The sequence below is a fragment of the Pseudomonas tensinigenes genome (genome assembly GCF_014268445.2).
GTDB lineage: Bacteria > Pseudomonadota > Gammaproteobacteria > Pseudomonadales > Pseudomonadaceae > Aquipseudomonas > Aquipseudomonas tensinigenes.
The window spans coordinates 5780344-5830000 of sequence record NZ_CP077089.1; the positions used below are offsets into that span (position 1 = coordinate 5780344).

Here is a 49657-nt window from a genome sequence, read left to right on the forward strand (position 1 = left end):
GGCGAACGGCTGATGTTCGGTGCGCCGGGCAGTGCCTTGCTCGGGGAAATCCACGTGCTCGACTCGGCGGTCTGGGGCATGGTTGCCGGTAATGGTTCGATTGGTGCCGGTGAGGCGTTTATCCACGGCTATTGGAGTTCACCGGATCTGACGGCGGTGGTACGCGTGTTCGTCAGCAATCTCGACGTGCTCGATGCCATGGAGGGCGGCCTGGCACGTCTCGGCCGGCCGTTGGTGCAAGGTCTGCACTGGCTCAATCGCAATACGCGCAAGGGTTCGCAGAAAAATATCGCCGCGCACTACGACCTTGGCAACGATCTGTTCGAACAGTTTCTCGACCCGACCATGATGTATTCGGCGGCGCAGTTCCTTACGCCCGAAGACAGCCTGGAGCAGGCTCAGTTGAATAAGCTGGAGCGCATCTGCCAGAAACTCGCGCTCAAACCCGGCGACCATTTGCTCGAGATCGGCACCGGTTGGGGCAGCATGGCGCTCTACGCCGCACAAAATTACGGTTGCCGCGTCACCACCACGACCCTCTCGAAAGAGCAGTACGCGTTTACCGCGCAGCGCATTGAACAACTCGGTTTGCAAGATCAGGTCACGCTGTTGCTCAAGGACTACCGCGACCTCACCGGCGAATACGACAAACTGGTGTCGATCGAGATGATCGAAGCGGTCGGTCACCGCTTCCTGCCGACTTACTTCAAACAGTGCGCGCATTTGCTCAAAAGCAACGGCCTGATGCTGATCCAGGCAATCACCATCCGCGAACAGCGCTACGAACAGGCCAAGCGCGGCGTCGACTTTATCCAGCGTTACATCTTCCCCGGCGGCGCCCTGCCCTGCGTGCAGAAAATGCTCGAAGTGGTCGGCCGCGACACCGACATGAACCTGCTGCACATGGAAGATTTCGGCCTGCATTACGCAAAAACCCTGCGCCTGTGGCATGAGAACTTCCGCCGCGCCCATGGCCGTCTCACCGAACTGGGCTATGACGATTATTTCCTGCGGCTGTGGGAGTTTTACCTGTGTTACTGCGAGGGCGGTTTCCTCGAACGCACCATCGGCACCGCGCAACTGTTGCTGGCCAAACCGGCCGCGATGACTGCGCCGCTGCTCGGACGCTTCGATGCTTGAGCGTGTCGCCAATGCCGTATTGTTCCAGATCGGCTGGCTGATCTGCGTGCTCGGCGGCAACAGTTTGTGGCTGCTGGTGGCGCTGGCGGTGCTGGTCATCCATCTGTGCTGGATCAGCAGTTGGGCGGCCGAGGGTCGTCTGATGTTGAGCGTGGTGATTGTCGGCACGGCGGTGGACAGCGTTTTGCGCGCTTTGGGCGTATTCGAATTTCAGGACTTGTCGCCGCTGATTCCACTGTGGCTGATGCTGTTGTGGGCGCTGCTCGCGACCACTTTGCGCCACTGCCTGGCATGGAGCGCCCGGCCGTGGTGGCTGGCGAGTTCACTGGGTGCCGTCGGCGGCGCATTGTCTTACTACGCCGGCGGGCGGCTGGCAGGCGTGCAATTTCCCTACGGCGAGTTGCCCACCCTGATCGGCATCGGCCTGCTCTGGGCGCTGCTGTTTCCGCTGTTGCATGTGATGGCCCGGCGATTAAGCCACTGAGCGTCCGTCAGAGCTTTCACACGCATGTCGACCACTGCCTTACACTGCCGGCCATGAAGACCATTCCCCACCAACAAATCACTGAACCGGCAGTCACCTGCTCGACCTGCGCGGCGTGCTGTTGCCAGCTCGAAGTGATGCTGATCACCGACACTGGCGTGCCTGATCGCTTTATCGATACCGATGAGTGGGGCGGCGAAGTCATGCTGCGTCTGGACGACGGCTGGTGTGCAGCGCTGGATCGCGACAGCATGATGTGCACGATCTATGAGAAACGCCCGCTGATCTGCCGCGAGTTCGAAATGGGCGCGCCGGAGTGCATTGAAGAGCGCAAAGGCATCACGACTGCCTACCGCTGATTTTTGAGTTCACTGAAAACAACTGTGGGAGCGAGCCTGCTCGCGAAAGCGCTCTTTCATTCAACATCTTCGTTGAATATGAAATAGCTTTCGCGAGCAGGCTCGCTCCCACAGGGGTCAAGCGTTTAGCAGTTACAGCGGCAGTGTGTAATGCAGCGAGTAACTTTCTACACCGTCGTTGTCACTGGCAAGACCAGCGTTGGAATAGTGCGTCGCACGAATTCCGACTTCATGCCCGCCATTGAAACGCAGACCAAAACCGAGGCGGTCTTCAAACTGGAAAGAGCCGCCGAGATTGTTGGATTCGTACTTGGTGTTAGAGAAGGCCGCCACGCCGATCCCCGCTTCGATGTACGGTTTGACCGACTGACCGGCAAACTCGTAAACAAATACCGGCGAGAACGACAGGCTGTTGTTACTGGATGTCTTGTCACCTTCCCAATAGGTATAAGCACCGCTCCAGTAACCGGTCAGGCGACCGACATCACTCTGCAGCCAGCTCTTGTCCCAATCGAAATTCATGCCCAGGCGGTACGTCATGGTCGAATCGCTGGTGGCCCCCACCGCAAACTCAACACCTGCCGCTTGTGCAGTAAAACTTTGCCCCATCAGTGCGGCCGCAATCGCGGCCAAGCAGAATAGTCGCTTCACGTTGAAACTTCCTTTACCGGAACGATCGTTTGGTTTTCTCGATAACTCTTCGCTATAGAAGCTGGCGCCTGCTTAGAAGTTCAGCTGATTTTTTAGTTATTTCACAATTTTTTTACAAGTCGAAGTTTTGCACTTCACCAGCGTTTTGTCCGAGCAGTGGCAGGATGTTTTTAAAGTACTCAGGATCGGCGCTGGTCCAGAATCTGACCGGTTGGTTCGGGCCGGCAGCGAGCAAATCGCGCTCAGCCAAAAGCCGCTGAAGTTGCCGCGCTACAGCAGCACCGGTATCGATCAGACTGATGTCCGCAGGGATCATCAACTTGAGCATCGGCTTGAGAAAGGGATAGTGAGTGCAACCCAGAATGATCGTGTCGCAACCGCTGGCCAACAGTGGCTCGACATAACCTTGCAGCAACTGGCGCAACTCGGCGCTGTGCAGATCGCCGCTTTCAATCAGCTCGACCAGACCGGGGCATGGCTGGGTGATCACGCGTACATCGGTGGCAAAGCGATCAAGCAGTGCTGCGAACTTGGCGCTCTGCAATGTGCCGGTGGTGGCGAGCACGCCGACCACCCCACTGCGGGTCGCGGCGGCGGCAGGTTTGACCGCAGGCTCCATACCGACAAGCGGCCAGTCGGGAAAATCACGGCGTAGATCGGCGACACCCGAGACCGTCGCGGTATTGCACGCGATGACCAAGGCCTTGGCGCCTTGCTCACGGAAAAACCCGGCCATCACACTGCAGCGCTGACGGATGAACTCCGGGGTTTTCTCTCCGTAGGGAATGTGCCCGCAATCGGCGACATAGAGCAGTGATTCATTGGGTAGCAAACGCTGGATTTCCGCCAGCACCGACAAGCCGCCGACACCGGAGTCGAACACGCCGATCGGCGCTTCACGCATGGCGCGAACCACAGACGCTGCAACCCGGATCACGCTTGACGCGCAACTCGCGGAAGCGCGAACCGAGAGCATCGATCAACAGCAAGCGACCCACCAGCGGTTCGCCGAAACCGACCAATACTTTCAACGCTTCCAGCGCCTGCAAGCTGCCGACCAGACCGACCAGCGGCCCGACCACACCGGCCTCGCTGCAGGTCAGTTCAGCTTCGCTGCCGTGGCCGTATAAACAGTGGTAGCAAGGGCTCTCGGCTCGACGCGGGTCGAACACCGACAACTGCCCTTCGAGTCGAATCGCCGCGCCGCTGACCAACGGTTTGCACGCAGCTACGCACGCAGCGTTGACGGCTTCGCGGGTGGAGAAATTATCGGAACAGTCGAGCACCAGATCCACCGCAGCCACGGCGGCGGCGAGAGAATCCTCGTCGAGCGCCTGACGATGAGGAATCAGTTGGATCTCGGGATTGATCGCGGTCAGACGCTTGAGCGCCGAGTCGACCTTGCTCATGCCGACGCTGTCGGTGTCATGGATGATCTGGCGTTGCAGGTTGGTCAGATCGACCGTGTCGAAATCCGCCAGACGCAACTCACCGACACCCGCCGCTGCGAGGTACAACGCAACCGGCGCACCGAGACCGCCGAGCCCGACGATCAGCACGCGACTGGCTTTGAGCTTCAACTGCCCGTCGATGTCGATGTGTTGCAGCAGAATCTGCCGGCTGTAGCGCAGCAATTCCTGATCATTCAGCACGGCAGGCGCCCCAGACTGATGCGTTGATGACCGCCCAGGTCGGTGCGGCTGTGGACTTCTTCAAAACCGCGCGTCAGCAGCAAGTCGCGTACGGCTTCGGCTTGATCATAGCCGTGCTCGAGCATCAGCCAGCCAGCGGCCTCCAGATGAGCCGGGGCCTGATCGACGATCAAGCGCAGATCGTCGAGCCCGTCCTCACCAGCAACCAGCGCGCTGGCCGGTTCGAAGCGCACATCGCCCTCGACCAGATGCGGGTCGGCGGCAGCAATGTACGGCGGGTTACTGATGATCAACTGGAAACGCTGACCTTCCAGCGCGCTGAACCAATGGCTGTTCAGCACCGTGGCGTTGTTCAGATGCAGGCGCTGGCGATTGCGCTCGGCCAAAGCTACGGCTTCGAGTACACGATCCACTGCAGTGACTTTCCATGCAGGACGTTCGCTGGCCAGAGCCAAGGCGATCGCGCCGCTGCCGGTGCCAAGGTCGAGCACTTTGGCCGCAGTCGCGGGGAGCAATTCCAGCGCCGCTTCCACCAGCAATTCAGTGTCCGGACGCGGGATCAGCGTGTGCGGCGCGACTTCCAGATCGAGTTTCCAGAAACCCTGCTGACCGAGAATATAGGCCACCGGCTCACCGCTACGGCGGCGTTGCAGGTATTCGGCAAAGGTCAGCGCTGCTTCACTCGGCACGATGCGCTCGGGCCAGGTGTGCAGAAAACTGCGTGACTTGCCCAGCGCCGCCGCCAGAAGCAATTCAGCATCCAGACGCGCCGTGGGCGAGTCCGGCAATTCGGCGGCGCGCAACAGGCTGGCGATGATGGTCATTTATTCACCTATCGCTGCAAGTTGGTCAGCCTGATATTCGGCCAGCAACGGCTCGATCACCGCTTCAACGCCACCGGCGAGGATTTCATCCAGCGAGTACAGGGTCAGGTTGACGCGATGGTCAGTGACCCGGCCCTGAGCAAAGTTATAGGTGCGAATCCGCTCGGAACGGTCGCCCGAGCCAACCAGCAATTTACGCTCGCTGGCGATCGCGTTGGCCGCCGCTGCGGTTTGCTGATCGTTGAGTTTGGCCGACAGCCAGGCCATCGCCCGAGCGCGGTTCTTGTGCTGGGAACGTTCTTCCTGACACTCGACGACAGTGCCGGTCGGTATGTGCGTGATGCGGATCGCCGAGTCGGTAGTGTTAACGTGCTGACCGCCGGCCCCGGAGGAGCGGAACGTATCGACGCGCAAATCCGCCGGGTTGATCTCGATGGCTTCGCGCTCGTCCGGCTCGGGCAATACCGCCACGGTGCAGGCCGAGGTGTGGATACGGCCCTGTGATTCGGTAGCAGGCACGCGCTGTACGCGGTGCGCACCGGATTCGAATTTCAGCTTGCCGTAAACGTTGTCGCCTTCGATGCGGGCGATGACTTCTTTATAGCCACCGTGTTCGCCTTCGTTTTCCGACAGGATCTCGACACGCCAGCCGCGCCGCTCGGCGTAACGCGAGTACATGCGGAACAGGTCGCCGGAGAAGATCGCCGCCTCGTCGCCACCGGTGCCGGCACGGATTTCGAGAAAGACGTTACGGCCGTCGTTGGGATCCTTGGGCAGCAACATGCGTTGCAGGTCGGCTTCCAGGGTGATCAGCAATTCCTTGGCTTCGCGGACTTCTTCCACGGCCATTTCACGCATGTCCGGGTCGCTGTCCTTGAGCAGCGCCTGCGCGCCTTCAAGATCGCTTTGTACGCTGAGCAGCTTTTTATAGCCTTGTACCACCGGCTCAAGTTCGGCGTATTCCTTGGAATAAGCGCGGAATTTGGCCTGATCGGCAATGACTTCGCCGTCGCCGAGCAGCGCGGTCAGTTCCTCGAAACGGTCCTGGAGGATGTCCAGCTTATTGAGCAGTGACGCTTTCATTGCGGTTTTTTATCCGAAAAGCTATCCGGTGAGCCCTCGAGGGCAAAGAGTTCCTGGGCCATGGCCAGCGCATCGAGGCGGCCTTCGGCAGAAAGCTTTTTCAGTTGCACACTGGGCGCATGCAACAGTTTATTGGTCAGGCCACGGGCCAGTTGTCCGAGCACGTCTTCGGCGTTGCCGCCATTGGCCAGCAGGCGCAGGGCTTTTTGCAGCTCTTCGTCGCGCAGGCGTTCGCTCTGTTGACGATAGGCCTTGAGCACATCGACCGCCGCCAGCTCGCGCAAGCGCACCATGAAATCGTCGGCGCCGACCGAAACCATCTCTTCCGCCGCTTGGGCTGCGCCCTGGCGACTCTTGAGGTTCTCGGCGACCACTTCGTGGAGATCGTCGACGCTGTAGAGGTAAACGTCGTCCAACTCGCCGACTTCCGGCTCGATATCCCGGGGAACGGCGATGTCGACCATGAAGATCGGTTTGTGCTTGCGCAGCTTCAATGCACTTTCCACCGCGCCTTTGCCAAGGATCGGCAACTGACTGGCGGTCGAACTGATGACGATATCGCTGCGCACCAGTTCTGCCGGGATGTCCGACAGCAACACCGCGTGGGCGCCGAACTGTTCGGCGAGCAGACTGGCGCGTTCGAGCGTGCGGTTAGCGACGACGATGCGCTTGACCCCCAGCTCGTGCAAATGGCGGGCGACCAAGGTGATGGTCTCGCCGGCGCCAATCAGCAGAGCCTGACTGCGCTGCAAATCACTGAAAATCTGCTTGGCCAGGCTGACGGCGGCAAACGCCACCGATACCGGGTTTTCACCGATGGCAGTGTCGGTGCGCACCTGTTTGGCGGCATTGAAAGTTGCCTGAAACAGTCGCCCCAACAGCGGGCCGATGGTGCCGGCTTCGCGGGCCACGGCGTAAGCCGACTTCATCTGACCGAGAATCTGCGGCTCGCCGAGCACCAGCGAGTCGAGCCCGGAGGCGACACGCATCATGTGACGAACTGCCGCATCATCTTCATGCACATAAGCACTCGCACGCAGCTCGTCGAGGCTTAAATGGTGATAGTCGGCCAGCCAGCGCAGCACGATATCGGCAGAAAGCTGATCCTGTTCTATATAAAGCTCACTGCGATTGCAGGTGGAGAGGATCGCGGCTTCGCGGCTGTCGGTCAGTCGGCAGAGCTGCTGCAAGGCCTCCACCAGCTGTTCAGGAGTAAAAGCCACGCGCTCGCGGACGTCTACTGAAGCAGTCTTGTGGTTGATACCGAGTGCAAGGAAGGCCATTCAAGGTCGCTGATGGTGACGTGAAGCCGGCAATTGTCCACCTTCGAAAGATTCAGAACAACTACCGCTGACTATTGTCCCAATCGTCAGCCCCTATAATGGGCACAATTGAGTCTCGGTTATGTTTGGCCGAAGGCTTGTGTCATGATGATCCGACCGCAGGTTAGTCGTCCTCTTCCTATATGAATAGATCTTCCGCGTTGCTCCTCGCTTTTGTCTTCCTCAGCGGCTGCCAGGCCTTGGCTCCCGTTTCGCCGGACGGTACGCCGTCGGTTGAAGACACCACGCCCGCGCCTGAAAAGCCCAAGGTTTACAGCTCGTTCAGCGAGGAAACCGTTTTCAGCCTGTTGAGCGCCGAACTCGCCGGCCAGCGCAATCGTTTCGACATTGCTCTGGATAACTACGTGACCCAGGCCATCAATACGCAGGATCCGGGTGTCTCCGAACGCGCCTTCCGTATCGCCGAATATCTGGGCGCCGATCAACCGGCCCTCGATACCGCGCTGATCTGGGCGAAAAACGCCCCGGACGACCTCGAAGCGCAGCGCGCCGCTGCCGTGCAACTGGCGCGCGCCGGGCGTTATGACGACTCTATGGTCTATATGGAAAAGGTCCTGCAAGGCAAGGGCGATACCCATTTCGATTTCCTCGCGTTGTCGGCAGCGGATACCGATCAAGAAACCCGTAACGGCCTGATGAAAAGTTTTGACCGCTTGTTGCAGCGCCATCCGAACAACAGCCAGCTGATTTTCGGCAAAGCCCTGCTCTTGCAGCAGGACGGTGACAACAAAGCCGCACTGGCCCTGCTCGAAGACAATCCGCCGGATGACGGCGAGATCGCACCGATTCTGCTGCGCGCGCGCCTGCTGCAAATTCTCAACCGAGGCGACGAAGCGCTGCCTCTGCTGCAAAAAAGCATCAAGAAGTACCCGGACGACAAGCGCCTGCGCCTGACTTACGCGCGCATGCTGGTCGAACAGGACCGCATGGACGACGCCAAGGCCGAGTTCTCCAGCCTTGTGCAGCAATACCCGGAAGACGACGAGCTGCGTTACTCGCTGGCATTGGTCTGCCTGGAAGCCAAAGCCTGGGATGAAGCCAAGGGTTATCTGGAAGACTTGATCGCCCGTGAAAGCCACGTCGATTCGGCGCACCTGAACCTCGGTCGCATCGCCGAAGAACGCAACGACCCGCAAGGCGCGCTCATCGAGTACGCCCAGGTCGGCCCGGGCAACGATTATCTGCCGGCGCAATTGCGTCAGGCCGATATTCTGATGAACAACGGCAAAACCGCTGAAGCGCAGAGCAAACTCGCCGCCCAGCGTGACGAACAACCGGACTACGCGATTCAGTTGTACCTGATCGAATCGGAAACCCTGTCGGCCAATAAACAGGACGACAAGGCTTGGAAAGTCTTGCAGCAAGCCTTGCTGCAATACCCGGACGATCTGAATCTGCTCTATACCCGGGCCATGCTCGCGGAAAAACGCAATGACCTCGCGCAAATGGAAAAAGACCTGCGCCTGATCATCAAGCGTGATCCGGACAACGCCATGGCGCTCAACGCACTCGGCTACACCTTGTCCGATCGCACCACACGCTACGCTGAAGCCAAAGCGCTGATCGAGCAGGCACACCAGATCAACCCGGAAGACCCGGCCGTACTCGACAGCCTCGGCTGGGTGAATTACCGCCTGGGCAATCTGGATGACGCCGAGAAATATCTGCGTCAGGCGCTGGAGCGCTTCCCGGATCACGAAGTCGCCGCGCACCTGGGCGAAGTGTTGTGGACCAAGGGCAACCAGCGTGAAGCCAAACAAATCTGGGGCAAATTCCTCAAGGATCAGCCCGACAGCACCATTCTGCGCAGCACCATCAAGCGCCTGACCGGATCCGAGACTCTTTAACTCATGTTTTTGCGCCACGTTATTGTTTTCAGCTTCATCGCCCTGCTCGCTGGCTGCTCGGGTTTTGGCACTCGCGAATCGGTCGAGGGCCACGGCAGTCCGGCTCAATGGGCCGCGAACAAACAGCAACTGACCAGCCTCGACGGCTGGCAGATCGACGGCAAGATCGGCATCCGCGCACCGAAAGATTCGGGTAGCGGCACGCTGTTCTGGCTGCAACGTCAGGATTACTACGACATTCGTTTGTCCGGCCCGCTGGGTCGTGGCGCGGCACGTTTGACTGGGCGTCCGGGCAAGGTCTCGCTAGAAGTCGCCAACCAGGGTCGCTATGAATCGCAGTCCCCGGAAGCCCTGCTCGAAGAACAGCTCGGCTGGAAACTGCCGGTGTCGAATCTGGCCTGGTGGGTCCGTGGTCTGCCCGCTCCGGACAGCAAAAGTCGCCTGAATCTGGATGCCGACAGCCGCCTGGCCAACCTCGAACAGGATGGCTGGAAAGTCGAATACACCGCCTACACCGAACAAAACGGTTACTGGTTGCCGGAGCGCATCAAGCTGCACGGCACTGATCTTGACGTGACGCTGGTGATCAAGACCTGGCAACCGCGCAAGCTGGGACAATAACCGATGACCGCTGCACGCCTGACCCTGCCCTCGCCGGCCAAACTCAACTTGATGCTGCACATTCTCGGGCGCCGTGAAGACGGTTATCACGAGTTGCAGACGCTGTTTCAGTTTGTCGACTACGGCGATGAAATCACTTTTGCCGTGCGTGATGACGGCGTGATTCAATTGCACACCGAATTCGCCGGCGTGCCGCATGACAGCAACCTGATCGTGCGCGCGGCGAAAATGCTTCAGCAACAGTCCGGTTGCACGCTCGGCATCGATATCTGGATTGATAAAGTCCTGCCAATGGGCGGCGGCATCGGTGGCGGCAGTTCGAATGCGGCGACGACTTTGCTCGGCCTGAATCATCTGTGGCAGTTGGGTTGGGATGAGGATCGCCTGGCCGCACTGGGCCTGACACTCGGTGCCGACGTGCCGGTTTTTGTCCGTGGTCACGCGGCGTTTGCCGAGGGCGTGGGCGAGAAACTCACCCCGGTGAATCCCGAAGAACCGTGGTATCTGGTGCTCGTGCCGCAAGTCTCTGTTAGTACGGCAGAAATTTTTTCCGATCCTTTGTTGACACGTAACACGCCGCCCATTAAAGTGCGCCCCGTTCCCGAGGGAAACAGTCGAAATGACTGCTTGCCGGTGGTTGCAAGGCGTTATCCAGAAGTACGTAACGCATTGGATTTGTTAGGTAAATTTACCGAAGCAAAACTCACCGGAACTGGAAGTTGTGTGTTTGGGGGCTTCCCAAGCAAAGCTGAAGCTGATAAAGTCTCGGCCCTTCTGACAGAGACCCTTACAGGGTTTGTAGCCAAAGGCAGCAACGTTTCGATGTTGCACCGCAAGCTGCAAAGTCTGCTCTAAAGGAACCAAGTGCACGGCACTTGATGCAACAGATACAGGGGCGTCGCCAAGCGGTAAGGCAGCAGGTTTTGATCCTGCCATGCGTTGGTTCGAATCCAGCCGCCCCTGCCATTTTCTATACTCATCCAGGTTACCCTCAGCCTCTAGGTACTGCGCGTGTCCAAGATGATGGTCTTTACGGGGAACGCTAACCCCGATCTGGCTCGGCGTGTTGTACGTCAGCTGCATATCCCTCTCGGTGACATCTCTGTCGGTAAGTTCTCCGACGGCGAAATTACTGCCGAGATCAATGAAAACGTTCGCGGTAAAGACGTTTTCATTATTCAGCCGACTTGCGCTCCGACCAACGATAACCTGATGGAACTGGTAGTGATGGCTGACGCCTTCCGCCGCTCCTCGGCTACTCGTATCACTGCTGTTATTCCTTATTTTGGTTATGCCCGTCAGGATCGCCGTCCGCGTTCCGCACGTGTGGCTATCAGCGCGAAAGTCGTTGCTGACATGCTTACCGTAGTCGGCATCGACCGTGTTCTCACGGTTGATCTGCATGCTGACCAGATTCAGGGTTTCTTCGATATTCCGGTAGATAACATCTACGGCTCCCCGGTTCTGGTGGATGACATTGAAGATCAGCGCTTCGAAAACCTGATGATCGTGTCCCCGGACATTGGTGGCGTCGTGCGTGCACGTGCCGTTGCCAAATCCCTGGGTGTGGATCTCGGGATCATCGACAAACGCCGTGAGAAAGCCAATCACTCTGAAGTGATGCATATCATCGGTGATGTCGAAGGGCGTACCTGCATTCTGGTCGATGACATGGTCGATACCGCCGGCACTCTGTGCCACGCGGCCAAGGCCCTGAAAGAGCATGGCGCAGCCAAGGTCTTTGCCTATTGCACACACCCTGTGCTGTCGGGTCGGGCCATCGAGAATATCGAAAATTCCGTGCTGGACGAGCTGGTGGTGACTAACACCATCCCGCTGTCCGCTGCAGCACAAGCCTGTGCACGTATCCGTCAACTGGATATCGCACCGGTTGTTGCCGAAGCGGTTCGCCGCATCAGCAATGAAGAATCGATCAGCGCGATGTTCCGTTAAGGGCCCTGCCCTTCGCGAAATGTCTCGTTGACGAAAAGCGCCCCGCCCCGGCATTCCTGCCGGGGCGGGGCTTTTTTGCCCATACCGTGTTTGGCGCTGGTCGCAAACGCCACTCCGGTCATGGCTATTTTGGAGATACAAAATGAACGATTTTACTCTGAATGCTGAAGTGCGTTCCGACCTGGGGAAAGGTGCGAGCCGCCGCCTGCGTCGTCTCGCCGCTCTGGTTCCAGCTGTTGTTTACGGTGGCGAAAAAGCCCCTGAATCCATCAGCATGCTGGCCAAAGAAGTTGCCAAACTGCTCGAAAACGAAGCGGCTTACAGCCACGTTATCGAACTGAACGTTGGCGGCAAAAAGCAGAACGTCATCATCAAAGCTCTGCAACGTCACCCGTCCAAGGGTCACGTTCTGCACGCTGACTTCGTACGCGTCGTAGCCGGTCAGAAACTGACCGCTATCGTGCCTGTGCACTTTGTTGGTGAAGAAGCTCCGGTCAAGAAAGGCGGCGAGATCTCGCACGTCCTGAACGAAATCGAAGTGACTTGCCTGCCGAAAGATCTGCCTGAATTCATCGAAGTCGACCTGTCGGCTCTGGAAATCGGCGCAATCGTCCACCTGTCCGACATCAAAGCCCCTAAAGGCGTTGAGTTCGTTGCACTGGCTCACGGTGACGACAAAGCTGTTGCAAACGTACACGCTCCACGCGTTGCTCCAGAAGCTACCGAAGAAGGCGCAGCAGAGTAATTCACTCTGTTTAGCCTGAGTGAGCAAGTAACATCGCGGACTGGAACGTAGCGAGAAAGCGGGCGAGAACGCGGAGTTTACATCCATGGTAAATGAGCATTTTTCGTCCACTTTCGCCGCTTTCCCTGATCGCGGCGATGTTACTCACCACTCAAAGGAAGGGCCCCTATCGTGACTGCCATCAAACTGATCGTTGGCCTGGGAAATCCAGGCGCCGAATACGACCAGACCCGGCATAACGCAGGGGCCCTTTTTGTTGAGCGTATCGCCCACGCACAGAATGTGAATCTTGTGGCCGATCGCAAATATTTCGGCCTGACCGGGCGCTATTCGCATCAGGGTCAGGATGTTCGTCTGCTGATTCCCACCACTTACATGAACCGCAGCGGCCAGGCCGTGGCGGCACTCGCCGGTTTCTTCCGCATCAAGCCTGAAGAAATCCTCGTGGCACATGACGAACTCGACCTGCCTCCGGGCGTTGCCAAGCTCAAGCAGGGCGGCGGCCATGGCGGTCACAACGGGTTGCGCGACATCATTGCGCAACTGGGAAATCAGAATACGTTCTACCGCCTGCGGCTTGGCATTGGCCACCCGGGCGTCGCCAGTATGGTTTCAAATTTCGTCCTGGGTCGTGCGCCACGCGCCGAACAGGAAAAACTCGATGCCAGCATCGACTTTGCCCTCGGCGTGCTGCCGGATATCCTCGCCGGGGAATGGAACCGCGCGATGAAAAACCTGCACAGCCAGAAGGCCTGACTCTACTCCGAGGGGAAACACCATGGGATTCAATTGCGGCATCGTCGGCCTGCCTAACGTCGGCAAGTCCACCCTGTTCAACGCCCTGACCAAATCCGGTATCGCGGCCGAGAACTTCCCCTTCTGCACCATCGAGCCGAACAGCGGCATCGTGCCGATGCCGGATCCGCGTCTGGACGCTCTGGCGGCCATCGTCAATCCAAAGCGCATCCTGCCGACCACCATGGAATTCGTCGACATCGCTGGCCTGGTTGCCGGCGCCTCGAAAGGTGAAGGCCTGGGCAACAAGTTCCTCGCCAACATCCGCGAAACCGACGCGATCGCTCACGTCGTGCGCTGCTTCGAAGACGAAAACGTGATCCACGTTTCCAACAGCGTCGACCCGAAGCGCGATATCGAAATCATCGACCTGGAACTGATCTTCGCCGACCTCGACAGCTGCGAGAAACAACTGCAAAAAGTCGCGCGCAATGCCAAGGGCGGTGACAAGGACGCAGTCGTTCAGAAAGCTCTGCTGGAGCAATTGATCGCGCACTTCACCGAAGCCAAGCCGGCGCGCAGCCTGATGAAGAACATGAGCGCCGACGAAAAAGCGGTGATCAAGGGCTTTCACCTGCTGACCACCAAACCGGTCATGTACATCGCCAACGTCGCTGAAGACGGTTTCGAGAACAACCCGCACCTGGACGTGGTTCGCGCCATCGCCGAAGAAGAAGGCGCCATGGTTGTTCCGGTCTGCAACAAGATCGAAGCAGAAATCGCCGAGCTCGATGACGGTGAAGAGAAGGACATGTTCCTCGAGGCCCTGGGCCTGGAAGAGCCTGGCCTGAACCGCGTGATCCGCGCCGGCTACGAAATGCTGCACCTGCAGACCTACTTCACCGCCGGTGTCGAAGAAGTCCGCGCCTGGACCGTCAAAGTCGGCGCCACCGCACCTCAAGCTGCCGGCGTGATCCACACCGACTTCGAGAAAGGCTTCATCCGCGCCGAAGTGATCGCCTACAACGACTTCATCCAGTACAAGGGCGAAGCCGGTACCAAAGAGGCCGGTAAATGGCGTCTGGAAGGCAAGGATTACATCGTCAAGGACGGCGACGTGATGCACTTCCGCTTCAACGTGTAAGCGTTACGCCCAAGAAAAAGCCGCGTCTGATACGCGGCTTTTTTGTGCCTGAAATTTACTGCTGAACCTATCTCCCCTGTGGGAGCGAGCCTGCTCGCGAAGAGGGAGTGTCATTCACATCTCTGCGGATGACACACCGCATTCGCGAGCAGGCTCGCTCCCTCAGTTGGGAATAGTGTGGCGTCAGACCTTTTTAGTGCGCGGCAAGAAGATCGCCAACACGCCAAACAATGGCAGGAACGAACACAGGAAATACACGTACTCAATCCCGTGCACATCCGCCAGATGCCCCAGCAACGCCGCGCCAATCCCGCCAAAACCAAACATCAAACCGAAGAAGATTCCGGCGATCATCCCGACATTGCCCGGCACCAGTTCCTGCGCGTACACCACGATCGCCGAGAACGCCGAAGCCAGAATGAAGCCGATCACCACGCTGAGAACGCTGGTCCAGAACAGATCAACGTGAGGCATAAGCAGCGTAAACGGCGCCACGCCGAGGATCGAGAACCAGATCACCGCCTTACGGCCGATCTTGTCGCCGATCGGCCCGCCGAAGAACGTCCCCGCCGCCACCGCGCCCAAGAACAGGAACAGGTGCAACTGCGAACTGGCCACCGACAAGTCGAACTTCTCGATCAGGTAGAACGTGAAATAACTGGTGAGGCTGGCCATGTAGAAATACTTGGAGAACACCAACAGCCCCAGCACCACCAGCGCACTGGTCACCCTGCCCTTCGACAGCCCGTGAGTCGCTGCCTGACCGGCCTTGAGCTTGAACAGGTTGAGGTGATGGGCGTACCAGCGACTGATGCGGTACAGCACGAACAGCGCAAACACCGCGAACAAGCCGAACCACGCCACATTGCCTTGGCCGAACGGGATGATGATCGCCGCCGCCAGCAACGGGCCGAAGGCCGAACCTGCGTTACCGCCGACCTGGAAGGTCGATTGCGCCAACCCAAAGCGTCCGCCCGAAGCCAGTCGGGCAATCCGCGAAGCCTCAGGGTGGAACGTCGAGGAGCCGATACCGATCAGCGCTGCCGCCAGCAGAATCAACGGAAAACTGCCGACCATCGACATCATCACGATGCCAATCAGCGTACAGATCGAACCGGCCGGCAATAGCCACGGTTTCGGGTGCCGATCGGTGTGATAACCGACCCACGGCTGCAACAAAGATGCGGTCAGCTGAAAGGTCAGAGTAATTAGCCCGACCTGAGTAAAGGTCAGGCCGTAATTGGCCTTGAGCATCGGGTAGATCGACGGCAGCACCGACTGGATCAGGTCGTTGATCAAATGCGCCAGCGCCACCGCGCCGATGATACGCATCACCAATGGGCTGCTTTGCGGAGCAGCGGGCGCCGAGGCAGCGGCGGTCTGAACGTTGCTGATAGCCATGAAAGTTTCCGGACAGCAGATGGGTGCACGCAGGCAGGTGCGTCAATGTGCCATTTTTCGGTGCGCCAGCGCCATCCCCTTAGCCAGCTAACTAACTGACTGGTCGTCGACTGCAAAGTGATAGCGCAACGCCATGGTCTGAATCTTGCCTTGCTTCTCCCCTTGAACGCGGGCGCCTTACAAAGGCGACCGACAATGGGAAGTTTCGCTACAGAGCCGGCCTACAGAGCGGGCGAGAGTGAACTTTCGAGGCCTTTTAGCAGGGCACAACATCCAGGTCGCACGACCGCGATGCACGCCATTGGTGCGTGGTGTCCAGAGGAGTCATGGGGCATGCAGGCTTTCCTTTCACCGGGGATCAAATTGCTGGGGCGGTTTGGCTTCGCAGGTAAATTCCAGTTGTTGTTTCTGCTGTTCATTCTGCCGTTGGCCGGCAGCCTGTTAATGATCGGCCAGGACTATCGCGACAAACTCAATCTGATTTCCGGCGAACGCGCCGGCGTACGCCAGTTGCTCGCGCTGGATGCGCTGGACAACCTGCTCGCCGCGCAACGTGATCGCGCTGCCCGCTGGCGCGCCACGGAAACCAATCGCCAACCGACGCCGGCCACTCTCGCTGCCATGGCCGCGTTCGACGCGGTGCAACCAGCGGTTCTGCAAGCGACCACGGATTTGGGCGCCGCCCTGAAAAACGAAGGCGCTGAAGGCGAAACCCTCACCCGCTATCAAGCACTGCAAACCGCACTCAATGGTCTGGATTCAAAAAGCCTGAGCAGCGTCGGTTGGTGGCCGGACGGTTACGACCGCTTCACCAACGCCCTCAGCGCCCTGCAAGCGTTGCGCGAGCAGATCGTCATGGACAATCGCCTGACCCTCGCACCGTGGCTGGAAACCTATCTGCTGACACAAATTTCCACGCAGCACGCGCCGGATCTCATCGAACGGGTCGGACGCCTCGCTGCAGTCGGCCAGGCATCGGTCGTCTCCGGCCAATTCACCCTGCAAAGCCGTCTGCAATTGCGCGACCTGCGCAGCCGCATCGGTGACGCCCGCGAGCAGCTGGTCAAAACTGCCACGCTGCTCGAAGCACGCCTGCCGAAAGATCAGCAGAGCTGGGCCAACCAATACCACAACAGCCTCAAACACCTCGACAGCGGTCTGAAGGTGCTGGATGACGGCGTGTTCGGCGGCTCTATCAATCTCAAACCGGAAGAATTCGAACGCAGCCTCGATGCGCTGCTGACCGACCTCGCCGCCCTGCGCCAGCAATCGCTGGTGTCGCTGGATCAGCGCCTCGACGCCTACCACAGCTCGGCGATTCGCCAATTCATCATCGTCGCTACAATCTTCGGCTGCCTGCTACTCGCGGCGCTGTATTTGTTCGTCTGCCTGCAAGCCTCGATCCGTCGCAGTGCCAGCGGCATCACCCTGCTCGCCGAAGCCCTGCGCGATGGCAACCTCAGCCTGCAAGTGCCGGTGGTGGGCCGTGATGAACTGGCCGCGATCAGCACCGCACTCAACGTTGCCGTGGTGCAACTGCGCACGAGCATGCTTGGTGTCGATCACGAAACCTCGCAACTGAGCAACGCGGTACGCAGCCTCAACGAGCATTCCAGCGGCGCTCTCGGCGAAGTCGAGGCACAACAGTTGCAGATCAGCCAGATCGCCGCAGCCGCCACGCAATTGGCCGCAACGTCGCAAGGCGTGGCGCAGAGTTGCGAACAGGCTTCTGGCAGCGCCCAACACACCCGGCGCATCGCCGCCGACAGCAGCCGCGACAGCCAGCGCACCACGGCGAGTATTCAGCAACTCAATCAGCGTTTGAATGAAACGGCTGCGGCGTTGGGCCGGGTCAGTGAACAAGGTCAGCAGATTCAATTGGTGGTCGACACCATTCGCGGTGTTGCCGAACAGACCAACCTGCTGGCGCTCAACGCAGCCATCGAGGCTGCTCGTGCGGGTGAACAGGGTCGCGGCTTTGCCGTAGTAGCCGATGAGGTGCGCAGCCTGTCGCAACGTACGCAGTCGTCCACCGCGCAAATCGCCGGCACGGTCGACAGCCTGCGCGCCACGGTCAACGAAGCCGTGAGTTTGATGGAAGCTGCATGCGGCCAGGCGCAAACCGATGCCGAGTCGGTCACCGGTCTCGGTGAACGCCTGGGCGAAATCGCCAGCGCCGTGCAGAGCGTCACCGACACGTTGGCGCAGATCGCCACGGCGGTTGAGGAGCAAGCGAGTACCGCCGACGAAGTCAGCGGCAATATCCAGCAGGTCGATCAGGCGGCCGTGCGTTTGCTCGAAGGCGCACGGGCGGTGAATCTTGCGGCGGATACCCTGAGTCAGGGCAGCCACGCCCTGAGCGCCAATACGGCAAGATTTCAGCTGCGTTGATGCCCCGCCCGGCCCGGATTTTCCGGGCTGGAGGATAAGCGGTTGAAAATAAGAAGAAATATTTTAAATTTACGCTTGACGCTTTTCCATTTCAGGGGAATAATGCGCGCCACTTGGCTACATAGCTCAGTTGGTTAGAGCATAGCATTCATAATGCTGGGGTCCGGGGTTCAAGTCCCTGTGTAGCCACCAAGTACTAAAAACGGCTTACCGAAAGGTAGGCCGTTTTTTTATGCCTCGAGAAAAGTCTCGGTAATCTGTTACTTCAATACATCCTTCTCTTCGTCGCTCGCTTTGGTCGCTGCCTGTACGATCAGGGCGTCGAGCATCTGCGCAATGACCTTCTGCTGGACCTTCGAAAGCTCATTGATGGACTGCAGCCGTCGATACCACGTCGAGGTCAAGCTGCGTCTGGGCGTCTCCGTGTACGAGGGAACCCCGAGCAGGTCTTCAACAGGCACGCGCAGCGCAAATGCCATCTTCACCAGCGTAGTGACCGGCATGCTGCGGGTGCCCTCCTCGTAGCCCTGAAAGGTTTGCCGGGAAAGACCTAAAGCCCGGGCAAACCGAGTCTGTGTGATCTCGTGCACTGTGCGTAAGTGAGCAATGCGACTGCCCATCGCCACCAGAAAATCGCGATCCTCATTGGAAATACTCATGACAATGGCCGACTGAAAATAGAGTTGAATGGCAACGGACTCGTCCTTTTCATCTGAAATCCATCCTGGAAAAACAACAGAAAACATCCTCAGGTAAAGGCGCGTAAGTTGTCGACCTGAAAAATCTGTAGGAAATATTCAGACGCACCCGCCATGCAAAGCGAAAGACTACAAGCACGAAACACCCCGGGGTCATCTGAATCAATCCCCAATCAACAGCCTGAGAGAGCGCTGTAGGAAACAGTTCCGATTCAGGTACGAATTGGATTTTTCGTAAAACCACGCGCCTGAAAGTCACCCCATCGGTTTGCCCGAATCCCCCATTGACCGACAAGCTTTCCTGGCTCGATTCAAAGCCATACAGGGAGTTGGCATGGCTCGATTCAAATCTCTCTTCGATGAAGATTGGCCTTGGGAACGTCCGAGATGGAACGGCTCGTGGGCCGCTTGGAATCCGCCTCCCCCGCCGGAGCCGGTGTACGTCGAAAAGGATGAATGGCCAACGCCCAAGCCCAGCGAAGATCAGGTGTTCGCCAAGTCCTGCACTGTGGATAACTGGTGCCGAACGGACGCCGGTACGGCACCCGAACCCACCAGCAACTTCGGCAAGATCATGGTCGCCGGCGCCATGCTCTTGCCCTCTGCCAGCACCGCTGTCGCGACAGCGATAGGCGCCGATCTGGCCTTGGGGCGTTTGGCGGGCGGTGGGATTCTGCAACAGCGCCTCAACTGGGCGATTCGCGGCGCTGCTGGGCCGGCCAGCGTGTTCGTCCTCGGGATGCTGCCGACCCGCATGGGCGACGGCACGCTGCACACCGACGAACAACTGCGCCGCATGAGCCGCGCCCCCACTCGTGTGCGCTTCCAGTTTCGGCGTGACGCCGAAGGGATCATGCAGGTTTACGGCATCCACTCCGGCGCTTCGGGCGATGACTCGGTGCGTACTGTCAAAGTCGAGTGGAACAGCGACAAGACTGCCATGGAGGCCAAGCTCAACGGCATTACGATTTTGTGGACGCCGCAACGCGGGCCACTCGGTTCAATGCCGCCGCTGGTTTATCCCGAACACGGCGAGCAACTGAACACGATCCTTGTTCATCCGATTCCCGAGAACACGGATACCCAGATAGAAGGCCTGCCCGGCGAGGACATTACTGCCGAGGATTGTATTCTGGTGTTCCCGGCGGACACGGGGCTTAAGTCGCTGTATGTGGTGTTTTCGAGGCCGGCCAGACTGACGCCGGGTACGGTGACGGGTGTTGGTGAGGATGTGTTGGGGATATGGCTTGCTGGGGCGGGAACGGGGATCGGTGCGCCGATTCCGACACGGATTGCGGATAGGCTCAGGGGGCGGGAGTTTTCAAGCTTCGATGCCTTCAGAAAGGCGTTTTGGACTGAGGTTGTGAATGATCCAGATTTGCGCAGCCAATTCATCCCGGACAATATTGAACGGATGCAGAATGGCAATGCGCCAAAGGCCCGTTACAGGGATTCCAATGGTTCAAAAGGCTCCTTTGAAATTCATCATGTCGATCCAATTTCAAAGGGTGGCGAGGTTTATCACGTAGACAATTTGCGGATCAACACGCCAAAAAACCACGCAGATATTCATCGGAAATAATTCAATGAAAAGCAACCTTTCTGACTATACCGAAGCAGAGTTTCTAAGCTTTCTGCAAGAGATTCGAGCCGCCAACAAAAACGCTCCAGATGAAGTTCTCGACCCGCTGTTAAGCCACTTTTGCACCATCACCGGACATCCAGATGGAACGGACTTGATCTACTACCCAGAAGATGGGGCAGATAATTCCAACGAAGGAATCATCGAAACCGTGAAAAGGTGGCGCGCCGCGCAGGGTTTACCAGGGTTCAGCGGTGCAAACACCTGAATGTAGTCAAGCTGCCAGTAAATTATTCACACAGGCCGGGGACTCACCCTATCCACAGTCACATCAAGAACAAGGTGACAACCTGAACGATCCATTTATCAAAAGCAGCTTCTCGGACTACACCGAACAAGGCTTCGCCGAATTCATAGACGAAATCCGAAAGGAAGATAAGGCGCCAACGGATGAGCGTGCGGATGTTCTGGTGCGGCACTTCAACGAGGTTGTTGGCCACCCAAGCGGGATGGACCTCATTTATTACCCTGAACCCGGAGCTGACACGTCGTCCGCTGGTATCGCCGGCACAATTGCAGCATGGCGTGTAGCCAACGGTCTGACAGGGTTTAAGCAGTAAGTGCTTTTAAATATCTCGAGACAACCCCGAACTTTTGACGAGAGGATAAACCTCCTCACCACAACGCTATGTCTGACCTACTCAGGTTTCTCTGTCGACAGGGCTAAGAACCCCTTCGCCCAAATCTGCCGAGTGCGCAACCCCACCATCGCCCGCCAATCCGGATCAGCCGGGTAAAACTGCTCCAGCAGATTCAACTTGATCCCCCGCCCCGTCGCATCAAGCGGATCGCCATGCAAATGCAACCAATGGTCATCACGCAAATGCCGATGCACATCCGGCCCCGGATACGTCCCGCACTCGATCACGAACGGCATCAGTTGCACGCTCGGCAACGCATTGAGCAACGCCTGCGAGGTGTACCCGGTAGCCGTCGCTGCCACACCGGTTTCGCTCAAGGTGTCGGCGCCGGTGTGCAGGGTGTAAAGCCATGGACCATAAATCGCCTGGGCTTGCGCGAATGCCGGGTACGGCGCCTGGGTGATGGTCAGCAACATCGGATGACCGTACTCACCGGCGCCGGTGTGCAGGTCGAAACACATTACGGTTTCAGCGCCAGCCAGATGCGCGTCGATTATTTGATGCAGCGTGCGATTCGACCAGCTCGGCGCGCGGCCGCCGTAAAACAGTCCATCGGGATGACTGTGCTGACCGCCCTCGACAATCGACATCACCGCCGGCCAGCCGTGTTCTTTGATCTGCGCATCGAGCAAGGCATCCGCGCGTTGGCGCTCGGGGCCGTGCAAATCGGTGCAGGCGTAGATTTCATGCAGTGCGGCGTAAGCGCGGTTATCCGGTAGCGGCCCGGTGAAGTCCAGGTGATTGCGGTTGAGGTCGATGTTGTCTTCGTTGACCCGGCGCAACCATGCCGTGCCCCATGGGTTGATCAGGTGCACCATGACCACCGCGACATCCTTGGGCAGTGAGCCGGGTTCGAAGGTTTTCAGCCAATCGATCTGACAATCCGAACCGTAATAGCCCTCGACGCCGTGCGTACCGCTGAGCGCTACCAGTCGGCGCTTGGCCAGGGGATCGCCGAGCACGGCGACGTCGGTGCTCAGTGGTTCGCCGAAGGGGCCGCAGCGTGGATGTGCGTAGGAGGTGAGCGTGGCGCCGGCGGCATTGGCGGCGGTGATGAACTGTTCGCGTTGATCGCGGTAGCTGGATTCGGCGGGGAACTCGCTGTGCATGCTTGGCCTCTTGTTGGTTTTGTATTTGTGGGAGCGAGCCTGCTCGCGAAGCGGTGTTTCATTCAATATTCAGGCTGGCTGATACACCGCATTCGCGAGCAGGCTCGCTCCCACAGGGGCATATTTCAGTTCGATGAGTTTGAGGTTGACCCTAGCGAACATACGCCCCGAAAAGAAAGACAAAAATGCCCACCGGTTTGCGTCGCGACCGGGCGGTCGATAAAGTCCCTGAGACTTTTATCCCACGGACGGAGAGCCCGCGTGTTTTCAGCCTTGCCCTTGAGCCGCTTTCGCCTGCCTGCCCTGACGCTGATCATCAGCGCCCTGACCCTCACCGCGTGCAACGCCCCGCCCTCTTCGACCTTGCCGCTGGCACCGGAAGCCGCGTCCGGTTTCCGCACCGATCTGCAAACCCGTCACGCCAGCCAACACATGGCCGCTGCTGCCAATCCCTTGGCTGCGGAAGCCGGTCGCGAGATGCTGCGTCAGGGCGGCTCGGCGATTGATGCGGCGATTGCGATGCAAGCGGTGCTGACCCTGGTTGAGCCGCAATCGTCCGGGATCGGCGGCGGCGCGATGATCGTGTTGTGGGACGGCAAACAGGTGCGCACGTATGACGGTCGCGAAACCGCACCGGCCGGCGCCACCGAGAAGCTGTTCTTGCGTGCCGATGGCCAGCCGATGTCGTTCCCGCAGGCGCAGATCGGCGGTCGTTCGGTCGGTACGCCGGGCGTGCTGCGCGCGCTGGAAATGGCGCATAAACAACACGGTCGTCTGCCATGGGCGAAGCTGTTTGAACCGGCGATCAAACTGGCCGAGCAAGGCTTTGCGATATCCCCACGTTTGCACTCGCTGCTGGAATCAGATCCAGTCATCCGCAAGTCGCCGGATATGGCCAAGTACTTCCTTAACACCGATGGCAGCGTCAAAGCCGTCGGCACGCGCCTGCAAAACCCGGCATTGGCCGCCGTGCTCAAACGCATCGCCAATGAAGGCGCGGACGCACTGTACAAAGGCCCGATCGCCGAAGAAATCGTCGCCAAGGTGCAAGGCCACGCCAACCCCGGCAGCCTGTCGCTGAACGATCTGCAGCACTATCAAGCCAAGGAACGCGCGCCACTGTGCACCGATTACAAACGCTGGCAGGTCTGCGGCATGCCGCCGCCGTCGTCGGGCGGGATCGCCGTGGCGCAGATTCTCGGCACGTTGCAGGCGCTGGAAACCCGCGATCCACGTCTTTCGCTGACACCCCTCAAACCGGTGAAAACCGATAAACCGGCCGGCATTGAACCGGATCCGCAAGCCGTGCATCTGATCGCCGAAGCCGAACGCCTGGCCTATGCCGATCGCGCGCAATACGTCGCCGACACCGACTTCGTGCCAGTGCCGGTCAAAGGCCTGGTCGATCCGGGTTATCTGGCCAGCCGCGCCAGCCTGATCGGCGAACGCAGCATGGGCAGCGCCAAACCGGGCACGCCGCCGGGCGTGCAGGTTGCCTACGCGCCGGACCGTTCGCCGCTGCGCATCTCCACCTCGCAAGTGGTCGCGGTGGATGACCTCGGCGGCGCGGTGTCGATGACCACCACCATCGAAGCCGCGTTCGGCTCGCACCTGATGGTTCAGGGTTTCCTGCTCAACAACCAGATGACCGACTTCTCGTTCATCCCCGAAGAGAACGGCCAGAAAGTCGCCAACCGTGTCGAACCCGGCAAACGCCCGCGCTCGTCGATGGCGCCAACACTGATCTTCGATCGCCACAGTGGCGAATTCGTCGCCACGGTCGGCTCGCCGGGCGGTTCGCAAATCATCGAATACGTGGCCAAAACCACTGTAGGCCTGCTCGACTGGCACCTCGACCCGCAAAGCGCCATCAGCCTGCCCAACTTCGGCAGCCGCAACGGCCCCACCGAACTGGAACAAGGCCAGTTCAGCCCGGCGCTGATTCAGGCGCTGAAAGACAAAGGGCATGCGGTGAATGAAATCGACATGACCAGCGGCACACAAGCCATCGTGCGGGTCAAGGATGCGCAGGGGAAGGCGTCGTTGGAGGGTGGCGCGGATCCACGGCGTGAAGGGGAAGCGTTGGGGGATTGAGGCTAGGAGGCAAACAAAAAAGGCTTACCGCGAGGTAGGCCTTTTGTTTAGCACACTGCGTATTTCAAATCGGGATGTTTAAAAACTGCGAGATAAACAGAGAACCGTCCCACAAGGTTTTCAGGTTGTCCGTCGGACGTCAGCTCTCTAGCCTGTACTCGTCGCTGCCAATTCAGTGACCGGGATTGGAAACCCCGAGTAGAACCGAGCGCACAAGCGCCTTTCATAACGTATCCTTGCGCACCTTCATGGTGTGCACTCCGTTATGGCGGCTGTGCGCGGGAGACCTTCGGGTCAACCGGGTTCTCCGTTCCCCGGGTTTCCAACCTGCGTACAGCTGCCACCTATTCGTTCGGAAACCGAATCGGCCAGCTCCAATCCTGATCGGAGAACACCATGAAAAAACCAACACCCAATCCCCCCGAAACAGACACCGACCCAACATCCCCGTACGCAACCATCGACAGCAAAAAACTCAACGAAGCGGCCGACCGCGCCCTCGACCACTACCTCAAACCGACCATTCACATCATGGCGTCCACCCGCATAGCTGAACCCATGTACCTCGCCAACCCGGTCTACGACACCGAATCCCTGCTGGCCAATGCCAGCGAAACCCTGGGCTCGGTCACCGAGATGCTCAACAATTTCGCCGCTGTGCTGGATAGCGCGCACCGCAAGACCGCGCTGGGTATCGCGCAAATCGTCATGCTGAGTGAGCTGGCGGTGAATCAGGCGCTGGATAACGTTCAGCCGGTTACGTAGTTTTCGCAATGCATAAAAAATCCGATGCCGTGCAGGCATCGGATTCTTATTTCCTGGCGTTGCCCGGAATAAATCTGGCGTCCCTTTTTGCCCTATTAGGCGGGCTCCTTTGAAGTGGAGTAATCCATGAACGTACGCCCGATTCATAACGAAGACGACTATCGTGCGGCGCTTAAGAACGTGTCTGCACTTTTCGACAACGAGCCAGTACCGGGTACTCCTGAAGGCGATCACTTCGACATCATGATCAGCCTTATCGAAGCCTACGAGGCCACACAGCTTTCACATCCAAGATCTATGGCTCAGCGATTCGCCAGCAGATGCGCACCAAACAGCAGATAACAACCACCGGCCAAGCGATCCAGCCACTGACGCGAACGGTCATACACACCGGCAATCCGCCGACTGGCGAAGAACAGCGCTACGCAGCAATACCAGCTGAACGACAGCGTCGCCATGGTCAGCACCGCCAGCGCCAGCAACAGTGGTGGGATGTGAGCCGGCATGGCGGTGGCGAAGATGGTGGCGACAAACAATGCGGATTTAGGATTGGTCATGTTGCCCAGAAAGCCGCGGCCATAAGCGCCGAGCAACGTTTGCTCCGATGTATCCAGCGTGCCCGCGACGATCGGCGCCTTGCGCTTGAACTGCTTGAGTCCGAGGTAGATCAGGTAGCAGCCACCGGCAATCTTGAAGCTCAGGTACAGCGCTGGTGCGGCGCTGAACAGCGACTGAATGCCCAGGCCACCCGCTAGCCCCCACAACACGGTTCCGCTGGCCACGCCGAGCGCCGCGACGACACCGTGGCGGCGGGAACGGCTAACCGCCAGTTGCGCGATGTTGAAGAGGTTCGGGCCGGGGGTGACCACCGCGACTGTCCACAACAGCGCCAGCGACAGCAGCGGCGCCAGATAACTCGAAAGGGAAAGATCCATGGGGCATGTGCCTGATTGGTTCGACGATGCCCTCTACCTTGCAACATCCGGCAATGTTTTGCCATCAGCCGTCATTCAGACCGCTAGCGTCTTGCCATCGACCGCATCACCAATCTTCAGGAAATGCCCGCCCGCCACGTGATGCAAGGTGCGCAGACCATCGTGCCCTTCGAAATGCCAGCGCCCGTCGCTGAACACGCGCTCATCGGCATGGGCGGCGATGACTTCGGCGAGGAACAGGTCGTACTGCTCGTGATTGCGCGGCTCCGGGAGCAAACGGCATTCGAGCCAGGCGACGCAGCCGTCAAGCAGCGGCGCTTCGACTTGTTCGCCTGCGAAGGTTTGCAGGCCGTACGCCTGAAATTTGTCCTGTCCCTGGCTTTGGCTGATTTCCAGGCCTGACGTATTGCCGACGGTTTGCACGATGTCGGCCTGATCGACGCACGGGACGTTGAGCACGAAGGTGCCGGACGCTTCGAGCAACTGGCGGGTCCAGGTGGATTTATCGAGGACGACGGCGACTTTCGGTGGCTCGAAATCCAGCGGCATGGCCCAAGCGGCGGCCATGATGTTGCGCTGACCGTCGTGGGCGGCGCTGACCAGTACGGTCGGCCCGTGGTTGAGCAAACGGTAGGCTTTGTTCAGGGGCACCGGGCGGCGTTGGGAATCGCTCATGGGATCTGCTCCGGGGAAAAGGAGCCGATTGTAGCGCCAGCATCGAAATACAGGCAGGTGAAAACTCTGTAGGAGCTGCGGCACGCTGCGATCTTTTGATCTTGATGTTGATCCTCGGAATCAAGATCAAAAGATCGCAGCCTCGTTTCACTCGACAGCTCCTACAGGGGTTGGGTGCAGGTCAGTGGGAGAGTTGATTGGCGAACTGGCCTACCGCATTCACGACCTTCTGCGCACCGTCCTGAATCTCGACAATCACCGTGCCCGCCTCTGCCGCCAGCGCCAACCCTTGTTCGGCCTGGAGCTTGCCATCAGTCATCAGGGCCACGGCGTTGCGTGCCATTTCCTGGTTCCGCCGCACCACGGTGACGATCTCTTCAGTCGCCTGACTGGTGCGCGAGGCCAGTTGTCGCACCTCGTCGGCCACCACCGCAAAACCACGGCCCTGCTCACCGGCGCGCGCCGCCTCAATGGCAGCGTTGAGCGCCAGCAGGTTGGTCTGTTCGGCAATGCCGCTGATGGTTTTGACGATGGTGCCGATCACTTGCGACTGCTCGTTCAGTGCCTCGATACCCTCACCGGCAGCCTGCATGTGCCGCGACAGATCACGCATCACATTCACCGCCTCGGTGACCACGGTGGTACCACGTTGCGCGGTGCTGTCGGTTTGCTGCGAGGTGCTGTAGGCGATGCTCGCCGCGTCGGCGACGGCTTGTTCGCGGTTGACCTGATCAGTGATCACGGTGGCGAACTTCACCACTTTGTACAATTTGTTGTTGGCATCGACCACCGGGTTGTAGGACGCCTCCAGCCACACCGTACGACCATGGCTGTCGACACGCTTGAAGCGGTCAGCGACGAATTCGCCGTTGTTCAGACGACGCCAGAAATTCTGGTACTCGGCGCTGTTGTATTCCTCCGGGGTGCAGAACAGGCGGTGATGTTTGCCCTTGATCTGCGCCAGGCTGTAACCCATGCCGCTGAGGAAGCGATCGTTGGCGTTCAGCACATTGCCGTTGAGGTCGAACTCGATCACCGCAGTCGAACGCACCAGCGCACCGATCAGGTTTTCGTGTTCACGCGAGGCTTCAATGGTGCGGGTCAGGTCGCTGGCGAACAGCGAAATGTGCTTGATCCGCCCATCCGAAGAACGCACCGGTTGCACGATCGAACGCAGCCACGCTTCTTCACCATTGCCACGCAGCAGGCGCACGGCACCGGCGAAATGTTCGCCGCGGTTCATGGCGTTTTTGAAGCGGTGATGGAATTCGTCCGACTTCACGTGGGCCGGGACGATGTCTTCAATCGCCCGACCGATCAGGTCATGACTCTTGTAGAGCATCTCGGTGAGGAAGTTCTGGTTGACCGACTGAATGCGCCCGTCGGGCTCAAGGGTCAGCACCAGCATCTCGCTTTCCAGGCTTTCCTTCACCTGCACGAGGCTGGAGAGTTCTTCACGAAGAGCGGCCAGCTCTTGCTTCAAGCGTTTGTTGAACATGGGGAGTACCGATGGGCAGGTTGGAAAGCGGGATGCAGCCTAACCATCGGCCTTGAAAATCTTTTCTGAAGAGCGTTTGCGACCCGACGGTCAAAAATAGTTCCAAGCTACCGAGTCAGGCAGTTCCCGCCACCTGGCAGGGTCCCGTGCGCGGCATCCGCGAGCCGAAATACGCCGCGGTCAGGAGGCCCACCACACCCATCACCGCGCAGAACATCACGCAGATCCATGGGCTCCATGGCATCAGACCAATCAGCAGCAGCGGTGTGATACTGGCCCATGCGGCGTAGGCAATGTTGTAGGTGAAGGAAATGCCTGACACGCGAATACGCGCCGGGAACAACCCGACCATCACCGACGGCACTGCGCCGACAACACCGCACGCGAGACCGGCCAAGGCGTAGGCGACGCCGACCCAATCACCAGCGCTGATCAAACAACCGTAAAGCACGCCGACGCCCAATGGCAGCAGCAGGCTATACAGCATGACCGTGCGCCACGCGCCAATTCGGTCGACCAGCAATCCGGCAATCACGCAGCCTATATTGAGAAACACGATGCCCAATGCACTGAGGGCGAAGGTGTGGCTGGCGGTCATGCCGAAGGTTTTCTGCATCATGGTCGGGGTGATCACTACGAACACCACCACTGCCGAGGTCAATACGCAGGTCAGCAACATCGCCGGCAACATCGCCAATCGATGTTCACGCAGTACTGTGCGCAACGGCAGTTCGACCCGCGCTTCACGCTGCGCTTCCATGGCCATGAACACCGGGGTTTCGCTCAGCCAGCGGCGCAGGTAAACGCCAATCACGCCAAACACGCCACCGAGCAGGAACGGGTAGCGCCAGGCGTAATCGAGGATTTCCGCCGGGGTGAAGACTTGTGCGAGAAACGTCGCAGTCAACGCGCCGATCAGGTAACCGAAGGTCAGCCCGGCCTGCAAAAAGCCCAGGGCGTAACCACGATGGCCGGCCGGCGCGTGCTCGGCGACAAACACCCAGGCACTCGGCACCTCACCACCGACCGCCGCGCCCTGGAGGATGCGCAACGCCAGCAACAGCAGCGGCGCGAAGTAGCCAATCTGCGCATAGGTCGGCATGATCCCGATCAGCAGGCACGGCAGCGCCATCATCAGGATGCTCAGGCTGAAGACTTTTTTGCGTCCGAGTTTGTCAGCGAAATGCGCCATCAGGATCCCGCCCAGCGGCCGCGCCAGGTAACCGGTGACGAAAATCCCGAAGCTTTGCAGCAGACGCAGCCATTCGGGCATTTCCGGCGGGAAGAACAGCTGGCTGAGGGTCAGGGCGAAGAAGACGAAGATGATGAAATCGTAGATTTCCAGCGCGCCGCCAAGGGCCGCAAGGCCGAGGGTCTTGTAGTCGGAACGGCTGAACGGCGCGGGTTTGGCCGGGGATTGGGCAGTCATGGCAAAGAACTCGGAAACAGGCAAAAAACCAAGGCGCCCATGGTCTACGCAAATGCGCGGATGGACAACCCGTTAGACCATAGTCCCGGTTTTGCAAAACCTGCTCACAAAGCATCGATAGTTGAATTACTGTTAATGCCTGTCCAGCGGGCCGACGCCAGCACCGATCAACCACAGTGAACCCCATGTGGGAGCGAGCCTGCTCGCGAAAGCGGTTCAGGCAACCTCAATGTTGAATGTACCGACCTCTTCGCGAGCAGGCTCGCTCCCACAGGGATCTCTGTGTTGTCGAGATCGGCGAGCGTTCCCGCGGACCACAATAACCATAAAAATCCGAGGTACTCCCTGTGGCCGTTGATATCGAAGATAGCCGCTCCGCACGCTTTGCCCTGCGCTGTTCAAGTTTCGCCGAACGCTGGTTTCCCGACTCCTGGGTGTTCGCCGCGCTGGCGGTGATCATCGTTGCTTTGGCCACGCTGGCCATGGGCGCCAAACCTACCGATGCGGCGATGGCCTTCGGTGACGGGTTCTGGAGTCTGATTCCGTTCACCATGCAAATGGCTTTCGTGGTGATCGGCGGCTACGTGGTCGCCAGCTCGCCACCGGCCGTGAAACTGATTGACCGGTTGGCACGCATCCCGAAAAACGGCCGCTCCGCTGTAGCGTGGGTGGCGCTGATCTCGATGGTCGCGTCCCTGCTCAACTGGGGCCTGTCGCTGGTGTTCGGCGGTTTGCTGGTCCGCGCCCTCGCCCGCCGCACCGATCTGAAAATGGATTACCGCGCCGCCGGCGCCGCTGCCTATCTGGGCCTTGGTGCGGTGTGGGCGTTGGGCCTGTCGTCGTCGGCCGCGCAGTTGCAGGCTAACCCCGGCAGCCTGCCGCCATCGATCCTGTCGATCACCGGAGTGATTCCGTTCACCGAAACGATTTTCCTCTGGCAGTCCGGCGTGATGCTGCTGGCGCTGATCGTGATCTCGATCATCATCGCCTACGCCACCGCACCCGGGCCGAACTCGGCGCGCGATGCCAAGGCCTGCGGCATCGACCCGGCCTTCAACCTGCCTCCGCTGCAACCGCGTACGCGGCCCGGTGAATGGCTGGAACACAGTCCGCTGCTGATCATTGTGCTGGTGCTGCTCGCGGCGGGATGGCTGTTCCATGAGTTTTCGAGCAAACCGGCGATCACCGCGATCTCCGGGCTGAACACTTACAACTTTCTATTCATCATGCTCGGCGCACTGCTGCACTGGCGCCCGCGCAGCTTCCTCGATGCCGTGGCCCGTGCGGTGCCGACCACCACCGGCGTGTTGATCCAGTTCCCGCTGTACGGCTCGATTGCCGCGCTGATGACCACGGTCAAAGGCGCCGATGCGCAGACCCTGGCGCACCACATCTCGACCTTCTTCGTCAGCATCGCCTCCCACGACACCTATGCACTGCTGATGGGCGTGTACTCGGCGATTCTCGGCTTCTTCATTCCATCGGGTGGCGGCAAGTGGATCATCGAGGCGCCGTATGTGATGCAAGTCGCCAATGATCTGCAGTATCACCTCGGCTGGGCGGTGCAGATCTACAACGCGGCCGAAGCGCTGCCAAACCTGATCAACCCGTTCTACATGCTGCCGCTGCTGGGCGTACTCGGACTGAAGGCGCGGGATCTGATCGGTTTCTCGTTCGTGCAATTGCTGGTGCACACGCCGCTGGTGCTGCTGTTGCTGTGGGCGCTGGGGACGACATTGGCGTATACACCGCCGGTGATGCCGTAATTTGAAGAGGTTGCACCTGCCTTAGTGCAGGTGCGATCAGTTCTGTTCGGTAGGGAGTACCGTTAATAGCTCGGGCAAAGCGACCTGAACCGTTTCCCACACTACATCCAGATTGATATCGAAGTAGCCATGAGCGATTCGATTACGCATTCCGCGCATGCTCCGCCATGGAATTTGCGGGTTTTGAGCAGTGAACTCAGGATAACGATCCATCACCTTGGTAGCCGCCTCGCCAATGATGACCAGACTCATAATGACTGCTTGCTGCGTTCGCTTGTCTTCGGCGAACTCTTCCTTATTCAGGCCTTCGACAAATATCAACGCATCACTGGCGGCCTGCCGCATATGTTCAAGGTAATCGCCAAGCCGGTTTTCTATCATACGGGACGAGCCTGATCCAGAACCTGCTGCCGAAACTTCAGCGGTAGATCTCCTGGTGTCAGCAGATCGACAGTCACGCCTAACAGGTCCTCGAGCTCCACTTGCAGCCCACCGAGATCGAACAAGGTGGTACCGGGAAGTGGATCGACCAACAAATCCAGATCACTGCCTTCCAGATCAGTCCCAAGTGCGGCGGAGCCAAATACACGGGGATTGGCCACACGAAATCTTCCGACAACCTCACGGATGGCAACGCGTTGCAAATCAAGAGCAGTGGAAGGCTTCATGGATCACCGTAACCAGATTCATTAATGCAGCAGTCTAGCAGTGCCAAAGGACGCTAGACACCGCTCCATTTGTAACCCAACCGTCATCTCCCCTTGCTAGCGTCCGCCCGAAACATACTGAAACATTTAAGCAAAGCGGGCTGAGACATGAGCGACGACACAGACGGCACCGACGCACCCTCCACTGATTCCAATAACTCCGTTGACACCAGTCGCCGCCGCTTCCTCGGCGGCGTTGCGGTACTGGGTGTCGGTGCAACACTGGCCGGCTGTGGCAGCGCGGGCGATAAGCCGGGCAAACCGGTGGAGCGCCCACTGACGCCAGCCGAGCTGGACAAGGCCCTGCGCGATCAAGTGAAAACCGTGGTGGTGATCTACGCCGAGAACCGCAGTTTCAACAACCTGTTCGGTGATTTCCCCGGCGTCGAAAAGCCTATGTCGGCGCTCAAGCCCGGCGACTATCAACAACGCGATCGCGACGGCGCGCTGCTGCAAACCCTGCCGCCCGTCTGGGGCGGTGTCCTGCAGATCGGCCCGCAAACCCTCGATGGCGTGACCTACCCCAGCGCCACGCAATTTCAGGAAAACCTGCCCAATGCACCGTTCGCCCTTAAAGGCCCGAATGGCGAGGACTTGCCATTCGGCCTGGTGACCCGCGATTTGTGGCACGTGTTCTATCAGAACCAGATGCAGATCAATGGCGGCAAGAACGATGGCTTCGTCGCCTGGGCCGACTCCGGCGGCTTGACCATGGGCCACTACGCGCAGAGCCGCTATTCCCTGCGCCTGTGGGATGTCGCTCAGGAGTTCGTGCTGTGCGACAACTTCTTCCAGGGCGCCTTCGGTGGCTCGTTCCTCAATCACCAATACCTGATCAGCGCCACCGCGCCGTTCTATCCGGACGCAGCCAATTCGGTGGCCAAGTCGCAGATCGCCGCGCTGCAAAGCGATGATCCGGCCGATCCGCGCCTCAAGCCGCTGGACGCATCGCCGGCCAGCGCGATGACCGGCCCGCCGCAGTTCGGCCCGAGTGCGCTGACCCCGGACGGCTTCGGCGTCAACACCCTCGCCCCGCCCTACTGGCCGACGTGGATTCGCGATCCGGAGCGCCCGGCGTATTCCAAAGCGGATCTGCCCAACGTCATGGTGCCGCAGACCCACGAGCATATCGGCGACAAGCTGTCGAAAAAGCACATCGATTGGGCGTGGTATGCCGGCGCGTGGCAGGCGACGCTGGATCAGTACAAGGATTCCGGCGGCATTCCGAAAATCCCCAACTTCCAGTATCACCATCAGCCGTTCAACTACTTCAAGCAGCAAGGTCCGGAGAACCCCGACGAGCGCAACAAGCGTCTGCGTGATGCTGGCTTGGGTGATGAATCGAGCAGCAACAAGTTCTTCGCCGATGCCGAGGCGGGTAAGTTGCCGGCGGTGAGTTTCTACAAACCTCAGGGCAACCTGAACATGCACGCCGGTTATGCCGATGTGGCTTCCGGGGATCGACACATCGTGCGCGCGCTGAAAGTGCTGCGTGAAAGCCCGCAGTGGCAAAACATGGTGGTAATCGTCACGGTCGACGAGAACGGCGGCTGGTGGGATCACGTCGCGCCGCCCAAGGGCGATCGGTGGGGGCCTGGTTCACGCGTGCCGGCGCTGGTAGTGTCGCCGTTTGCACGCAGGGGCACGGTGGATCATACGGTCTACGACACCGCGTCGATCCTGCGGTTGATCACCCGTGTCTTCCAGTTGGAGACCCTCGACGGCCTCAAACAACGGGACGAGGCGATGATTGCCCAGGGTCAGAAACCCATGGGCGATTTGACCAACGCCTTGCATTTTCCGGCGTGAAAACCAGCCCTGTGAGTTTGCGCAAAAATCTGCCGATGACGGCTTCTCTGTCAAACGCGGCTGATCCACTATGAGGCGCCCCCGATACGCGGGGGAACCCACGCTGAAAAGGATCTGAGCATGTTCAAACTCGCAGGACTCACACTCGCCGCACTTACACTGAGCGCGGCCGCCCACGCCGATGTCGATCTGAAACTGGGCAGCACCGAACGCGTCACCCGCCTCTTCGCCTACCCCAACAACTGCAACGTCATCTGCTTCCGCAACTGGACGCTGGAACAGACCGTCACCCATTACTTGAGCCAGAGCGTGCAACGCGATGGTTATGCCGATGCCAAGGTGCTGGTAAAAACCGACAACGGTCAGCTCTACGCCGAAATCACCGGCGTGCCGAAGGATTACGACAAGCCCCTGTCGGCGCTACTGGACGCGGGTGATCTGGCCTACGCCGGTGCCAGCAAGCTCAACGCTGACGGCAAATGGGCCTACAGCTGGTATCTGTTCCTGCCACTGGGCATGGCCCTGGAAAACCGTAAAAGTGTCGAGCTGCTGCACTTCCCGCCGGATTACTCGCTGACCCAGGCACAGGATTATCTGCGTTCGAACACCACCGATCGCTGGGCAACTCTGCTGACTGACAATGGCATTCCTGCCGAGCAGACGCCGGCCTTCCAGACCATCATCGACATTGCCCCGATCGCTGCGCCGTCCAACGCCGGTAGCGATCTGGAAGGCGTCTATGACTACTTCAAGGATTACCAGACCACACTGGTCAAGCAGTTCAGCCAGACCACCAGCGGCACGACGTTGCCGATGGTCGCGTTCGGCGCGCCGGTGCGTAACTGGATCAAGCAGCAATACGGGCCAACCGTGAATGTCTTGGGGCTGGCGACCATCAGCCCGAGCGAAGGTGTGAAAGTGCCGGTGCTGGGTTCGAACCACCCGAGTTACATCTGGTACGCCGCTGACCCGAAGAGCTATACCGGCGACGATGCCCAGGCCAAGGCTGATGCTGCGGGTCTGAAAGTGATGGGCCAGGATCTGAGCGCCGCCTGCTGGCAGGCCGGGATGGGCAGCAAACCGGGCAGCAATCCACAGACCACCCTCACCCGTTGCACGCAGACATGGCAGGTCACGCAGAAAGGCAAAACCTGCGAACTGTTCTACACCTCGATCCGCAATCTGACCCCGGAGCAGGCCGCTGCCAAGTGCACAACCACTGCGATCAAATCGCAACTGAAGCAATTGAAAGCGCCGCTGCCGGCCGCCGCTATTCCCGCCCCACACCTGTAATTGCTTGTGACATTCCCGTGTCAGCCAATGCTGACGCGGGAAAGCGTCTATATCGCCTGTCAGATCTGACAGTAGACCAGCTATACCTAATAAGACACGATTGGATCCAAGTACCGACATCGCAGTAGTGACAGGACGTCAACCCAAGGAAGTCGCAAAAGCCTTGCGACAAGGACTGTTATGAACATCCACGCCATGGCGCACTCTGCTCCGCGCGATACCGAAGGCATCTACCCCTTCGCCGGCTTGCCCGTGCGCCTGGGGTTTCCGGCCTGCGCCGATTTCGAAATCCTTCAGGATGGATACGGCGCCCCTACGGCGGTCGCCGCGCGGCGCGAGTTCCTGCACACCCACCGGATGTGCCGGGTGTCCGGGCAATTACTGCCGTATCGCTGCCGCCAGACCCGACAATTGCTGACGGGCATCCACATCTACGATCCGCGCTTTTGCGGATTGATCGAACACGCGTGCGACCCCAACGTGTTTCTCGACATGAGCGAGTTATGGTTGTGGGCGTTGAAAGATATCCACAGCGGCGAACGGTTGACCATGGACTACACCGCCACTGAAGACAAACTGCTGCACCAGTTTGCCTGCGGTTGCGGTTCGCCACGCTGCCGTGGGTGGATCACCGGCTACGACGAACCACCCACCCTCGAAGGTCAGCACTTTCTACAGCGCTGGCGGCATTCAGGGTCGCGCTGAAAGGTCCGCTGGAAGCTGAGTTATACCGCGCCAACCGGACGCAGACGATACTGCGGCGGCAACTGCTCGAAACCACTGATGGTGGTGTTGAGACTTTTCCAGCGGCCATCCTTGATGCCGTAGATGCAACCGTGTATCGACAGGCTCTGCCCGCGATGCCAGGCGTTCTGGATGATGCTGGTGTGGGCGACGTTGGCCACTTGCTGGATCACGTTGAGTTCGCACATGCGATCAACCTGCTCTTCTTCGGTCGGCAACTTGGCTAGTTCCTCGCGCTTTTCGTAGTACAGATCGCGGATCGAACGCAGCCAGCCATCGATCAGGCCGAACTGCCGGTCCTGCATCGACGCGCGCACACCACCGCAACCGTAGTGGCCGGTGACGAGGATGTGTTTGACCTTGAGCACGTCCACTGCGTACTGGATCACCGACAGGCAGTTGAGGTCGGTGTGCAGCACCACGTTGGCGACGTTACGGTGGACGAACAGATCGCCCGGCAGCATGCCGACGATCTCGTTGGCCGGCACTCGCGCATCGGAGCAGCCGATCCACAGATATTCCGGCGTTTGCTGGCGCGCCAGTTTGGCGAAGAAATCCGGGTCTTCCTTGGTGATCGCGTCAGCCCAACGCTCGTTGTTATCAATCAGGTCTTGTAAGTCATGCATGCTGTAAGGCCTCAAGAAAGATGCGCTGGTATGACAGACGACCGCCCGTCGGGGTCACGCCAGAACCGCAAGTGATTTCATTGGAATTCTCGTGTGCCCGGTGAGTCCACCTAAGTAAGGCCCACAGTATGAGGAATTGCCATGACTGATTCACGACGCCCTTACGATGCAGTGCAACCGGAGCCCATCGATGATAACGAAGACCGCATGGGTTCGGTGCATGAGCTGGATTTCGATGGAGACCAACCCAGCGCGAAAATCGGTGATGAGATCCCGGAGCGTGAACGTGAGCAGTTGATGCCGCGTGAGCGGGTGCGTGAGGCCGGATTGACCGGCGCATCGACCGCTGACCATGAACCCACCGACGATGATCTGAGCCCGGAAACACTGATTCATGAAGATGGCGCGCGGGATGCCGAAGAGGCCGGGGAAGGCAATCAGGCCGATTGGGATCTGAGCATTGTCGATGAAGATGACATTGGCGGTGGCAATGGGCTGGATGAGGCGGAACTGGCGCGGCGCGATCCGCTGGATGGCAACCGCTGATCGTCGCTGCCTGGTAGGACGCTTTCGCGAGCAGGCTCGCTCCCACAGGGGTTTCGGGTTGCGCACAAATTGTTGAACGCCCTGAGTCCAATGTGGGAGCGAGCCTGCTCGCGAAGCTTTTAAAGGCGATCAGTCAACCAGGGTGCAGGCCATGACCACCGCATCTTCACGCCCACCCACCGCCGGATAATAATCCCGACGCCGGCCAATCTCGTTAAAGCCATAACGCTCATACAACTTGAACGCGCCCGTATTGCTGTCACGCACTTCCAGAAAACATTCCCGCGCAGAAGCCGCATAGGCCCGCGACATCAGATGCTCGAGCAACGTCAGCCCCAGACCACGCCCCTGATTCTCCGGTTTGACGGTGATATTGAGCAGGTGCGCCTCATCCAGAATGATCTGCACCACGCCGTGCCCAACCTGCTGCTCACCTTCGAACATCAGCCAGATCTGGTACTTGCCCAGCCCGTCGAGAAAAATCCCCCGAGTCCATGGATGACTGTAAGCGGCGTACTCGATTTTCAGCACGGTTTCCAGATCCGCCTCGGTCATCGGGCGGAACGATACAGCGTCACTCATTCGATTCTTTCCAGCGCGCCATTAGCCGACGCATGGCTTGCCACACAGCGGCCTTGCGCTGTGGCTCTTCCATTAACAATTCCAGACCGGGAATGGCCCAGGCCGAACCCAGACCTTCGATCTGCAATTCACGATTGAACGCTTCGGCATCCGCTTCACCGGCAAAACGCACCGCCGGCAGGCCGATCAGCCACAGGCAGGCACACGGAGCGGCTTCCATTTGCACGGAAAGGAATCCCTGCACAAAGTCACGCGCCGCGTCCGGGCCCTGATCCATCGTGCCGCGATTGAGCCACGGCCAGCGCACCGGCTCGCCGACAATTTGCGGCGCATCCGGCAGACCGGCGGCGCGCAGCATGTCTTTGAGTAACAGATAGGCGGGATCGCGGGACTGGAACGGTTCGCCTGTGGGTAACTCGACCAGCAGCAGGCAACGCCCGGCGCGCAAAAGTTGCAATGCAAAACGCGGTGGCGGTACTGGCACGGGTTTGGCGACGACAGGTGTGTCGTCGACCACGTCCACTGGTTTGGCACCCGTGCGAGTGCTGGCCAACGACGGACGCGGCACTTCGATCTTCGGCCGTTCGACCGGACGAACGGCAGGCTGCGCGGGCGTTTCCACCGCAGGCGCAAGCATCACCGGCGCCTCTACCTCGGGCTCGGGCATGTCCAGCAGCTCGGGCCGCGAGGGTGCGGCGAAGGGCAATTCGGTGCGCGGCAGCCAGTTGACCACCTGCATGGCGTTCAAATAGGCGCGGCGGCGGGACTCGATTAGCAAAGGTCGGCCACTTGTGGATAACTGAAGTGCGCTGATTCTACCGCCCTTCGTTCAAGATCGCCCGTTGTAGATCGATACTCTTTCACGAGGCGCTTTACCCACGCTCTTTATACAAAGAATGCGACAGCCCGTCCCGAGAGTGAATCGCATCCTTCGTGATGCAGTACAATCGCCGCTTTTCATTGCCAACCAGCCGGGCATTCCGATGATCGAACCCAAGCGCGTCTTGCGCGCCCTCGCTGAACACTGGGCACTGCTTGAGCCACTGTGTGAGCACTTCGACCAAGGCACATTGAGCCTCAACGAACTGCGCTCGCAACTGGCCGCCCAACAACTGGACAGCACGCCGCAGGACATCACCAGCCTGCTCGATGTGTGGATTCGCCTCGATATCCTGATTCCGGTGGCGAAAAGCCCGAACCGTTTCGAGCTGAACGCGCAGATTCACGACTTCCTCGCGTATCTGCGGCGTGAACACCGACTGGGCCTGTGCCTGGAAATCGAAGCCTATCTGCGCCACCTCGAGCGTCTGGCCGGTTACATCCAGGACGCGTTCGAAGTCCGCGATGGCCACGACCTTGCCCGCCAGCTGCGCCTGCTCGACATGCGCGTGCGCGATGTGCTGAAGAAGCTCGACAACGACGAACAGGCCTTGGTGGCCGTCGCCGAGCGGGCGAAGACCAGCGATCGACAGATTCCGCTGCGTCAGCGTTACGCTGAAGTACTGGCGACCTGGGACGAATACGTCGAGCCGATGATCGATCTGGTCAACGCCGACGGCGCCTTCGAACAAGGCGTGCGCAAGGTCGAAACCGTGCTGCTGAAAATGCTCAGCGAACAGCAGCGCCTCGGCCATCTGGTCGATGACGACATGCTGCTGCGCACCCACGCACGCATCCTCGAAATGCAGACCAGCGCCCAACTGACTTTGCGTCATGCCCGCGAACTGCTGCTGCCGCTGCGCGAAGAAGCGCGCCGGCACAATGCCGTGACCCGTGGCGCCGCGTTGGCTTTGGCGGCGATCCGCCGCAAAGGCATCGACGCCGTGCCGCAAGCGGCGATGCCGCTGTTCACCCGCCCGCAAAGCACCTTCCTCGGCAGCGCCAGTCAGGTCGAAGCCTACGTCTATGCACTGGCGCGTTTCGAGCCGAAACCGGCGCGCTTCCCGAAAGCGCACAAAACGCAAAAAGGCGAAGCACCACGCGCGCCACGCACCGTGCGCGAGATGGTCGACCGTTGCGAAGAAGCCCTGCCGATGCCGGATCTGATGACCTGGCTGCTGGAACAGGAACCGGACGGCGCCACCGACGAATTGCTCTACTGGTTCTCGCGCCTGTCGCGGGAAAAACGCTTCAAGCGCGAGCGTCTGGAACGCCGCGAATACCACACTCACGAGCACCAGGTCAGCCTGCGCTCCTTCGCCCTGCTCTCGGCCAGCGACTCTGCCTCCGAGAATTCTGCGAGCATCCCCAATGCATCTTGATCTTTCCGAACTGTCGCAACTCGCGCCGATCTTCCGCGAGCTGTTCAAGGGTTACCACGTCAGCCGCCGCGACCCGGAGCTGTACGCGCAATTGTCGAATTTCCAGGATCAATACCGCACGCTGTTCAAAGCGCTGGGTTTTGAACTGGTCTGCGACACCCGTGGTTTCTACTACTTCGTGCCGGACATGGCCGCTGCGGCGGTGAACAAGACTGCCCAGCGTCTGGCGCTGTTTACCTTCATCCTCGTCGAGCATCTGGCCGATCAGGGTCGCGATCCGATTGCCGTGCTCGATGGCGGCAGCCTCGGCCGCGAAGAGTTGCCGTCGCTGCTGGAGAAATACCGCGATCTGTTCATTCAGGCCGAAGTGCAGACCGTTGAAGAACTCGAAGAAAAGATCATGCGCCGCATGACTCAACTCGGTTTTGCCAGCGAAGAAAACGGCGTTTATCGCTTTCTGCCGCCGATGCACCGTTTCCTCGACGTGTGCCTGTCGGTGCAGCAGGACCGCGATCTGGCAGCCAGCGTGCACAGCGTTCTGCCGCTGCCGGCACCAGTGCTGATCGACGAAGCGGCGGAAGCCAAATTCCTCGAAACCGACGATCCGCTCGATCTCTCAGAGTTTGAAGAAGAGAGCGAAGAAGACGCACTGGCGCGCGCCATTGCCGAAGAACAGGAGTCCGACGCATGAGCCAGGAACGCTACGGCATCCGCCGCTTTGCCCTTTTGAACACCGCCGGTTACAGCCTCGGTCTGTTCCCGCTGGAAGAACCGCTGTCGGTTTACGGCGCGAACAACCTCGGTAAATCGGCGTCGATCAACGCCTTGCAGTTCCCGATTCTGGCGCGCATGTCGGACATGAGTTTCGGCAAATACAGCCTGGAACAATCGCGGCGCTTCTACTTCGCTTCCGACACCAGCTACATCCTCGTTGAAGTGAATCTGCCCCATGGCCCGCACGTGATCGGCGTGGTTGGTCGTGGCCCGGGCGGTGGTTTCGGTCACCAGTTCTTCGCTTACGCCGGCAAGCTCGATCTGGCGCATTACCAGAAAAACGACACCTGCCTGCGCCAGAAAGAGCTGTTCAGCAACCTTGAGAAAGAAGGCCTGAAAGCCTACGAACTCAAGCCTGATGAACTGCGTCGCTTGCTGGTGGGCGGTCATACGTCGATTCCGCTCGACCTGACTTTGATTCCGCTGCGCTCCACCAGCGAACAGAGCCTGAAGACCTTCCGCGCGCTGTTCATCAACCTGCTGCACATGCGCGAAATCACCGCGGCCAAGCTCAAGCAGTTGTTCCTCGATGCCTTCGAACACAGCCTGCGCTCCGGCAGCGTCGATTACATCGCCGCGTGCGAAGAAGCCTTCCGCGATGTACGTCGAATGGAACAGGACTACAACTCGCTGGTCGCTGCCGGCCCGTTGGTTGAGGCCTTGGCCAACGGCGTGAAACAGCGCGACGTGCTGCGCGGCAAACTGCATCGCCTGTCGCCGCTGCTCGACTCGCTGCTCGGCACCTGGTCGGACTACGCCAGTGCGCGCAAGGAAGAGCTGACGATTCAGGCCGACCATTACCGTGGTGAGCAGGACAGTCTGCAAAACGATCAGCGCGGCGGCACGCAGGAACTGATGCGTCTGGAGCGGGAAATCTCCGGCATCCAGCGCTGGCTCGGCGAATTGTCGGTACTGAAGAATCGCTTCGCCCTGGTCGATGACGTCAAAGTGCTCGAGCAACAATTGCTCGCTGCCAAAGACGCTCACGACGAATTGGCCGGCGCCTTGGCGCAATCCCGTCAGTTCAGTGCGGAAGATCTGGAGGAGCGCGTACGCGATCTGGAAAAACGCCTGAAGTCGGTGAAGCAGCAACTCGACCACGCCGACAACAACAGCTACGCCCGCCTGCGTGAAGAGTTCTCGCAACAGGACGTCGAGCGCTTGATGCGTCTGTTCAACAGCGCATTGTTCAGCCTGCCGCTGGGCGAACACGGCATCACCCTCGACGACGACGGCGAGTGGGTCAAATCGGTTGAGCTGATTCTCGATGGCTTCAAGGGTGAGCGTTTTGAAGTGCCGGGCTTGTCCATCGACATCTCGCACATCGAGCCGCCGGCGCTGCAAGCGCTGGCCGACCGTGCTGCACTGCGCGACCAGAAAGAGCGTCTGGAAAAAGAACTCAAGCAACTGAAAACCCAGCAGGCCGTGGCCGCCGACCGCGCCGCGAGCAAGACCCAGACCGAAGCGCTGTACCAGCAAGTGCTGGACGCGCAGAAAGCTCTGGAAGATTTCCGCCGCACGCAGACTTTGAGCGCTGAAGAAAGCGACAAGCTCGAGCAACTGGCGCAGATGGAAGGCGCGCAGGACGAACTCAAGCGCTCCAGCGACGCCTTCACCGAGCGTGTCCAGCAACTGTCGGCCAAGCTGCAACTGGTCGGCCGCCAGATCGCCGATATGGAAGCCAAGCAACGCACGCTCGACGATGCGTTGCGTCGTCGTCAGTTGTTGCCGGCAGATCTGCCGTTCGGTACGCCGTTCATGGATCCGGTCGACGACTCGATGGACAACCTGCTGCCGCTGCTAAACGACTATCAGGACAGCTGGCAAGGCCTGCTGCGCGCTGACGGTCAGATCGAAGCGCTGTACGCGCAGGTGCGTCTGAAAGGCGTGGCCAAGTTCGACAGCGAAGACGACATGGAGCGCCGCCTGTCGTTGCTGATCAACGCTTACGCGCACCGTACCGATGAAGCGCTGACACTGGGCAAGGCCCGTCGCGCGGCGGTCACCGACATCGCCCGGACCCTGCGCAACATCCGCAGCGACTACGACAGCCTCGAGCACCAACTGGCGCTGTTCAACCGCGAGATCAACAAACGTCAGGTGTCCAACCTGCAGAGCTTCCGTATCGTCCTCGCGCCGAACAAGGAAGCCCTCAAGCACATCGACCAGATCATCCACAGCGCCGGTCAGTACGAAGAAGGCGAAACTCTGTCGGTGTTCGACCTGAGCCAGAGCGCCGAACAGGACAACAAGAACGAAGAGGCCAAGGAATATCTGGCGCGGCTGGTGGCGGCAAACCACAACCAGCTCGGTCTCAAGGACTTGTTCGAACTGGCGTTCGAGATCACCAAGGTCAACGGTCAACCGGTTATTCACACCGACATCGATGGCGCGGCGTCCAACGGCACGACCATGACCATCAAGGCGCTGACCAACATGTACTTGTTGCTGCACTTGATGGATCGCGACCAGGCCGGTCGCGTGCGTCTGCCGTACTACCTCGACGAGGCCGCAGACATCGACGAGAAGAACCAGGCTGCGCTGCTGGAAACCAGCCTGCAACTGGGTTTTGTACCGATTCTGGCGAGTGTGAAGCCGCAGGTTTGCGCCAGTGTCGCGATCGACCTCGAAGGAGGCAGCGGCCCGGCGGGGATCTACATTGATGAGGCGGACTGGAAGTACATCCGCCGCCATGATGTGGTGAAGGCAACGGTCAATGTTGAAGCAGATGAACCGGAGCTGGATGCGGTTTGATCGGCATTAACTGAAGGCAAAAAAAGGGCCGCGATCTGATGGGATCGCGGCCCTTTTTTATGGCTTGGGGTTTGTGTTGATTTTGCGGGCCCTATCGCGAGCAGGCTCACTCCCACAGGGATTAGCGTCGAACACAATTTTTGTGTACACCGCTCATCCACTGTGGGAGCGAGCCTGCTCGCGAGGCGTCCTGACAGACGCCACATCAGTTCCCTGATTACTTACCGAGCGAAATCTTCGGCGCCCACGTCAGCCACTCATCCTCAAACTTGTCGAACAACGGGAACGTCTGCTCAGGTCGCGCCGGGTTGCCCATACGCTCGCCATCCGGCGTGGCGAAGGCGATGCCACCCTGAATCGCCGTCTCCAGCGACTCGGTGCGTACCGTCAGCCCGTTGAACAAACCGATATCGAAACCGACACCGCTGGTGTTCCAGAAACGACTGCCACTGCGCACCAGTGGCGCGTATTTCGGCTCGATCAAAATGTGCACCAACACGCGATCAGCGGTCTGGCCCAGTTCATAACCGGTGACCTTACCCACAGTAATTTCGCGGTAGGTGACTGGCACACCCGGCTTCAGCGAACCACGACGGGCAGCGCTCAGTACCAGACTCAGACCCGCCTCTTGCTTGGTGACTTCCGGCGCACTGGCCAGGGCAACGAAGTTTTTCTGCGGGCCGAGGTTCTTCGCCGCTGGTTGCACTTCGATGTACTGCCCGGTCACGAGAGTTTCCAGATTGGCAGTCTTGATCAAGCCCAACTCAGGTTTTACCACCCAGAACTGGCTACCAACCCGGGCGATCTTCTCCGGCACTTCAGTGATGCGCGCCGTGAGGATGACCGATTGCAGATCGTCAGTCAGATCAACACTTTCGATCTTGCCGACATCCAGACCCTTGAAGCGAACCGGCGTGCCGCTGCGCAAACCATCAGCGCGATCGACCTTGATCGTCACTACGGCGCCCTTCTGGTTAGCGTCATCGTGATTGGCGAACAGACGGAAGCGCGGAATGCGTTTCTGCAGCGGTGCCTTGGCTTGCGGCGTTTCGAAAGCGATACCGCCGGCCATCAGGGTCTGCAGCGATTCGCTCTTCACTTGAATCCCACCGGTCAACCCGCCGGTCAGCGTGACACCGCTGACGTTCCAGAAACGCGTCGAGGCGTTGACCAGGTTTTCGTATTCCTTCTCGATGTGTACACCGATCACCAGTTGCTTGCGGGTCTTGGAGAACTGATAGCTCTGCACCGAACCGACCTTGACCTGTTTGTACAGAATCGGGCTGCCGACATCGATCGAGCCAAGGGTGTCGGTGAACAACACCAGATGCAGACCCGGCGAACGCAGATCCAGCGGCGGCGCTTTTGGCCGTGCCTCGAACTCGCGTTTCGGCGGCGCGCCTTTATCACCCGGACGCACAGCGATGTAGTTACCTTTCACCAAGGCTTCCAGACCGGTGATGCCTGCCAGCGAAATCGATGGTTTGACCACCCAGAACTGCGTGCCATCGACCAGATAGTCTTCGGCCAACGGATCAAGAGTCAGCTCGGCAGTGGCGCTGTTCAGATCCGCATCGACCTTCAGCGCTTTCAGGTTGCCGACCTGAATGCCTTTGTACATCACCGGCGTACGGCCAGCCTGCAGGCCTTCGAAGTCGCTGAGTTTGACCTTCACACGAATGCCGGCAGCAGCGGCATCGAAGTCTTCGTAGAGACGGAAAGGCAGGCTCGGATCGGTCGGTGGACTATCCTTGCGGTTCTCCGGCGTAGCGAAGGCAATGCCACCGGCGACGATGCTGGCCAGCGATTCGCTGCGCACTTTCACCCCGGACAGGTTGGCGTCGATGCTGATGCCGCTGGCATTCCAGAAACGCGTGTGTTTGCGCACCAGTTTGGCGTAGGTCGGCTCGATGAAAACCTTGAGCTCGACGGTACTCTGGTCTTCCGAGAGCAGGTAGCTTTTGATCTGGCCGACTTTGATCTGCTTGTAGAACACGGGGCTGCCACGGTTCAGTGATCCGAGACGATCAGCCTTGATGGTCAGGTGCAGACCGGGCTTGGCGTCCGACAACGGCGGCTCTTCGGCCAGTGCTTTGAACTTGCGCACGGGCTCGCCTTCGCCAGGGCTGATGGCGACGTAGTTACCGGAAACCAGGGTTTCCAGACCGGTGATACCGGCCAGGGTCACGCTCGGTTTGACCAGCCAGAAGCGCGTGCTGGTCTTGAGGTATTGCTCGACGTCCTTGTTCATCTCAACGGTGGCGATCACACCTTTTGAGTTGCCTTCATCGTCGAGCTTGAGCGCCTTGACCTTACCGACCGGCATGCCTTTGTACATGACCTCGGTCTTGTTGGCCTGGATGCCTTCGCCACTTTCAAAACGGATCTGAACTTCGATACCGGTTTCGGAATAGGCACGCCAGCCGAGCCAGCCACCGATGATCAGCGCGATCAGAGGCAGTACCCAAATGGCAGACCAGTTCGAGGCCGGTCGGGTTTTCGCTACGGGCAAATCAGTCATGGTCGTCGTCCGACTCCGTGTTATCCCAAATCAGTCGGGGATCGAAAGTTACTGCGGCGAGCATCGTCAGAATCACCACACTGGCGAAGGCGATGGCGCCAAGATTGGCTTCGACACTGGCAAGCCGGCCGAAGTTGACGACCGCCACGAGAATGGCGATCACAAAAATATCGAGCATCGACCAGCGGCCGATGAACTCGATGAAACGGTACATCCAGATGCGCTGACGAGCGGACAACGGCTGACGTCGTTGTACTGAAAACAGCAGCAGCGCGATACCGACAAGTTTGAAGGTCGGCACCAGAATGCTGGCAATAAACACCACCGCAGCAATCGGAATCATGCCGTGCTGCACCAATTGGATCACCCCGGACATGATCGTGCTCGGATCACCCTGCCCCAAAGAACTGACAGTCATGATCGGCAAGACATTGGCCGGAATATAGATAATCGCTGCCGTGATCAGCAGTGCCCAGGTGCGGGTAAGGCTGTTCGGCCTGCGAGCGTGGACCAATGCACCACAGCGGGTGCAGGTTTGCTCGTCGGTGTCCGCTTCCTGCCTGTTCAACTCATGACATTCGGTACAGACCAGAATGCCCGCATCAATCGCCCGCATGAGCATCTTCCCCTGATAACGCCTGCCAGATCTGATGCGGTGACATAACCACCTCCAGCCATACCTGTACCAACAACAATCCAATAAAACACGCGAGGCCAAGGCCAGCGGTGATGGCTGCCATGTCCGCCAGTTTGACGATCGCCACCAGTACGCCCATGAGGTAGACCTCAAGCATTCCCCAGTCTTTGAGGTGGTGATAAATACGGTAAAGCAGCAAACCGTAACTGCGACCGATATCGAAGCGGATCGTTAGCAAGACAAACAACTGGCACAGCAACTTCAACAGCGGAATGGCCATGCTGCACAGGAATACGACGATCGAAACGCCCTGCATGTCCGTATTGAACAAGCCGAGCACGCCGCTCCAGACCGTATCCTGCGAAGACTGTCCGAGGATATTGAGCTGCATGATGGGCAAAAAGTTTGCCGGGATGTACAGCAGCAATGCTGCAATCACCAAGGCAAGGCTGCGCTGCACCACGTTATGGCGGTGGGCATACAACTCGTAACCGCAGCGTGGGCACAGCGCTTTCTCGCCATGGGCAAGTGTGGGCTTGCGCATCAGCAGGTCGCACTCGTGACAGGCCACCAAGTCTTCCAGCGGTAAATCTGACAGCCCTGGGGCGTCAACCGACTCTGACATAAAGGCTCTGGCTCCGAATAAGGTGGGGCTATTCTAGTGTTCTGATTCGAAAATAACTGTGCAAATTTGTTCGCGGTCGCGAGCAAAAAACTTTTCCTGCGGGCAAAACAAAACCCCAATTGCTTTCGCAATTGGGGTTTCGGAATTTAATCTTGACGATGACCTACTCTCACATGGGGAAACCCCACACTACCATCGGCGATGCATCGTTTCACTGCTGAGTTCGGGATGGGATCAGGTGGTTCCAACGCTCTATGGTCGTCAAGAAATTCGGGTACTGAGTCGTGGCCAAGTGGCCTCGCTTCAGCAAATTGGGTATGTGATGGCTTTCGGTGTTTTGTGCTGCTTTTTTAAGTGCAGTCGAACTTTCGGTTCGTTTCGTCTTCACACACCGCAATCTGGTGCCTTTTCAGGTCAGCAAATTGCTTGGGTGTTATATGGTCAAGCCTCACGGGCAATTAGTATTGGTTAGCTCAACGCCTCACAGCGCTTACACACCCAACCTATCAACGTCGTAGTCTTCGACGGCCCTTCAGGGAACTCAAGGTTCCAGTGAGATCTCATCTTGAGGCAAGTTTCCCGCTTAGATGCTTTCAGCGGTTATCTTTCCCGAACATAGCTACCCGGCAATGCCACTGGCGTGACAACCGGAACACCAGAGGTTCGTCCACTCCGGTCCTCTCGTACTAGGAGCAGCCCCTCTCAAATCTCAAACGTCCACGGCAGATAGGGACCGAACTGTCTCACGACGTTCTAAACCCAGCTCGCGTACCACTTTAAATGGCGAACAGCCATACCCTTGGGACCGGCTTCAGCCCCAGGATGTGATGAGCCGACATCGAGGTGCCAAACACCGCCGTCGATATGAACTCTTGGGCGGTATCAGCCTGTTATCCCCGGAGTACCTTTTATCCGTTGAGCGATGGCCCTTCCATACAGAACCACCGGATCACTAAGACCTACTTTCGTACCTGCTCGACGTGTCTGTCTCGCAGTCAAGCGCGCTTTTGCCTTTATACTCTACGACCGATTTCCGACCGGTCTGAGCGCACCTTCGTACTCCTCCGTTACTCTTTAGGAGGAGACCGCCCCAGTCAAACTACCCACCATACACTGTCCTCGATCCGGATAACGGACCTGAGTTAGAACCTCAAAGTTGCCAGGGTGGTATTTCAAGGATGGCTCCACGCGAACTGGCGTCCACGCTTCAAAGCCTCCCACCTATCCTACACAAGCAAATTCAAAGTCCAGTGCAAAGCTATAGTAAAGGTTCACGGGGTCTTTCCGTCTAGCCGCGGATACACTGCATCTTCACAGCGATTTCAATTTCACTGAGTCTCGGGTGGAGACAGCGCCGCCATCGTTACGCCATTCGTGCAGGTCGGAACTTACCCGACAAGGAATTTCGCTACCTTAGGACCGTTATAGTTACGGCCGCCGTTTACCGGGGCTTCGATCAAGAGCTTCGCGTTAGCTAACCCCATCAATTAACCTTCCGGCACCGGGCAGGCGTCACACCCTATACGTCCACTTTCGTGTTTGCAGAGTGCTGTGTTTTTAATAAACAGTCGCAGCGGCCTGGTATCTTCGACCGGCATGAGCTTACGGAGCAAGTCCTTCACCCTCACCGGCGCACCTTCTCCCGAAGTTACGGTGCCATTTTGCCTAGTTCCTTCACCCGAGTTCTCTCAAGCGCCTTGGTATTCTCTACCCAACCACCTGTGTCGGTTTGGGGTACGGTTCCTGGTTACCTGAAGCTTAGAAGCTTTTCTTGGAAGCATGGCATCAACCACTTCGTCACCCAAAGGGTAACTCGTCATCAGCTCTCGGCCTTAAGATCCCGGATTTACCTAAGATCTCAGCCTACCACCTTAAACTTGGACAACCAACGCCAAGCTGGCCTAGCCTTCTCCGTCCCTCCATCGCAATAACCAGAAGTACAGGAATATTAACCTGTTTTCCATCGACTACGCTTTTCAGCCTCGCCTTAGGGACCGACTAACCCTGCGTCGATTAACGTTGCGCAGGAAACCTTGGTCTTTCGGCGTGGGTGTTTTTCACACCCATTGTCGTTACTCATGTCAGCATTCGCACTTCTGATACCTCCAGCAAGCTTCTCAACTCACCTTCACAGGCTTACAGAACGCTCCTCT

The 49657-nt window shown here is 59.0% G+C and carries 45 protein-coding genes, 2 tRNA genes, 2 rRNA genes and 2 pseudogenes (2 of these 51 running past the window's edge); 27 read left to right on the top strand and 24 right to left on the bottom strand.

Annotated elements, in window-relative coordinates:
* The 3 genes in view from HU718_RS25590 to HU718_RS25600 are tightly spaced (at most 53 nt apart) and all read left to right on the top strand, a layout consistent with a single transcriptional unit that may run on beyond the window.
* Nucleotides 1-1140, top strand: partial view of an SAM-dependent methyltransferase gene (locus HU718_RS25590; protein WP_186616459.1) — the 3' portion only. Its footprint begins 126 nt before the window's first position; only the last 1140 of its 1266 coding nucleotides appear in the window; the start codon falls outside the window, past its left edge; it ends in the stop codon at nt 1138-1140.
* Nucleotides 1133-1624 (top strand): DUF2878 domain-containing protein, encoded by a 492-nt coding sequence (locus tag HU718_RS25595; protein ID WP_150707654.1) that lies wholly within the window; start codon nt 1133-1135, stop codon nt 1622-1624. Before HU718_RS25590 ends, HU718_RS25595 begins: the two co-directional genes overlap by 8 nt.
* Before the next feature lie 53 nt (nt 1625-1677).
* Entirely contained in the window at nt 1678-1983 is a 306-nt protein-coding gene (locus tag HU718_RS25600; RefSeq protein WP_007912865.1) for a YkgJ family cysteine cluster protein, read from the top strand.
* A gap of 132 nt (nt 1984-2115) precedes the next feature.
* Here the strand turns inward: HU718_RS25600 and HU718_RS25605 are convergent, their stop codons facing one another.
* The 6 genes from HU718_RS25605 to hemA all read right to left on the bottom strand — a co-directional run bounded on the left by HU718_RS25605 (nt 2116) and on the right by hemA (nt 7476).
* On the bottom strand, nt 2116-2634 hold the full coding sequence (locus HU718_RS25605) for an acyloxyacyl hydrolase (protein ID WP_102901133.1): 519 nt from the start codon (nt 2632-2634) through the stop codon (nt 2116-2118).
* Between the two features lie 112 nt (nt 2635-2746).
* Nucleotides 2747-3538 carry a glutamate racemase gene (murI, locus tag HU718_RS25610; RefSeq protein ID WP_110721187.1) on the bottom strand — a complete coding sequence of 264 codons (792 nt, stop codon included), beginning with the start codon at nt 3536-3538 and terminating at the stop codon, nt 2747-2749.
* Complete coding sequence (locus tag HU718_RS25615; protein ID WP_150730844.1) at nt 3531-4286, bottom strand: molybdopterin-synthase adenylyltransferase MoeB; 756 nt, start codon at nt 4284-4286, stop codon at nt 3531-3533. The genes murI and HU718_RS25615 overlap by 8 nt, the downstream gene beginning before the upstream one ends.
* Nucleotides 4280-5110, bottom strand: coding sequence for a peptide chain release factor N(5)-glutamine methyltransferase (gene prmC, locus HU718_RS25620; RefSeq protein ID WP_186616458.1), 831 nt, complete (start codon nt 5108-5110; stop codon nt 4280-4282). The genes HU718_RS25615 and prmC overlap by 7 nt, the downstream gene beginning before the upstream one ends.
* Nucleotides 5111-6193, bottom strand: coding sequence for a peptide chain release factor 1 (gene prfA / locus HU718_RS25625; protein ID WP_095050606.1), 1083 nt, complete (start codon nt 6191-6193; stop codon nt 5111-5113).
* Nucleotides 6190-7476 carry a glutamyl-tRNA reductase gene (gene hemA / locus HU718_RS25630; protein ID WP_007951716.1) on the bottom strand — a complete coding sequence of 429 codons (1287 nt, stop codon included), beginning with the start codon at nt 7474-7476 and terminating at the stop codon, nt 6190-6192. Before hemA ends, prfA begins: the two co-directional genes overlap by 4 nt.
* Nucleotides 7477-7658: 182 nt before the next feature.
* On the opposite strand from hemA, the gene HU718_RS25635 reads away from it, so the two are divergent.
* The 8 genes from HU718_RS25635 (at nt 7659) to ychF (ending at nt 14581) form a co-directional block, all read left to right on the top strand.
* Nucleotides 7659-9383: a tetratricopeptide repeat protein gene (locus HU718_RS25635; RefSeq protein ID WP_102901129.1), complete on the top strand. Its 1725-nt coding sequence runs from the start codon at nt 7659-7661 to the stop codon at nt 9381-9383.
* 3 nt (nt 9384-9386) lie between these two features.
* The gene (gene lolB, locus HU718_RS25640; RefSeq protein WP_102901128.1) at nt 9387-10004 is read left to right on the top strand and encodes a lipoprotein insertase outer membrane protein LolB; all 618 of its coding nucleotides are present in this window, start codon (nt 9387-9389) and stop codon (nt 10002-10004) included.
* Nucleotides 10005-10007: 3 nt separating this feature from the next.
* On the top strand, nt 10008-10859 hold the full coding sequence (gene ispE / locus HU718_RS25645; RefSeq protein WP_160041802.1) for a 4-(cytidine 5'-diphospho)-2-C-methyl-D-erythritol kinase: 852 nt from the start codon (nt 10008-10010) through the stop codon (nt 10857-10859).
* A gap of 36 nt (nt 10860-10895) precedes the next feature.
* Nucleotides 10896-10970: transfer RNA gene (locus HU718_RS25650), tRNA-Gln, on the top strand.
* 45 nt (nt 10971-11015) lie between these two features.
* The gene (locus HU718_RS25655) at nt 11016-11957 is read left to right on the top strand and encodes a ribose-phosphate pyrophosphokinase (RefSeq protein ID WP_003171603.1); all 942 of its coding nucleotides are present in this window, start codon (nt 11016-11018) and stop codon (nt 11955-11957) included.
* A gap of 142 nt (nt 11958-12099) precedes the next feature.
* Nucleotides 12100-12702 carry a 50S ribosomal protein L25/general stress protein Ctc gene (locus tag HU718_RS25660; protein ID WP_034156037.1) on the top strand — a complete coding sequence of 201 codons (603 nt, stop codon included), beginning with the start codon at nt 12100-12102 and terminating at the stop codon, nt 12700-12702.
* 171 nt (nt 12703-12873) lie between these two features.
* Nucleotides 12874-13458, top strand: a complete 585-nt coding sequence (gene pth / locus HU718_RS25665; protein WP_008079560.1) for an aminoacyl-tRNA hydrolase — start codon at nt 12874-12876, stop codon at nt 13456-13458.
* A 22-nt stretch (nt 13459-13480) separates the two neighbouring features.
* Entirely contained in the window at nt 13481-14581 is a 1101-nt protein-coding gene (ychF, locus tag HU718_RS25670) for a redox-regulated ATPase YchF (RefSeq protein ID WP_016987222.1), read from the top strand.
* A gap of 183 nt (nt 14582-14764) precedes the next feature.
* Here ychF and HU718_RS25675 read toward each other — a convergent pair whose 3' ends face one another.
* Entirely contained in the window at nt 14765-15982 is a 1218-nt protein-coding gene (locus HU718_RS25675; protein WP_186616457.1) for an MFS transporter, read from the bottom strand.
* A gap of 333 nt (nt 15983-16315) precedes the next feature.
* Between HU718_RS25675 and HU718_RS25680 the strand changes: the two genes are divergently transcribed.
* Nucleotides 16316-18373, top strand: a complete 2058-nt coding sequence (locus HU718_RS25680) for a methyl-accepting chemotaxis protein (RefSeq protein WP_150707649.1) — start codon at nt 16316-16318, stop codon at nt 18371-18373.
* A 115-nt stretch (nt 18374-18488) separates the two neighbouring features.
* A tRNA-Met gene (locus HU718_RS25685) sits at nt 18489-18565 on the top strand.
* Between the two features lie 68 nt (nt 18566-18633).
* Here HU718_RS25685 and HU718_RS25690 read toward each other — a convergent pair.
* On the bottom strand, nt 18634-19032 hold the full coding sequence (locus tag HU718_RS25690) for a helix-turn-helix domain-containing protein (protein WP_225936823.1): 399 nt from the start codon (nt 19030-19032) through the stop codon (nt 18634-18636).
* A gap of 373 nt (nt 19033-19405) precedes the next feature.
* Between HU718_RS25690 and HU718_RS25695 the strand changes: the two genes are divergently transcribed.
* From HU718_RS25695 to HU718_RS25705, 3 genes are read left to right on the top strand one after another with little or no spacing between them, the layout of a single operon-like run.
* The gene (locus HU718_RS25695; RefSeq protein ID WP_186616455.1) at nt 19406-20653 is read left to right on the top strand and encodes a pyocin-S2/colicin E7-DNase domain-containing protein; all 1248 of its coding nucleotides are present in this window, start codon (nt 19406-19408) and stop codon (nt 20651-20653) included.
* A gap of 4 nt (nt 20654-20657) precedes the next feature.
* The gene (locus HU718_RS25700; protein WP_150707646.1) at nt 20658-20921 is read left to right on the top strand and encodes a bacteriocin immunity protein; all 264 of its coding nucleotides are present in this window, start codon (nt 20658-20660) and stop codon (nt 20919-20921) included.
* On the top strand, nt 20908-21273 hold the full coding sequence (locus tag HU718_RS25705) for a bacteriocin immunity protein (protein WP_318287318.1): 366 nt from the start codon (nt 20908-20910) through the stop codon (nt 21271-21273). Before HU718_RS25700 ends, HU718_RS25705 begins: the two co-directional genes overlap by 14 nt.
* A gap of 77 nt (nt 21274-21350) precedes the next feature.
* On the opposite strand, the gene HU718_RS25710 is transcribed toward HU718_RS25705, so the two are convergent.
* Nucleotides 21351-22463: a DUF2817 domain-containing protein gene (locus HU718_RS25710; protein WP_186616454.1), complete on the bottom strand. Its 1113-nt coding sequence runs from the start codon at nt 22461-22463 to the stop codon at nt 21351-21353.
* A gap of 261 nt (nt 22464-22724) precedes the next feature.
* Here HU718_RS25710 and ggt point away from each other — a divergent pair, with 261 nt between their 5' ends.
* The 3 genes and pseudogenes from ggt to HU718_RS29765 all read left to right on the top strand — a co-directional run.
* Nucleotides 22725-24557 (top strand): gamma-glutamyltransferase, encoded by a 1833-nt coding sequence (gene ggt / locus HU718_RS25715; protein ID WP_186616453.1) that lies wholly within the window; start codon nt 22725-22727, stop codon nt 24555-24557.
* A 396-nt stretch (nt 24558-24953) separates the two neighbouring features.
* Complete coding sequence (locus HU718_RS25720) at nt 24954-25322, top strand: DUF6124 family protein (RefSeq protein WP_186616452.1); 369 nt, start codon at nt 24954-24956, stop codon at nt 25320-25322.
* A gap of 126 nt (nt 25323-25448) precedes the next feature.
* A pseudogene (locus tag HU718_RS29765) lies at nt 25449-25595 on the top strand (transcriptional regulator); the annotation flags it as partial.
* Nucleotides 25596-25624: 29 nt separating this feature from the next.
* On the opposite strand, the gene HU718_RS25725 reads toward HU718_RS29765, so the two are convergent.
* From HU718_RS25725 to HU718_RS25740, 5 genes and pseudogenes are all read right to left on the bottom strand, one after another.
* Nucleotides 25625-26257 carry a LysE family translocator gene (locus HU718_RS25725; protein ID WP_150707641.1) on the bottom strand — a complete coding sequence of 211 codons (633 nt, stop codon included), beginning with the start codon at nt 26255-26257 and terminating at the stop codon, nt 25625-25627.
* Nucleotides 26258-26332: 75 nt separating this feature from the next.
* Nucleotides 26333-26932, bottom strand: coding sequence for a flavin reductase family protein (locus HU718_RS25730; RefSeq protein ID WP_186616451.1), 600 nt, complete (start codon nt 26930-26932; stop codon nt 26333-26335).
* A gap of 181 nt (nt 26933-27113) precedes the next feature.
* Nucleotides 27114-27722 (bottom strand): methyl-accepting chemotaxis protein, encoded by a 609-nt coding sequence (locus tag HU718_RS30090; RefSeq protein WP_437180885.1) that lies wholly within the window; start codon nt 27720-27722, stop codon nt 27114-27116.
* Nucleotides 27702-28430, bottom strand: a pseudogene (locus HU718_RS30095) (PAS domain-containing protein); the annotation flags it as partial. The gene HU718_RS30090 and the pseudogene HU718_RS30095, both read right to left, overlap by 21 nt.
* Before the next feature lie 115 nt (nt 28431-28545).
* Nucleotides 28546-29859: an MFS transporter gene (locus HU718_RS25740; protein ID WP_150707638.1), complete on the bottom strand. Its 1314-nt coding sequence runs from the start codon at nt 29857-29859 to the stop codon at nt 28546-28548.
* Between the two features lie 347 nt (nt 29860-30206).
* Between HU718_RS25740 and HU718_RS25745 the strand changes: the two genes are divergently transcribed.
* Nucleotides 30207-31625 carry a short-chain fatty acid transporter gene (locus HU718_RS25745; protein ID WP_186616450.1) on the top strand — a complete coding sequence of 473 codons (1419 nt, stop codon included), beginning with the start codon at nt 30207-30209 and terminating at the stop codon, nt 31623-31625.
* Between the two features lie 36 nt (nt 31626-31661).
* Here the strand turns inward: HU718_RS25745 and HU718_RS25750 are convergent, their stop codons facing one another.
* Together HU718_RS25750 and HU718_RS25755 are read right to left on the bottom strand one after the other, a co-directional pair.
* On the bottom strand, nt 31662-32006 hold the full coding sequence (locus HU718_RS25750) for a HepT-like ribonuclease domain-containing protein (protein WP_186616449.1): 345 nt from the start codon (nt 32004-32006) through the stop codon (nt 31662-31664).
* Nucleotides 32003-32293, bottom strand: a complete 291-nt coding sequence (locus HU718_RS25755; protein WP_026000487.1) for a nucleotidyltransferase family protein — start codon at nt 32291-32293, stop codon at nt 32003-32005. Before HU718_RS25755 ends, HU718_RS25750 begins: the two co-directional genes overlap by 4 nt.
* A 147-nt stretch (nt 32294-32440) precedes the next feature.
* On the opposite strand from HU718_RS25755, the gene HU718_RS25760 reads away from it, so the two are divergent.
* The 3 genes from HU718_RS25760 (at nt 32441) to HU718_RS25770 (ending at nt 36139) form a co-directional block, all read left to right on the top strand.
* On the top strand, nt 32441-34141 hold the full coding sequence (locus HU718_RS25760; RefSeq protein WP_186616448.1) for an acid phosphatase: 1701 nt from the start codon (nt 32441-32443) through the stop codon (nt 34139-34141).
* Nucleotides 34142-34261: 120 nt separating this feature from the next.
* Nucleotides 34262-35434, top strand: a complete 1173-nt coding sequence (locus tag HU718_RS25765; RefSeq protein WP_186616447.1) for a hypothetical protein — start codon at nt 34262-34264, stop codon at nt 35432-35434.
* 180 nt (nt 35435-35614) lie between these two features.
* Nucleotides 35615-36139 (top strand): SET domain-containing protein-lysine N-methyltransferase, encoded by a 525-nt coding sequence (locus HU718_RS25770; protein ID WP_110721198.1) that lies wholly within the window; start codon nt 35615-35617, stop codon nt 36137-36139.
* A gap of 20 nt (nt 36140-36159) precedes the next feature.
* Here the strand turns inward: HU718_RS25770 and can are convergent, their stop codons facing one another.
* Nucleotides 36160-36804, bottom strand: a complete 645-nt coding sequence (gene can, locus HU718_RS25775) for a carbonate dehydratase (RefSeq protein WP_064120416.1) — start codon at nt 36802-36804, stop codon at nt 36160-36162.
* A gap of 141 nt (nt 36805-36945) precedes the next feature.
* Between can and HU718_RS25780 the strand changes: the two genes are divergently transcribed.
* Nucleotides 36946-37350, top strand: coding sequence for a serine kinase/phosphatase (locus HU718_RS25780; protein WP_110721199.1), 405 nt, complete (start codon nt 36946-36948; stop codon nt 37348-37350).
* Nucleotides 37351-37479: 129 nt separating this feature from the next.
* Here the strand turns inward: HU718_RS25780 and rimI are convergent, their stop codons facing one another.
* Together rimI and HU718_RS25790 are read right to left on the bottom strand one after the other, a co-directional pair.
* On the bottom strand, nt 37480-37932 hold the full coding sequence (gene rimI / locus HU718_RS25785) for a ribosomal protein S18-alanine N-acetyltransferase (protein WP_007912963.1): 453 nt from the start codon (nt 37930-37932) through the stop codon (nt 37480-37482).
* Entirely contained in the window at nt 37925-38671 is a 747-nt protein-coding gene (locus HU718_RS25790) for an energy transducer TonB (protein ID WP_186616475.1), read from the bottom strand. Before HU718_RS25790 ends, rimI begins: the two co-directional genes overlap by 8 nt.
* A gap of 244 nt (nt 38672-38915) precedes the next feature.
* Here HU718_RS25790 and mksB point away from each other — a divergent pair, with 244 nt between their 5' ends.
* The 3 genes from mksB to mksF are packed head-to-tail and all read left to right on the top strand — an operon-like array spanning nt 38916 to nt 43721.
* Nucleotides 38916-40193, top strand: a complete 1278-nt coding sequence (mksB, locus tag HU718_RS25795) for an Mks condensin complex protein MksB (RefSeq protein ID WP_176470127.1) — start codon at nt 38916-38918, stop codon at nt 40191-40193.
* The gene (gene mksE / locus HU718_RS25800) at nt 40183-40884 is read left to right on the top strand and encodes an Mks condensin complex protein MksE (protein ID WP_007912968.1); all 702 of its coding nucleotides are present in this window, start codon (nt 40183-40185) and stop codon (nt 40882-40884) included. The genes mksB and mksE overlap by 11 nt, the downstream gene beginning before the upstream one ends.
* A complete protein-coding gene (gene mksF, locus HU718_RS25805) occupies nt 40881-43721 on the top strand; it encodes an Mks condensin complex protein MksF (RefSeq protein ID WP_102901100.1) in 2841 nt (946 codons plus the stop codon). Before mksE ends, mksF begins: the two co-directional genes overlap by 4 nt.
* Before the next feature lie 217 nt (nt 43722-43938).
* Here the strand turns inward: mksF and HU718_RS25810 are convergent, their stop codons facing one another.
* The 5 genes from HU718_RS25810 to HU718_RS25830 all read right to left on the bottom strand — a co-directional run.
* On the bottom strand, nt 43939-46242 hold the full coding sequence (locus tag HU718_RS25810; protein WP_186616446.1) for a PqiB family protein: 2304 nt from the start codon (nt 46240-46242) through the stop codon (nt 43939-43941).
* Nucleotides 46235-46858 (bottom strand): paraquat-inducible protein A, encoded by a 624-nt coding sequence (locus HU718_RS25815; RefSeq protein WP_095050584.1) that lies wholly within the window; start codon nt 46856-46858, stop codon nt 46235-46237. Before HU718_RS25815 ends, HU718_RS25810 begins: the two co-directional genes overlap by 8 nt.
* A complete protein-coding gene (locus tag HU718_RS25820; RefSeq protein ID WP_102901097.1) occupies nt 46845-47504 on the bottom strand; it encodes a paraquat-inducible protein A in 660 nt (219 codons plus the stop codon). Before HU718_RS25820 ends, HU718_RS25815 begins: the two co-directional genes overlap by 14 nt.
* A gap of 150 nt (nt 47505-47654) precedes the next feature.
* Nucleotides 47655-47770, bottom strand: a 5S ribosomal RNA gene (gene rrf, locus HU718_RS25825).
* 171 nt (nt 47771-47941) lie between these two features.
* Nucleotides 47942-49657: ribosomal RNA gene (locus tag HU718_RS25830) — 23S ribosomal RNA — on the bottom strand (it continues 1178 nt past the right edge of the window).

Coding starts and splice junctions, on each gene's coding strand:
- HU718_RS25690 (WP_225936823.1), bottom strand. CDS start 19,032: ATGAGTATTTCCAATGAGGATCGCGATTTTCTGGTGGCGATGGGCAGT.
- ychF (WP_016987222.1), top strand. CDS start 13,481: ATGGGATTCAATTGCGGCATCGTCGGCCTGCCTAACGTCGGCAAGTCC.
- HU718_RS25770 (WP_110721198.1), top strand. CDS start 35,615: ATGAACATCCACGCCATGGCGCACTCTGCTCCGCGCGATACCGAAGGC.
- HU718_RS25635 (WP_102901129.1), top strand. CDS start 7,659: ATGAATAGATCTTCCGCGTTGCTCCTCGCTTTTGTCTTCCTCAGCGGC.
- prfA (WP_095050606.1), bottom strand. CDS start 6,193: ATGAAAGCGTCACTGCTCAATAAGCTGGACATCCTCCAGGACCGTTTC.
- HU718_RS25810 (WP_186616446.1), bottom strand. CDS start 46,242: ATGACTGATTTGCCCGTAGCGAAAACCCGACCGGCCTCGAACTGGTCT.
- HU718_RS25755 (WP_026000487.1), bottom strand. CDS start 32,293: ATGAAGCCTTCCACTGCTCTTGATTTGCAACGCGTTGCCATCCGTGAG.
- HU718_RS25760 (WP_186616448.1), top strand. CDS start 32,441: ATGAGCGACGACACAGACGGCACCGACGCACCCTCCACTGATTCCAAT.
- HU718_RS25740 (WP_150707638.1), bottom strand. CDS start 29,859: ATGACTGCCCAATCCCCGGCCAAACCCGCGCCGTTCAGCCGTTCCGAC.
- HU718_RS25820 (WP_102901097.1), bottom strand. CDS start 47,504: ATGTCAGAGTCGGTTGACGCCCCAGGGCTGTCAGATTTACCGCTGGAA.
- HU718_RS25700 (WP_150707646.1), top strand. CDS start 20,658: ATGAAAAGCAACCTTTCTGACTATACCGAAGCAGAGTTTCTAAGCTTT.
- HU718_RS25710 (WP_186616454.1), bottom strand. CDS start 22,463: ATGCACAGCGAGTTCCCCGCCGAATCCAGCTACCGCGATCAACGCGAA.
- murI (WP_110721187.1), bottom strand. CDS start 3,538: ATGCGTGAAGCGCCGATCGGCGTGTTCGACTCCGGTGTCGGCGGCTTG.
- HU718_RS25750 (WP_186616449.1), bottom strand. CDS start 32,006: ATGATAGAAAACCGGCTTGGCGATTACCTTGAACATATGCGGCAGGCC.
- mksF (WP_102901100.1), top strand. CDS start 40,881: ATGAGCCAGGAACGCTACGGCATCCGCCGCTTTGCCCTTTTGAACACC.
- lolB (WP_102901128.1), top strand. CDS start 9,387: ATGTTTTTGCGCCACGTTATTGTTTTCAGCTTCATCGCCCTGCTCGCT.
- mksB (WP_176470127.1), top strand. CDS start 38,916: ATGATCGAACCCAAGCGCGTCTTGCGCGCCCTCGCTGAACACTGGGCA.
- can (WP_064120416.1), bottom strand. CDS start 36,804: ATGCATGACTTACAAGACCTGATTGATAACAACGAGCGTTGGGCTGAC.
- HU718_RS25600 (WP_007912865.1), top strand. CDS start 1,678: ATGAAGACCATTCCCCACCAACAAATCACTGAACCGGCAGTCACCTGC.
- prmC (WP_186616458.1), bottom strand. CDS start 5,110: ATGACCATCATCGCCAGCCTGTTGCGCGCCGCCGAATTGCCGGACTCG.
- HU718_RS25595 (WP_150707654.1), top strand. CDS start 1,133: ATGCTTGAGCGTGTCGCCAATGCCGTATTGTTCCAGATCGGCTGGCTG.
- HU718_RS25680 (WP_150707649.1), top strand. CDS start 16,316: ATGCAGGCTTTCCTTTCACCGGGGATCAAATTGCTGGGGCGGTTTGGC.
- ispE (WP_160041802.1), top strand. CDS start 10,008: ATGACCGCTGCACGCCTGACCCTGCCCTCGCCGGCCAAACTCAACTTG.
- HU718_RS25790 (WP_186616475.1), bottom strand. CDS start 38,671: ATGCAGGTGGTCAACTGGCTGCCGCGCACCGAATTGCCCTTCGCCGCA.
- HU718_RS25725 (WP_150707641.1), bottom strand. CDS start 26,257: ATGGATCTTTCCCTTTCGAGTTATCTGGCGCCGCTGCTGTCGCTGGCG.
- HU718_RS25675 (WP_186616457.1), bottom strand. CDS start 15,982: ATGGCTATCAGCAACGTTCAGACCGCCGCTGCCTCGGCGCCCGCTGCT.
- HU718_RS25720 (WP_186616452.1), top strand. CDS start 24,954: ATGAAAAAACCAACACCCAATCCCCCCGAAACAGACACCGACCCAACA.
- mksE (WP_007912968.1), top strand. CDS start 40,183: ATGCATCTTGATCTTTCCGAACTGTCGCAACTCGCGCCGATCTTCCGC.
- HU718_RS25780 (WP_110721199.1), top strand. CDS start 36,946: ATGACTGATTCACGACGCCCTTACGATGCAGTGCAACCGGAGCCCATC.
- HU718_RS25765 (WP_186616447.1), top strand. CDS start 34,262: ATGTTCAAACTCGCAGGACTCACACTCGCCGCACTTACACTGAGCGCG.
- HU718_RS25660 (WP_034156037.1), top strand. CDS start 12,100: ATGAACGATTTTACTCTGAATGCTGAAGTGCGTTCCGACCTGGGGAAA.
- hemA (WP_007951716.1), bottom strand. CDS start 7,476: ATGGCCTTCCTTGCACTCGGTATCAACCACAAGACTGCTTCAGTAGAC.
- HU718_RS25815 (WP_095050584.1), bottom strand. CDS start 46,858: ATGCGGGCGATTGATGCGGGCATTCTGGTCTGTACCGAATGTCATGAG.
- HU718_RS25695 (WP_186616455.1), top strand. CDS start 19,406: ATGGCTCGATTCAAATCTCTCTTCGATGAAGATTGGCCTTGGGAACGT.
- HU718_RS25730 (WP_186616451.1), bottom strand. CDS start 26,932: ATGAGCGATTCCCAACGCCGCCCGGTGCCCCTGAACAAAGCCTACCGT.
- rimI (WP_007912963.1), bottom strand. CDS start 37,932: ATGAGTGACGCTGTATCGTTCCGCCCGATGACCGAGGCGGATCTGGAA.